This is a genomic window from Rheinheimera sp. (assembly GCF_037442345.1).
Classification (GTDB): domain Bacteria; phylum Pseudomonadota; class Gammaproteobacteria; order Enterobacterales; family Alteromonadaceae; genus Pararheinheimera.
The window spans coordinates 57,672-115,342 of sequence record NZ_JBBIQL010000005.1 but is presented as its reverse complement, the minus strand read 5'-3'; the positions used below and the strand labels follow the sequence as shown (position 1 = coordinate 115,342).

49 protein-coding genes (2 of these 49 cut by a window edge) are annotated in these 57,671 nt (G+C 52.8%); 27 read left to right on the top strand and 22 right to left on the bottom strand.

The features are described 5' to 3' along the window. The 4 genes from WKJ04_RS04265 to WKJ04_RS04250 all read left to right on the top strand — a co-directional run. Positions 1 to 425 carry the 3' portion of a sigma-70 family RNA polymerase sigma factor gene (locus tag WKJ04_RS04265; RefSeq protein ID WP_337879264.1) on the top strand. It extends 139 nt beyond the left edge of the window, so only the last 425 of its 564 coding nucleotides appear in the window; its start codon lies off the left edge, out of view; the stop codon is at positions 423 to 425. Next, entirely contained in the window at positions 400 to 1,047 is a 648-nt protein-coding gene (locus WKJ04_RS04260) for a hypothetical protein (RefSeq protein WP_337879263.1), read from the top strand. The genes WKJ04_RS04265 and WKJ04_RS04260 overlap by 26 nt, the downstream gene beginning before the upstream one ends. Next, the gene (locus WKJ04_RS04255; RefSeq protein WP_337879262.1) at positions 1,044 to 1,964 is read left to right on the top strand and encodes a hypothetical protein; all 921 of its coding nucleotides are present in this window, start codon (positions 1,044 to 1,046) and stop codon (positions 1,962 to 1,964) included. Before WKJ04_RS04260 ends, WKJ04_RS04255 begins: the two co-directional genes overlap by 4 nt. Before the next feature lie 69 nt (positions 1,965 to 2,033). Further along, positions 2,034 to 2,666: a 2OG-Fe(II) oxygenase gene (locus tag WKJ04_RS04250; protein WP_337879261.1), complete on the top strand. Its 633-nt coding sequence runs from the start codon at positions 2,034 to 2,036 to the stop codon at positions 2,664 to 2,666. 15 nt (positions 2,667 to 2,681) lie between these two features. On the opposite strand, the gene ubiA is transcribed toward WKJ04_RS04250, so the two are convergent. Both ubiA and WKJ04_RS04240 read right to left on the bottom strand, forming a co-directional pair. Further along, on the bottom strand, positions 2,682 to 3,554 hold the full coding sequence (gene ubiA, locus WKJ04_RS04245) for a 4-hydroxybenzoate octaprenyltransferase (RefSeq protein ID WP_337879260.1): 873 nt from the start codon (positions 3,552 to 3,554) through the stop codon (positions 2,682 to 2,684). Continuing rightward, on the bottom strand, positions 3,551 to 4,063 hold the full coding sequence (locus WKJ04_RS04240) for a chorismate lyase (protein ID WP_337879259.1): 513 nt from the start codon (positions 4,061 to 4,063) through the stop codon (positions 3,551 to 3,553). Before WKJ04_RS04240 ends, ubiA begins: the two co-directional genes overlap by 4 nt. A gap of 302 nt (positions 4,064 to 4,365) precedes the next feature. On the opposite strand from WKJ04_RS04240, the gene WKJ04_RS04235 reads away from it, so the two are divergent. Continuing rightward, positions 4,366 to 4,785 (top strand): flagellar basal body-associated FliL family protein, encoded by a 420-nt coding sequence (locus tag WKJ04_RS04235; protein WP_337842915.1) that lies wholly within the window; start codon positions 4,366 to 4,368, stop codon positions 4,783 to 4,785. Positions 4,786 to 4,815: 30 nt separating this feature from the next. Here the strand turns inward: WKJ04_RS04235 and WKJ04_RS04230 are convergent, their stop codons facing one another. Continuing rightward, complete coding sequence (locus WKJ04_RS04230) at positions 4,816 to 5,646, bottom strand: rhomboid family intramembrane serine protease (RefSeq protein WP_337879258.1); 831 nt, start codon at positions 5,644 to 5,646, stop codon at positions 4,816 to 4,818. Further along, the gene (gene glpE / locus WKJ04_RS04225) at positions 5,639 to 5,965 is read right to left on the bottom strand and encodes a thiosulfate sulfurtransferase GlpE (RefSeq protein ID WP_337879257.1); all 327 of its coding nucleotides are present in this window, start codon (positions 5,963 to 5,965) and stop codon (positions 5,639 to 5,641) included. Before glpE ends, WKJ04_RS04230 begins: the two co-directional genes overlap by 8 nt. A gap of 234 nt (positions 5,966 to 6,199) precedes the next feature. Between glpE and WKJ04_RS04220 the strand changes: the two genes are divergently transcribed. From WKJ04_RS04220 to WKJ04_RS04210, 3 genes are all read left to right on the top strand, one after another. Continuing rightward, the gene (locus tag WKJ04_RS04220; protein WP_337879256.1) at positions 6,200 to 6,664 is read left to right on the top strand and encodes a hypothetical protein; all 465 of its coding nucleotides are present in this window, start codon (positions 6,200 to 6,202) and stop codon (positions 6,662 to 6,664) included. 125 nt (positions 6,665 to 6,789) lie between these two features. Beyond that, complete coding sequence (locus WKJ04_RS04215; protein WP_337879255.1) at positions 6,790 to 7,662, top strand: HDOD domain-containing protein; 873 nt, start codon at positions 6,790 to 6,792, stop codon at positions 7,660 to 7,662. 24 nt (positions 7,663 to 7,686) lie between these two features. After that, a complete protein-coding gene (locus WKJ04_RS04210; RefSeq protein WP_337879254.1) occupies positions 7,687 to 8,646 on the top strand; it encodes a tRNA-dihydrouridine synthase in 960 nt (319 codons plus the stop codon). Positions 8,647 to 9,391: 745 nt separating this feature from the next. Here the strand turns inward: WKJ04_RS04210 and WKJ04_RS04205 are convergent. Continuing rightward, the gene (locus WKJ04_RS04205) at positions 9,392 to 10,486 is read right to left on the bottom strand and encodes an iron-sulfur cluster-binding domain-containing protein (protein ID WP_337879253.1); all 1,095 of its coding nucleotides are present in this window, start codon (positions 10,484 to 10,486) and stop codon (positions 9,392 to 9,394) included. 159 nt (positions 10,487 to 10,645) lie between these two features. On the opposite strand from WKJ04_RS04205, the gene htpX reads away from it, so the two are divergent. Both htpX and WKJ04_RS04195 read left to right on the top strand, forming a co-directional pair. Beyond that, on the top strand, positions 10,646 to 11,536 hold the full coding sequence (gene htpX, locus WKJ04_RS04200) for a protease HtpX (protein WP_337879252.1): 891 nt from the start codon (positions 10,646 to 10,648) through the stop codon (positions 11,534 to 11,536). Positions 11,537 to 11,646: 110 nt separating this feature from the next. Further along, entirely contained in the window at positions 11,647 to 12,330 is a 684-nt protein-coding gene (locus WKJ04_RS04195) for a hypothetical protein (protein ID WP_337879251.1), read from the top strand. 6 nt (positions 12,331 to 12,336) lie between these two features. On the opposite strand, the gene WKJ04_RS04190 is transcribed toward WKJ04_RS04195, so the two are convergent. The 4 genes from WKJ04_RS04190 to WKJ04_RS04175 form a co-directional block, all read right to left on the bottom strand. Next, positions 12,337 to 12,741 (bottom strand): VOC family protein, encoded by a 405-nt coding sequence (locus WKJ04_RS04190; protein WP_337879250.1) that lies wholly within the window; start codon positions 12,739 to 12,741, stop codon positions 12,337 to 12,339. A gap of 193 nt (positions 12,742 to 12,934) precedes the next feature. After that, positions 12,935 to 13,960: an L-threonine 3-dehydrogenase gene (gene tdh, locus WKJ04_RS04185; RefSeq protein ID WP_337879314.1), complete on the bottom strand. Its 1,026-nt coding sequence runs from the start codon at positions 13,958 to 13,960 to the stop codon at positions 12,935 to 12,937. Positions 13,961 to 13,969: 9 nt separating this feature from the next. Further along, a complete protein-coding gene (locus WKJ04_RS04180) occupies positions 13,970 to 15,166 on the bottom strand; it encodes a glycine C-acetyltransferase (protein WP_337879249.1) in 1,197 nt (398 codons plus the stop codon). Positions 15,167 to 15,322: 156 nt separating this feature from the next. Further along, a complete protein-coding gene (locus WKJ04_RS04175) occupies positions 15,323 to 15,982 on the bottom strand; it encodes a TetR/AcrR family transcriptional regulator (RefSeq protein ID WP_337879248.1) in 660 nt (219 codons plus the stop codon). A gap of 111 nt (positions 15,983 to 16,093) precedes the next feature. Between WKJ04_RS04175 and coaD the strand changes: the two genes are divergently transcribed. The 3 genes from coaD to WKJ04_RS04160 all read left to right on the top strand — a co-directional run bounded on the left by coaD (position 16,094) and on the right by WKJ04_RS04160 (position 20,399). Further along, positions 16,094 to 16,585: a pantetheine-phosphate adenylyltransferase gene (gene coaD / locus WKJ04_RS04170; protein ID WP_337879247.1), complete on the top strand. Its 492-nt coding sequence runs from the start codon at positions 16,094 to 16,096 to the stop codon at positions 16,583 to 16,585. Positions 16,586 to 16,598: 13 nt separating this feature from the next. Next, entirely contained in the window at positions 16,599 to 18,014 is a 1,416-nt protein-coding gene (locus WKJ04_RS04165; RefSeq protein ID WP_337879246.1) for a capsule assembly Wzi family protein, read from the top strand. A 618-nt stretch (positions 18,015 to 18,632) separates the two neighbouring features. Beyond that, positions 18,633 to 20,399 (top strand): DUF885 domain-containing protein, encoded by a 1,767-nt coding sequence (locus WKJ04_RS04160; protein ID WP_337879245.1) that lies wholly within the window; start codon positions 18,633 to 18,635, stop codon positions 20,397 to 20,399. A gap of 51 nt (positions 20,400 to 20,450) precedes the next feature. On the opposite strand, the gene WKJ04_RS04155 is transcribed toward WKJ04_RS04160, so the two are convergent. The 5 genes from WKJ04_RS04155 to WKJ04_RS04135 form a co-directional block, all read right to left on the bottom strand. Then, complete coding sequence (locus WKJ04_RS04155; protein WP_337879244.1) at positions 20,451 to 21,536, bottom strand: heparan-alpha-glucosaminide N-acetyltransferase domain-containing protein; 1,086 nt, start codon at positions 21,534 to 21,536, stop codon at positions 20,451 to 20,453. 57 nt (positions 21,537 to 21,593) lie between these two features. After that, a complete protein-coding gene (locus WKJ04_RS04150) occupies positions 21,594 to 22,892 on the bottom strand; it encodes a sugar MFS transporter (protein ID WP_337879243.1) in 1,299 nt (432 codons plus the stop codon). 70 nt (positions 22,893 to 22,962) lie between these two features. Next, complete coding sequence (nagA, locus tag WKJ04_RS04145) at positions 22,963 to 24,075, bottom strand: N-acetylglucosamine-6-phosphate deacetylase (RefSeq protein WP_337879242.1); 1,113 nt, start codon at positions 24,073 to 24,075, stop codon at positions 22,963 to 22,965. 8 nt (positions 24,076 to 24,083) lie between these two features. After that, positions 24,084 to 25,082, bottom strand: a complete 999-nt coding sequence (locus WKJ04_RS04140; RefSeq protein ID WP_337879241.1) for an SIS domain-containing protein — start codon at positions 25,080 to 25,082, stop codon at positions 24,084 to 24,086. 29 nt (positions 25,083 to 25,111) lie between these two features. Further along, positions 25,112 to 26,005 (bottom strand): BadF/BadG/BcrA/BcrD ATPase family protein, encoded by an 894-nt coding sequence (locus WKJ04_RS04135; RefSeq protein WP_337879240.1) that lies wholly within the window; start codon positions 26,003 to 26,005, stop codon positions 25,112 to 25,114. A gap of 354 nt (positions 26,006 to 26,359) precedes the next feature. On the opposite strand from WKJ04_RS04135, the gene WKJ04_RS04130 reads away from it, so the two are divergent. Further along, positions 26,360 to 28,906, top strand: a complete 2,547-nt coding sequence (locus tag WKJ04_RS04130) for a family 20 glycosylhydrolase (protein WP_337879239.1) — start codon at positions 26,360 to 26,362, stop codon at positions 28,904 to 28,906. Positions 28,907 to 28,967: 61 nt separating this feature from the next. Here the strand turns inward: WKJ04_RS04130 and WKJ04_RS04125 are convergent, their stop codons facing one another. From WKJ04_RS04125 to WKJ04_RS04110, 4 genes are all read right to left on the bottom strand, one after another. Further along, on the bottom strand, positions 28,968 to 29,966 hold the full coding sequence (locus tag WKJ04_RS04125; protein WP_337879238.1) for a Gfo/Idh/MocA family oxidoreductase: 999 nt from the start codon (positions 29,964 to 29,966) through the stop codon (positions 28,968 to 28,970). A 453-nt stretch (positions 29,967 to 30,419) separates the two neighbouring features. Continuing rightward, on the bottom strand, positions 30,420 to 31,154 hold the full coding sequence (locus WKJ04_RS04120) for a SapC family protein (RefSeq protein ID WP_337879237.1): 735 nt from the start codon (positions 31,152 to 31,154) through the stop codon (positions 30,420 to 30,422). Positions 31,155 to 31,282: 128 nt separating this feature from the next. Continuing rightward, positions 31,283 to 32,299, bottom strand: a complete 1,017-nt coding sequence (locus tag WKJ04_RS04115) for a cupin-like domain-containing protein (protein WP_337879313.1) — start codon at positions 32,297 to 32,299, stop codon at positions 31,283 to 31,285. An 88-nt stretch (positions 32,300 to 32,387) separates the two neighbouring features. Beyond that, on the bottom strand, positions 32,388 to 35,054 hold the full coding sequence (locus tag WKJ04_RS04110) for a TonB-dependent receptor (protein WP_337879236.1): 2,667 nt from the start codon (positions 35,052 to 35,054) through the stop codon (positions 32,388 to 32,390). A 476-nt stretch (positions 35,055 to 35,530) separates the two neighbouring features. Here WKJ04_RS04110 and WKJ04_RS04105 point away from each other — a divergent pair, with 476 nt between their 5' ends. After that, a complete protein-coding gene (locus tag WKJ04_RS04105) occupies positions 35,531 to 36,556 on the top strand; it encodes a LacI family DNA-binding transcriptional regulator (protein ID WP_337842886.1) in 1,026 nt (341 codons plus the stop codon). A gap of 370 nt (positions 36,557 to 36,926) precedes the next feature. On the opposite strand, the gene WKJ04_RS04100 is transcribed toward WKJ04_RS04105, so the two are convergent. Continuing rightward, positions 36,927 to 38,177, bottom strand: a complete 1,251-nt coding sequence (locus WKJ04_RS04100) for a DUF819 family protein (RefSeq protein WP_337879235.1) — start codon at positions 38,175 to 38,177, stop codon at positions 36,927 to 36,929. 317 nt (positions 38,178 to 38,494) lie between these two features. Between WKJ04_RS04100 and WKJ04_RS04095 the strand changes: the two genes are divergently transcribed. After that, entirely contained in the window at positions 38,495 to 39,241 is a 747-nt protein-coding gene (locus tag WKJ04_RS04095; protein ID WP_337879234.1) for a 3-hydroxybutyrate dehydrogenase, read from the top strand. 48 nt (positions 39,242 to 39,289) lie between these two features. Then, positions 39,290 to 42,760 carry a PAS domain-containing hybrid sensor histidine kinase/response regulator gene (locus WKJ04_RS04090; RefSeq protein WP_337879233.1) on the top strand — a complete coding sequence of 1,157 codons (3,471 nt, stop codon included), beginning with the start codon at positions 39,290 to 39,292 and terminating at the stop codon, positions 42,758 to 42,760. A gap of 6 nt (positions 42,761 to 42,766) precedes the next feature. Here WKJ04_RS04090 and WKJ04_RS04085 read toward each other — a convergent pair whose 3' ends face one another. Together WKJ04_RS04085 and WKJ04_RS04080 are read right to left on the bottom strand one after the other, a co-directional pair. Continuing rightward, entirely contained in the window at positions 42,767 to 43,681 is a 915-nt protein-coding gene (locus tag WKJ04_RS04085; protein WP_337879232.1) for a LysR family transcriptional regulator, read from the bottom strand. Between the two features lie 427 nt (positions 43,682 to 44,108). Then, the gene (locus tag WKJ04_RS04080) at positions 44,109 to 44,762 is read right to left on the bottom strand and encodes a response regulator transcription factor (protein ID WP_337879231.1); all 654 of its coding nucleotides are present in this window, start codon (positions 44,760 to 44,762) and stop codon (positions 44,109 to 44,111) included. Positions 44,763 to 44,926: 164 nt separating this feature from the next. Here WKJ04_RS04080 and WKJ04_RS04075 point away from each other — a divergent pair, with 164 nt between their 5' ends. The 4 genes from WKJ04_RS04075 to WKJ04_RS04060 all read left to right on the top strand — a co-directional run bounded on the left by WKJ04_RS04075 (position 44,927) and on the right by WKJ04_RS04060 (position 49,420). Continuing rightward, positions 44,927 to 45,712 carry a hypothetical protein gene (locus tag WKJ04_RS04075; RefSeq protein WP_337879230.1) on the top strand — a complete coding sequence of 262 codons (786 nt, stop codon included), beginning with the start codon at positions 44,927 to 44,929 and terminating at the stop codon, positions 45,710 to 45,712. Between the two features lie 131 nt (positions 45,713 to 45,843). Then, positions 45,844 to 46,485, top strand: a complete 642-nt coding sequence (locus tag WKJ04_RS04070) for an HIT domain-containing protein (RefSeq protein WP_337879229.1) — start codon at positions 45,844 to 45,846, stop codon at positions 46,483 to 46,485. 20 nt (positions 46,486 to 46,505) lie between these two features. After that, positions 46,506 to 47,060, top strand: a complete 555-nt coding sequence (locus tag WKJ04_RS04065; RefSeq protein ID WP_337879228.1) for a hypothetical protein — start codon at positions 46,506 to 46,508, stop codon at positions 47,058 to 47,060. Next, positions 47,057 to 49,420 (top strand): nucleoside triphosphate pyrophosphohydrolase, encoded by a 2,364-nt coding sequence (locus WKJ04_RS04060; RefSeq protein WP_337879227.1) that lies wholly within the window; start codon positions 47,057 to 47,059, stop codon positions 49,418 to 49,420. Before WKJ04_RS04065 ends, WKJ04_RS04060 begins: the two co-directional genes overlap by 4 nt. Positions 49,421 to 49,575: 155 nt before the next feature. Here the strand turns inward: WKJ04_RS04060 and WKJ04_RS04055 are convergent, their stop codons facing one another. Further along, positions 49,576 to 51,882 (bottom strand): TonB-dependent receptor, encoded by a 2,307-nt coding sequence (locus WKJ04_RS04055; RefSeq protein ID WP_337879226.1) that lies wholly within the window; start codon positions 51,880 to 51,882, stop codon positions 49,576 to 49,578. Positions 51,883 to 52,093: 211 nt separating this feature from the next. Between WKJ04_RS04055 and WKJ04_RS04050 the strand changes: the two genes are divergently transcribed. From WKJ04_RS04050 to WKJ04_RS04025, 6 genes are all read left to right on the top strand, one after another. Then, entirely contained in the window at positions 52,094 to 53,398 is a 1,305-nt protein-coding gene (locus WKJ04_RS04050; RefSeq protein ID WP_337879225.1) for a GntP family permease, read from the top strand. Continuing rightward, a complete protein-coding gene (locus WKJ04_RS04045; RefSeq protein ID WP_337879224.1) occupies positions 53,398 to 54,561 on the top strand; it encodes a homoserine O-acetyltransferase in 1,164 nt (387 codons plus the stop codon). Before WKJ04_RS04050 ends, WKJ04_RS04045 begins: the two co-directional genes overlap by 1 nt. 88 nt (positions 54,562 to 54,649) lie before the next feature. Continuing rightward, positions 54,650 to 55,015 carry a metalloregulator ArsR/SmtB family transcription factor gene (locus tag WKJ04_RS04040; RefSeq protein ID WP_337879223.1) on the top strand — a complete coding sequence of 122 codons (366 nt, stop codon included), beginning with the start codon at positions 54,650 to 54,652 and terminating at the stop codon, positions 55,013 to 55,015. Positions 55,016 to 55,030: 15 nt separating this feature from the next. Continuing rightward, complete coding sequence (locus tag WKJ04_RS04035) at positions 55,031 to 56,047, top strand: ArsJ-associated glyceraldehyde-3-phosphate dehydrogenase (RefSeq protein WP_337879222.1); 1,017 nt, start codon at positions 55,031 to 55,033, stop codon at positions 56,045 to 56,047. A 3-nt stretch (positions 56,048 to 56,050) separates the two neighbouring features. Further along, on the top strand, positions 56,051 to 57,256 hold the full coding sequence (arsJ, locus tag WKJ04_RS04030; RefSeq protein WP_337879221.1) for an organoarsenical effux MFS transporter ArsJ: 1,206 nt from the start codon (positions 56,051 to 56,053) through the stop codon (positions 57,254 to 57,256). A gap of 155 nt (positions 57,257 to 57,411) precedes the next feature. Then, positions 57,412 to 57,671 carry the 5' end (the start) of a hypothetical protein gene (locus tag WKJ04_RS04025; RefSeq protein ID WP_337879220.1) on the top strand. The gene runs 520 nt beyond the window's last position, so only the first 260 of its 780 coding nucleotides appear in the window; its start codon is at positions 57,412 to 57,414; the stop codon falls past the right edge of the window.

Here is a 57,671-nt window from a genome sequence, read left to right as displayed (position 1 = left end):
GTGATTTGTTGCAGGACGTACTGATGGTGCTGTGCCGCAATCTGGCGCAGTACCGCGGTGACAGCAGTTTTAAAAGCTGGTTGTTTGGCATTGCCAACTACAGAGCCATGGATATGCTGCGCAAACGCAAAAATCACCAGGAACTGGCGGAAGATTACGATTGCCCGGACGAGGACACCCCCAGTTACGAGCTGCAACTTTATGGTCAGCAGACTCAACGGCTGGTGCAGCAACAGTTACGATTATTGCCGCCGGAACAACGGCTGGTGGTTGAATTGAGGTTTTATCAGCACTTTACCTTTGATGAAATTGCTGAGCAGCTGGCCTTGTCCAGCAATACCATTAAATCCCGGTTTTATGCGGCCTTAGATAAACTGCGTACGCAGTTGGAGTTAGCAGATGTCGAACAGTCAGCAAATTTTTGAAGCCTATCTGGCGGGGAAAATCACCGCCGACGAATGTGAGCAACAGCTGCAGCAGGAGCCGCAGTGGCTGGCCCGGCTCCAGATGAGCCGGATGCTGGAGCGTCAGGCCAAAGCGCCCTTTTATGCGCCAGTGCCTGACGTGGACACGCTGAGCATGTTCCAGCAGCAATGGCAACGCAACAGCCCGGCGAAAAAGGACTGGTGGCCGCGTTTGAGCGTGGCGTTTTCCAGCCTGGCGTTGGTGGTCAGTTTATCGCCGCTGCAGTTTCAGTTGGGCGAAACAGGCCTGACGCTGAGCTGGAACAACCAGCAGCAAATTCAGCAACAACAGCTGGAAACCCTGTTGGCCAGCTACCGTAAAGAACAACATGACTATCTGCAGCAGCAGCTGAACTCCACGACGCAACAACAGGCCTCGCAGCTGATTTTGCTGAAAGATTATTTAACTGAGCAACAAAACAAAGATCGCCGTACAGACATGCTGGAACTGGTGGAATACCTGAACCAGCAACGTCAGGCCGACTGGAACTACTGGCAGGAAAACTACCAGCCGAGCCAGGCACGGCTGGATGTCAATGCGATCGACCCGAATCAACAGCGTAACGGAGCGGTAAACCGATGAGAACTTTGCGCACTATCAGCCTGATGGCTGCTGCAGCTCTGGCAGTTCCTGCCATGGCTGCCACTGAAGTGAACCCCAAACTGGGGCAAAACCTGAGCATTATGCAGGACATTCTGAAAAAGTCCTTAGGCGGCGAAGAGCACAGCGTCGGCCGGGTCAGCCACAGCTACCTGCTGGGTCAGGGGGTGGCTTTTAAAATTGACAGCAGTGGTGGCTGGTTCCGCCATATGCTGCTGGCCCCCACTGCGCCTCTGGCCCCGCTGCCACCACCCCCTCCAGGGGCTGCGATCAGTGCTCCGGCCGCCAAGGCTGTGACTGTGGTCAGCACAGGTGATGGGTTCAGTTTTAATATCGACGAAGAAGCCATTGAAGAGATGGCCGAAGCCGCCGAAGCACTGGCTGAACAGCAAAGAGACCAGAGCGACAAACTGCGCGACTTGCGTGATCAGCGCCGCGACCTGGAACGTGAGCTGCGCGATTACGAACGCACCAAACGCGATTACGAATTCCAGAGCAAAGTGGGCAAACTGGACAGCGGGCAACAAAAAGAGCTGAACGAAGCCAACCAGAAAGCACAGCAAGTACAAAGCAAACTGGCCGAACTGCAAAAAAGCCTGACGGCACAGGAGCAGGAGTACCAGAGAAAACAGGCAGAGCAACAAAAACTGGCCGCCCAGCGTCAGGCCGAACTGGTGGCCAAAATGGGAGGGGTCTTTACGACCACCCTCTGTGACTACGGTGCCAGCCTGCGTGAGCTGAAAGACGATGAATTTGTCTCACTGCAGCTGAGTTTATCCAGTCGCAGCAACAGCAAAGACCACTACTGGCTGGTGCGTAAAGCTGATATTAACCAATGCGTCACGGGCCGGATCAACGCCGCCGATTTACTGAAAAAAGCCAGTTACTACCAGTACTAGTTGACAGCGCTGCGCAGACTGAGTAAAAAGCCGCCACTTGCCCTGGCGGCTTTTTTTGGCTCTGCACTTATGACAACCCCTTACCAATGGCCAGAACCGGAACTTTGGCTGAACCAGTTAAGCGACCCCTTTTATCAGCAAGGTTATGTGGTACTGCCCCAGGCTTTGCCTGCCGATTTGTGCTGGGCTTTGTATCAGGACATACAGCAGCAACCCCTGACCCCGGCCGGAGTGGGCCGCAGCGCTTCACATCAGTTGAACCAGCAGGTAAGGCGTGATCAGACGCTTTGGCTGTCTGAACAGCAACCTGTGCAACAGGCGTACCTGGCCCGTATGGCCGAACTGCAGCAGTGGATGAACCGCCGGTTTTTCCTCGGTTTGGTGGACTTTGAAGCCCATTACGCCCGTTATCAGCAAGGGGATTTTTACCTTACCCATCTGGATGCTTTTGCTGGTCGTTCGAACCGGGTGCTGTCCAGCGTCTGTTACCTGAATGACTGCGACAGTGGTGGCGAGTTACTGATTTATGATGAACAGCAGCTGCTGCTGCAGACTGTGCAGCCCAAAGCCGGCACGCTGGTGCTGTTTGAAAGCTGCCGTTTTCCGCATGAAGTCAAACCCGCGGCGGCTCTGCGGTACAGCATTGCCGGCTGGTTTCGTCACAACACCAGTATTCAGGGTCAGATTGACCCGGCGCGTTAGCGGCAAAACAGGGCATCAGGCCAGCAGTGCGTCTGCCGCAATGCCCAAAAACAACAGCAAGCCACTGTAGTGGTTGTTGAGAAAGGCCTGAAAACAACCCGCTCTGCCCTGAGTGTGAGCCAACCAGTGCTGATGAACAAAACTCAGCGCCATCAGCACAAGACCCAGGTAATACCAAGTCCCTGATGCAGTCGCCATGCCCACCCAGACCATCAGCAACAGAAAAGCCAGTTGCAGCAGTGCAATACTCAGATGGCAGTAACGGCCAAACAGCAAAGCGGTGGACTTCACGCCGATACGGATATCGTCATCCCGGTCCACCATGGCATAAAAGGTGTCGTAAGCCACAGTCCACAGCAGGTTGGCCAGGTACAGCCCCCAGATCCAGCCTGGTACGGTTTCCAGGCTGGCCATAGCCGCCATCGGAATGCCCCAGCTGTATGCTGCGCCCAGCACAAACTGAGGCAAATAGGTAAAACGCTTCATAAAGGGGTACAAAACTGCCAACGCCACGGCCACCAGCGCCAGTAAACGGGTCTGCCAGTTCAGCCACAACAACAGACTGGCCGAGGCCAGCAGCAATAATAAAAACAACTGCAGCGCTTCCGGTGCATTGATCCGCCCGGCCGCCAGCGGCCGCAACCGGGTTCGCTCCACATGGCCATCAAAATGGCGATCAGCATAATCGTTAATGACACAACCGGCAGAGCGCATCAATACGACACCCAGACTGAACACCAGCAGCAGGCCCCAGTCGGGATGACCGGCGGAGGCCAACCAGAGAGCCCACCAGGTTGGCCACAGCAGCAGATAACTGCCAATGGGCCTGTCCAGCCGCATCAACAGCTTGTACTCAGGCCAATGCGCCAGCTGCAATTGCCATTTCATAAGTCTCTGACTCCGGGTAAAAACACTTCCTGCACCAACAGGGGCTGCTGCAACAGGCTGAATACTGAACGCCGCCCCCACAACTGCTGCTGTACACCAAGTTGTGGCAGGGCTAATTCAGGCCAGAATGCCACTTCAATAGGGCCACGTTGCAACGAAGGGTGCTGGAAAATGACGTCGCCCAATGGCTGGTCACCCAGCTGGGCCAGATACTGCAATTCATGCAATGTCGCCAACGGCAGCCAGCTTTGGGCATAGACCACTGGTGTACCATCACACAACAGAATCACCTCACGGCATAAGGCGGCCTCTTGTTGCCAGTGCTGTTGCCATTCGTGTGGCAAGGACGTGCTGCGCTCGGAGACCAGCTGCAGTGAGAAATGCTGACAGTGTTTACGCAGCAACGCAGTCAACGAACCAGCCTCCAGCAGCCAGCGCTGATACTGGGCTGGCACTGAATCGGCGCGGGCAGGATGCCAAAGCCCCTGCAATACAAAATGTGGCTGCATGTCCAATTCATTATTCCGCTGCAGTCATAATGGCGCGCATCATAACAAGGCACAGCGGCTGAACTCAAAAAAACTCTGTAAAATCCCCTGCTTTGTGCACCAGGATCAGCAGATCCCGCCAGGATGTTCTCTGCAGACAGAGGATGCGCAGCGAATCAGTGGGGCGGGCAGGTTTTTCCTGACTGGAAAAATGCGACACAGCAGCTTAGATTAGCAAAAGAATTGCCGCCGCTGATAGCCTAACTCTGTGCCATCAGGTAAGATCACCCCAGTTATTTGATAAAAATGAAAGAGAAACCGGAATGAAACGAGCGCTGATTTTTGCGGTTTTAATGGCAGTGCAAGGCCCGTTATTCGCTCAGGATGCAGCCAACGCCAAACCCAAAGCTGAAATTGCCTATTACCCCTTTGACCCGGACATTGTGACCAACTACGTCACTCCCAGCACCGAAGAACTGGGTTATGTCCGTGTTTCGATGCAGTTGATGCTGAACGACAAAAAATACATTGAAGTCATTGAACACCACGAACCTCTGCTGCTTGACATTATTGTGGATATTCTGAGCAAAGAAACAGCGGACAAACACAAATCGCTGACCGGCCGGGAAGAAATTCGTTTAAAGCTGCTCAGTGAGCTCAAAGAAGTCATGCGTAAAGAAACCGGGCAGGATGTGATCCGGGATGTACTGTACAGCAAGTACCTGTATCACGGTCCGTCTTAACTCCGCCTTGACCTTGTTGCCAGGGCGGAGTCAGCGCCGCCCTGGGATGGCCAGCAGTGCAGCCAGCAGCATTCCCCCCATCAGTCCACCTAAATGTGCCCAGTTGGCCATCGGGATCCACAATAAATCCGCAAAGCCGACCACCAGCCACAGCAGCATAAAACCTGTTAACCCCGGGCTGAGCTGATAACCCCAGGCCGGCTTTAACCAGCCGCAAATCCAGTAAAAACCAAACAGGCCGTAGACCAAGCCAGATAACCCCCCAAAATTCGGGCCCGCCAGCATAAACTGCAGCAGATGGGACGGTAACAACGCAGCCAGCACCAGAGCACCCGCCAGTAATTTACCGGAACGTTTTTCCACTGGCCCCAGCAAATACCAGACCCAGATCAGGTTAAACACCAGATGGGCCCCGGAAAAATGCAGCCAGGCCGGAGTCAGCCAGCGCCAGCCCTGAGCCAGCGAGATCCCTGCCCCAGTTTGCAACTGCAACGCAGAAATCGCCTGCCAGGGGGCCAGTTGCTGCCAGACAAACACCAGCACAGCCGCCAGCCAAATCAGATGGGTCAGCACTCCGCCCTGGGCCCATAACTGCTGCCAGTAACCCGCAAGCCCGGAGTGCCCGGCAGTGAAGGCAGGTTCCGCCTGTTGCCAGGCCGCCGCCTGATAACGCGGGTGGTCTGGCTGCCGGATAAACTCCTGCCACAACTGCTCCACCTGCGCCTGCTCAGACTCGCCACACCAAAGCTCCGCCAGCGCCGATGAGCGCAGCACGGCATGAACCTGCAACCCTTGTGTCAGGCAATAGCTGGCAAACAGTTGGGCGGCCTGAGGTGAATTCAGCTCCAGCAGTTTAATCATGCGAACCTGTGACATAAGGCTGAGTCTGACGCCAGGCTTCAAAACCACCGTCCATGCTGTACACCCTATCAAAGCCCTGCTGGGCCAGGTACTGAGCCGCCCCCTGGCTGGAGTTACCGTGGTAGCAGACCACCACCACAGGCGTGCTGAATTCAGTTTTTTGCATAAACTGGCCAAGGCTGCCATTGGTCAGATGAAAAGCGTCCTGCATATGGCCGGCGGCAAAACTCTGTTCATCCCGGATATCGACCACAACCGCCTGGTCCTGCTGGATTTTTTCAATGGCCTGTGCCACAGAAATACGCTGAAATTCAGTCATAACTTACCTTAAAAGCAAAGAAATTAGCCTCATATACCCAAGTCACTTCCAGATGCGGGTTCCAGCGCCGCTGAATTCTGCATCTTGAAGTCCGTTGGCTATAGTAACCCAGACCCGCTGAAAACCCGAAAGGTTCATTTGTGGCTAAAGCGCCAGATTGCTCAAATTTTACCTTTAGCTCAGCCTCGCTCTCGTATAGAATAGCGGGCCGTTTTTGCCTGAGGACAGCCGCCCATGTCAGACAGCTCTTTAATTCTTCTCTACGATCCTGCTTTTGATGATATGGACGCTGAAGGCTGCCCGGGTTTCGGTTATGTACTGCTATTCAGCGAAGAGCACTCAGAGCAGTACCAGAGCGGAGACAACCCGCCATTCCCGGCCGTCTCCATGCTGTTCACAGACCATGCCGATGGCAGTATCAGCGGTGATTTATTGGGTTGGGCTCACCTGGATGCGCCTATTTTTCAGAGTTTTCCGTTAGGCCAGTTTTTTCAACTGATGGAACAGGCCGCCCAAGTGGCCATCAATGCCTACCGCCAGGTCGGCCAGGTGCCGGACCGGCTGATCGCCGAACTGATGCCGGATGAAGATTTGATTCAGTTTGATGTGCAGTTTGGACAGCTGGAACTGTCCGACGCCGACGCCGAACAGCAACTGGCCAAACAAATGATGGCCGGCCGGCCTTATCTGGATTCATAAAGCGGTTCTGAGTCAGAAAATCTGCTAAAAAAACGGCGTCAAACCAGCGCCGTTTTTGCTTTTTAAGCGCCGGGCTTTTACTATAAGCGCTTTGTTTCATTCAATCGTCAGAACAGGTTTGTGGTATGGCCAAAGCAATCAATATGGCAGTGGTAGAACAGGCACTGAGTGGTTTTACTATTCCGCCTCAGCCAGGCGTGTTACTGGCGATTAAAGCCGAAATAGAAAGCGACGATCCGAATATCCACCGCATTGCCGAACTGATCAATCAGGACGTCGGCATCGCCGGATTTACGCTGAAAGTTGTGAACTCGGTGTACTTTGGCCTGCGCCGTAAAGTCAGCTCTGTTGAGCATGCCTGCAAGTACCTGGGCCTGAACCGGGTGATCAAGCTGGTCAGCTCGGTGGTGCTGCGTTTTACCCTGAGCCAGGGCAAAACCGACAGATTCACCACAGCCCTGTGGCACAGTGCCACTCAGGTGGCCAATGCCGCCATGTTGATTGCCCAGCAATTGCGACTGGGTTCAGACACAGTGGACGATGCCTACAGCCTGGGGTTATTCCACAATGCCGGTATGGCACTGATTGCCGGTCAGTTCCCAGATTACGCCAAAGTACTGAAGCAAGGCTTGCAGCAAGGCGTCAGCCTGCCAGAAAGCGAACAACAGCATTTTGAAACCAGCCATGAACTGTTGGGTTATATGATTGCCCAGTCCTGGGGCCTGGCGCCCGAGCTGGCCAATGTCATTGCTTATCACCACAGCCCGGCCCTGATGCTGGTATCGGACGACCTGTATGAAAAACGCCTGTTTGCCTTGCTGAAACTGGCGGAACATATGACGGAAGAAAACCGTGTTCTGCTGGACTCAGATCAGGATCCGGAATGGCAGCAGTACAAAACTACCCTGCTGGACCTGCTGGAACTGGACGAGCTGAGCCTGCATGATTTAGGCGATTACCTGGCCCAACATGAAGTGCCAAACTGTTACCACCACTGAGTTTCCCTCAGCCATCGAGCCCTTATGCGAATAGTCTTAGCCCCCATGGAGGGCGTGGTCGACCACCTGATGCGGGATATGCTGACCCGTATCGGTGGCTTCGACTTGTGTGTCACTGAATTTGTCCGGGTGGTGGATATGAAACTGCCACGCCGGGTGTTTTACCGGCTTTGCCCTGAGCTGGGCCAGGGCGGAAAAACGCCGTCCGGGGTGCCGGTGAAAATCCAGCTGTTAGGGCAAGATCCGAACTGGCTGGCAGAAAATGCGCTGAAGGCGGTGGAACTGGGGTCACCCGGTGTGGATTTAAACTTCGGCTGCCCGGCCAAGATGGTCAATAAAAACAAGGGTGGCGCCGTACTGCTGAAAGAAACCGACACCCTGTACCAGATTGTCAAAACAGTGCGGGCCGCTGTCCCCGCCGCTTTTCCGGTCACCGCCAAAATCCGCCTGGGCTTTGATGACACCAGCCTGACACTGGACAATGCGCGCGCCTTGTATGAAGCCGGTGCAACTGAGCTGACGGTGCATGCCCGTACCAAAGCAGACGGCTACCGGCCACCGGCTTATTGGCCATGGATTGAAAAAATCCGTGCCGTGGTGCCCATTAATGTGATTGCCAATGGCGAGATCTGGACACCGGCCGATGCCGCTTTGTGCCAGCAACAATCTGGCTCCGCCGATATTATGCTGGGCCGTGGTGCGCTCGCCAGGCCAAGCTTAGCCAAAGAGATAGTGGCTGCACGCTCAGGCACAGCGGAACAGGCGATGCCCTGGCCTGAAGTGCTTGAATTGTTGTTGCAGTATTCCGACTACGAAATTGCCGGCGACAAAGGCCTGTATTATTCCAACCGGATCAAACAGTGGTTCAGCTACCTGAAACTGCAGTACCCCGAAGCCGACATGCTTTTCAGCGAGTTGCGGCTGCAGCGCAAAGCGGAAGAAATAGTCCGGACACTGCAGCAGGCGCTGCGCCAGTTAAATTGAAAAAAGAACAAGCTCAGGCTTAATGCGAGTCAGATAAGCAGTTTTTATGCAAAAACTGCTTATCTATTCACTCGTGGGTTCAGATGCAGCGGAAAAGGCAAAGCCCACGCAGCCACGCCGTAAACCCATCCCTGGGGGGCAGCGCAGCGTGTTGTTCGGTGTCCGGCCCTTTGCAGAGCAAAGGGCGTGATGGCGGCGGTAAGCCAAATGGTTGGCTTACCGAAATCCCGCAATCACCCTCACAGGGTCTGCTTAGTTCTTTGCCTTTCCTCGCTTTGGATGGATTCACGCAGTCCAATGATTTGTTGCAAGTAAATCCGTCTACTGTAGCCAAGCTCCCGTTGAGGCGAGCCGCTGAAAAACGATGATTTGAGGTTTTAAGCTGGTGGGTGTCTGAGCGAGGCGTTGCCGAGCGAGTTACGCCAGCGCCTCAAATCATTGAATTTTCAGCGGGCTTTATGCGGACTGCGTCCTTCCCTTCGGGCCAGCTAAAGCTGTTCAGCGCAAGCGCTGTCGAGCCGAACCGGGTCGCTTTTAGAATTGGCTCCTGCCAATTTCCCCTTCGGGCCAGCCTTCGGCTGTTAAAGCAGGCGTCCTGCCTGCTTTTGCTTTGGACACTTTCTTTTGTCGAGACAAAAGAAAGTGTCTCGCCAAAGGCGAAACAACCATGCTAAAGACAAAGAAAATGTCTATTCTTCAGCACAAAAAAACAATGCCAGTCGCTTAACTGACTGGCATTACCAGCTCAGGCTGGTTCTGCTTTAGTGAGCGGCGGTACCGGCTCACTGACCACCCCGGCCTCAGCGTCAAGGCTGGTCAATACCAAAGCAGACGTTGGCTGAATACAGCACGCCAGCACTTCATCATCGCCACAATGCACAGCAGCATCCAGCACCTGTTTATACTCACCACTGAGCACCCGCACTTTGCACAAACCACAGGAGCCGCCTTTGCAGTCATAACTCAAGGGCACAGACGCGGCAATCAGCGCATCCAGCACAGACCTTTGCCCCATACTGTCCGCCTGGTGGCCATCCATCTCAATACTGAAACTCTGGATACTGGCTGCGGCACTGAACGGTTCGTTAAAGCACTGATGCGCCCCCAGAATGGACAAATCGCAAATCAGCTTCTCTGTCATCAGGGCTTTGCAGCAAAAGTAATACTGGGCGGAAACGCCACCCAATTTAAACAGCAGGCCAGCATCAATACGACCAGCCCTCCCTGCCCAGCCCGCCTCAGGCTGGCTCAGACAAGGCACCAGTGTGAATGCCGGTAAACGCCGCAGCATTGGATAAAACAGCAAATCGGCCTGATTGCGCGCCTGGTACACCAGCGTCACCTGCCGGCGTTGCCGGATCGCCTGCAGCGCCATCGCCAGCAAGGGCGTAATACCCACCCCAGCGGCCACCAGCACCACAGGAGCGCGGCCCGGTTTCAGGCTGAAATGGCCACGGGGGTACGAACAGAGCACCGTATCCAGTGTCTCCGCCTTTTGAAACAACGCCTGGCTCAAGCGGCCGTCTGGCTCAGCTTTCACCACCAGTTGGTAATAACGCCGCTGGGAACAGTCACTGGCAATGGAATAAGCGCGCGATACAGCTTTCCCCGCTAAATCAGTGCCATATAACAATAAATGCTGACCAGCCCTGGCTTTGGGTAACAAAGCGCCCTCCGGATGCCGTAACCAGAGCTTCAGATAAGCGCCCTGCCGTTTCACCCGGTACAGTTGCAAATTCAGACGCCGCGCTTCGGCATAAGGCTCATACCAATGCCACCACAGCCCACGACCCAACCAGAATAACGCCAGCAACGACAAGGCAAAAACCAGACCCCACATGCCCGCGACTCCAAATACGAATAATTCTCAAATGATAACTGATCTCAACGTCAGCGCCAAGTCGTTCTGTCTTATCTGATATTTCATTCGTCAAAAACTGATTTTATTTAACTTTTATTCGGATAAACTTTCGTTCAGTAACTCAAAAAGGGGTTGATGATGAAACGTATCTTCTTGTTCTTAATTACAAACCTGGCAGTGATGCTGGTGTTAAGTGTGGTGCTGAGCATTGTGTTCAGTGTCTTTGGTCTGGACCGCAGCAGCATGAGTGGCCTGTTGGTGATGGCGGCTGTGTTTGGCTTTGGTGGTTCTTTTATCTCTCTGGCAATGTCCAAGTGGATGGCCAAACGCTCCACCGGGGCCGTAGTGATTGAACAACCACAAAACTCCACAGAACACTGGCTGGTCGACACAGTGCGCCGTCAGGCACAGCAAGCCGGTATTGGTATGCCGGAAGTGGCGATTTACGACTCACCTGAGATGAACGCCTTTGCCACAGGTATGAACCGCAATAATGCGCTGGTTGCTGTCAGCACGGGCTTGCTGCACAACATGAGTCAGCAGGAAGTGGAAGCCGTGCTGGCACATGAAGTGTCGCACGTGGCCAACGGCGACATGGTGACACTGACCTTAATTCAGGGCGTGGTGAACACCTTTGTGATCTTCTTTGCCCGCCTGGTGGCCGGTGTGATTGATAACTTCTTCCGCTCCAGCGACGAAGAAGAGAGCGCCAGCGAAGGTGGTTTCAGCGTCAGCTACATGATCATCACATTTATTCTGGAAATGATTTTCGGTGTGCTGGCCAGCATCATTGTGATGTGGTTCTCACGCCAGCGTGAATACCGTGCCGACGCCGGTGCTGCCCGCCTGGTGGGTGCACCCGCCATGGTGGCCGCACTGGAACGTTTGCGTCACAACCACGAAAGCCAGCTGCAAGGGTCCATGATGGCCTTTGGTATCGCCAGCAAAACTGCCAGCAGCGAGTTGTTCTTAAGCCACCCGCCACTGGAAAAACGTATTGCCGCGCTGCAGAACAACACAGTGGTCTAAAGCACCCCAGGTCGAAAAGGGAGCCGATTGGCTCCCTTTTTATCTGATTTAACAGGGAATTATCCGCCACACCCTCAGTCCAAGCTGCATTCGTTGAACGGAGTTGTGGCATGAAAGGATGGCTGGTTTCTTTAGGGGTGCACCTGCTGCTGGTGCTGGGACTGTGGTGGTCTGCCTACCCAACCGCACCAAAAACTATCCCGAAAAAACCCATTCAGGCCTTTACCTATACGCCGCCAAAAGCAGCAGTTCAAGAACTGCCGCCAGCGGTCAGAGTCACTGAACACGCCACACCAGCACCAGCACCAGCACCAGCACCAGCAAAGCCAGTAAAACCCCAAACCCGCACAAGGCCTGAACCAACCACCAAAGCAACGACGCCACCAGCCAGAGCTGCAGCCACAGCCGCCACTGAAGTCAGGTCGTTGAAGCAGGTCACACCACCCGCTGCGCCAGCCACACGGGGTTCGCTGGCCAGCCGGGCTTTATCCTCAGCAACACGATCAGTCGCTACATCAAGTCCAGGCTTTCGCGAACAGCAGGCGAAACAAGACGCCCGGCTGACAGCACCTTCCACAGCACCAGCAACCCGGCCTGCGGCCAGGACCATTAAAAAACTGAGCAATGGTGCTGAGCTGGTGAAAACCGCAGACGGCAGTTGCTGGCAACTGCCCTCTGTGGAGCAGCGGAAAAACGCCATTTGGACCGGCAGCAGTATCCCCTGCGAACCCGATACCACAGTAGAACAACTGAACGAGATTTTTAAAAAGCGTCGGGAACTGCGGCGGGATTAACAGCAATCACCCCTGAGTTGCAGCCGGGTCCATCCAGAAAAACTCCCAAATATGACCATCTAAATCCAGCACACTGCGGCCATACATAAAGCCCAAATCCTGTATCGGGTTCACGTCCGCTGTACCACCGGCACTGCTGGCGGCGGCGCACAGATGATCAACGGCGGCCTTGTCTTCGCAGTTCAGCGCCAGCATCACTTCGCTGCTGCTGTTGGCAGGAACAGGCCGCTGGGTAAAGGTTTGCCATTTGGCATGGGTCAGCAGCATCACAAAAATACTGTCACTCCAGACCATGCAAGCGGCAGTGTCGTCACTGAATTGCGGGTTTTGCACAAAACCCAGGGCCTGATAAAAACTCACAGCGGCGGTTAAGTGACTGACGGGTAAATTGACAAAAATCATTTTCGACATCCGTATTCTCCATCGCTTCATCATTGAGCCACATCAGAATGATGCAACCATCCCTTCTAGTCGACAGCCAAGAGGTATTTTCGACAACAGACCGAAAATTTTTTACCGCCAAAACACAAAGGGGCCAGGTCTTGTATTGTGCATACTCAATGCAAAATACAAGACCTGACCCCTAAGACCCTCAGCTAACCCTTTAGCTCCAGTTCAGCACCACTTTACCAGACTGGCCAGAACACATAATTTCAAAGCCTTTCTGGAAGTCTTCCATTGGCATTTCGTGGGTAATGATTGGGCTTAAATCCAGGCCGGATTGGATCAGGCTGGCCATTTTGTACCAGGTTTCAAACATTTCACGGCCATAAATGCCTTTGATCACCAGGCCTTTGAAAATCACTTTGTTCCAGTCCACCGCCATATCTGACGGCGGAATACCCAACATGGCAATTTTGCCGCCATGGTTGATGGTCTCCAGCATATTGCGGAAGGCCGAAGGCACACCGGACATTTCCAGGCCCACGTCAAAACCTTCGGTCATGCCGAGTTCTTTCATCACGTCCTGCAGGTTTTCCTGGCTGACATCCACAGCGCGGGTCGCGCCCATTTTACGCGCCAGTTCCAGCCGGTACGGGTTCACATCGGTAATGACAATATGACGGGCACCGACATGACAGGCCACCGCCACCGCCATAATGCCGATAGGGCCAGCGCCGGTGATCAGCACGTCTTCGCCCACTAAATCGAATGACAGGGCGGTATGCACTGCATTGCCGAAGGGGTCAAAAATAGCGGCGATATTGTCCGGAATATTGTCCGGAATTTTAAAGACGTTAAAGGCCGGAATGGACAGATATTCGGCAAAAGAGCCTTCGCGGTTCACACCCACACCAATGGTGTTGCGGCACAAATGCACCCGGCCGGCCCGGCAGTTACGGCAGTAACCACAGACCAGATGGCCTTCACCCGACACGCGGTCGCCTTTCACAAAACCGCGGACTTCCGAGCCCATATCCACCACTTCACCCACATACTCGTGGCCCACCACCATGCCATGCGGAATGGTTTTTTGTGCCCATTCGTCCCATTTGTAAATGTGCACGTCAGTGCCGCAAATAGCGGTTTTTTTAATTTTAATCAGAACGTCGTTGGGGCCAACGGTTGGCATCTCAACTTCGGTTTGCCAGATGCCAGGTTCGGCTTTTAATTTGGCTAATGCTTTCATCATCATTCCTCAGGCAATAATGCCCATGTCTTTGCCAATACGGATAAAGGCATCAATGGCTTTGTCTAAATCGGCTCTGCTGTGCGCCGCAGAAATCTGGGTACGAATGCGGGCCTGGCCTTTGGGCACCACAGGAAACGAGAACCCCACCACATAAATGCCTTCAGCCAGCATGCGCTGCGCCATTTCAGCCGCCACTTTGGCATCGCCCAACATCACAGGAATAATAGCGTGGTCTTTACCGGCCAGGGTAAAACCGGCCGCACTCATGCGCTCACGGAAGTAATTGGCGTTTTCCCATAATTTGGCACGCAGTGCATCACCGTCGGCCAACATGTCCAGTACTTTCATGGACGCGGTGACAATAGAGGGCGCCAAGGAGTTGGAGAACAGGTAAGGCCGCGAACGCTGACGCAGCCATTCGATAATTTCTTTTTTACCCGAAGTGTACCCCCCTGAAGCGCCGCCCAAAGCTTTGCCCAAAGTACCGGTAATAATGTCTACTCTGTCCAGTACACCACAGTATTCATGGGTACCGCGGCCCTTCTGACCAACAAAGCCCACCGCATGGCTGTCGTCCACCATCACTAAGGCATTGTACTTGTCAGCCAAATCGCAGACGGATTTTAAGTCGGCAATAACGCCGTCCATCGAAAACACACCGTCAGTGGCAATGAGTTTAAAGCGGGCACCGTCGGCATCAGCCTGTTGCAGCTGCGCTTCCAGCTCCGCCATATCGTTATTGGCGTAACGGTAACGTTTGGCTTTGCATAACCGCACCCCGTCAATAATAGAGGCATGGTTGAGCGCATCCGAAATTACCGCGTCTTCCGGGCCTAAAATGGTTTCAAACAAACCGCCGTTGGCGTCAAAACAGGAGGAATACAAAATGGTGTCTTCGGTGCCTAAGAAGGCGCTGATTTTCGCTTCCAGCGTTTTGTGAATGTCCTGAGTGCCACAGATAAAACGCACTGAAGCCACGCCGAAGCCGTGCGAATCCAGACCTTGTTGTGCCGCCTGAATCAGGTCCGGGCTGTTGGCCAGACCTAAATAGTTATTGGCGCAGAAGTTGAGAACCTGCTCACCGGCCACTGTCACCGCAGCCTGTTGTTGCGAGCTGATAATACGCTCGCCTTTGTATAAACCCTGGGCTTTCACGTCGTCGATTTGTTGTTGTAAGTGCGCCAGGAATGGGGTGGTAGACATGCGACCCTCCGCTTGGGTAATAGGACTTTGGTAAAAAGCGGGCCTATTGTAATCAGGATTGCACAGGCTTGCAGCCCTTTTGCGTTGTGGCTTGCGGCAGATCGGACTAGTCAAACAAAAAAGGCTGCAGTCGCAGCCTTTCGAAATGAAACCGGCTTAAAGCGGCGCTTCCCCCGCCAGTTCAGTAAAATGGCGCTGCAGACGCTCAAAACGTGGCAAAGACTGTTCAGTGGCATAAGGTTTCACTAACAGCAAAACTTTCAGCACCCCCCAGTAGGCATGTTGCTTGTCCAGCTGATGCCCGGGGCACTGGGTTTTCAGGTAACTGACCCAAAAGGACACCACCATCTTAATGGTATGAGCTAAATCCGGAATGTCTGCCTCCTCAATAGCCACCACCTGGGCCTGATTCAGCGCCTGCAACACCGACACCACCCGGCTTTGCACTACTTTTTGCACATTCAGGTAATCCTGCTGCAAAGCGGCGTCGCGCGACAAAATATCCGGCAGGTTGGCGTAAAAAAAGTGAAAACGCCAGACCAACTCAAATACCACATCCAGGTACTGTGCCAGCGAGTCCAGCGCTTCGGCCTGGCCTTTGGGCGGCTGCACCCGGCTTTCCAGTAACTTGGCGTATTCCTTGAAGATATTCCGCACTATGTCTTCTTTATTGCGGAAGTGGTAATACAGATTACCCGGGCTGATGCCGAGGTAGGCTGCAATATGATTGGTGGTGACTGCACGTTCACCCTGTTGATTAAAGAGCTCAATACTGGCCTGCAGTATTTTGTCTTTGGTTCGAAGTTTCTTGTCCATCCGCGTTGTTCTGTTTTGTTTTATGTTATTTTTTTCAGTCTGGTATAGTAACGCCAATTGGATTAAAAACTCTAGTCGTTCGACTACAGGCAAAGGATTCTTACTAACTCAATGAAAACTAAAGCCATTTACCCAGGAACCTTTGACCCCATCACCAATGGCCACAGTGATTTAGTGGCCAGGGCGGCACGGTTGTTTGATGAAGTCATTCTGGCCATTGCCGCCAACCCCAGTAAAAAACCCTTGTTCAGCCTGGATGAGCGGGTGGCCTTGGCCACTGAGTGTTTCGCAGACCTGCCGAATGTGAAAGTGGTAGGCTTTTCCGGTTTATTGGCGGATTTTGCCAAACAGCAAAAAGCCCAGGTGTTATTACGTGGTGTGCGGGCTGTGGCTGATTTTGAGTACGAGTTTCAGCTGGCCAGTATGAACCGGCAACTGAACCCGGACCTGGACAGCCTGTTTATGACGCCGTCAGAAAAAAATACCTTTATCTCCTCAACCTTAGTCAAAGAAGTGGCCCGGCATGGCGGCGATGTCAGCAATTTCGTGTCGGACCATGTCCGCCAGGCGCTGATCGCCCGTTTTGCCGCCCCGTCTGAATAACCAAGGATTTGTTGTGATTCGATTTTGTAAACCAGCCGCCTTAGCTCTGGCGTTATCTGCAGCCTGCGCACAAGCCACGCCCTGGGTCGATACGCAGGACAACTATCTGCGCCAGTCCTTACAAACCTTGTCCCATGCCGGCTTGTTGTCCGGCCCGGTCAATACCTACCCGCTGATGTGGAAAAACATCGCCGCCGATTTACAGGCAGTTAAAGGGGATGACTACAACAGCGAAGTGCGTTTTGCCCTGGCTCATGTGCGTCATGTGCTGCAAACCAATAAAAGCGATAAGACATCCGGTGTCAAACTGAAAGCCAACTCGGAAGTGGCCGGCATTCAGAGTTTTGGCGAAACTTACCCTGACCAGGCTGGTGTGACTGTGTTTAATGAGTTTCAGGGCTCGGTGTTTGCTGGCCGGATGGAAGTGAGTTACCGCGATCTCAATGACACCAGCAACGAGCAGGATGTGGTGTATGACAACAGCTACCTGGCGGCGCTGTTGGGGAATTGGGTGGTTTCGGTGGACCAAATCTCCAACTGGTGGGGGCCAGGTCAGCAGAGTAATTTATTACTCAGCAACAACGCCCGCCCTGTGCCGTCACTGCGCATCAGCCGCCATGGTTGGGACGCCATTGATGCCCCGCTCGTTCGCTGGCTGGGGCCCTGGAATTTCAGCACTTTTGTCGGCATTGGTGAACATAACAGTGCAGTGCCACAAACCCGGTTTTGGGGAGCCCGCTTTAACTTTCGCCCTGCTGCCGCTTTGGAGGTGGGTGTATCCCGTATCAGTCAATGGGGTGGCCAGGGCCGTGGCAACGATTTTTCCGACTGGTGGGATATGGTGCTGAATGATGACGACCAGCAGCCCAACAGTGACCAGCGTGCGGCGCTGGATTTCAGCTATCACCTGCACCAGTTGCCACTGCCTGTCACGGCTTATGCTGAAATTGCCGATGACGACAATGCCGACGGCTGGCCAGAGAACCCGTTACTGCTGCTGGGCCTGCGCAGCTACTGGGGCGACGACAAGGCTATTCATACGGTGAACCTGGAATACTCCGACACCTATATTGATTGCGATGGGTCAACCATCAAAGGGGAATGCGCTTATCAGGGCGAGTTGTATCCGCAAGGCTATAGCCGTTATGGCCGGGTGATTGGCAGCGGTTATGGCCAGGACGCCCGCGTTATCAGTGCCGGTTACCATTACCAGACCTTCGACGGCATCAGCTGGTCAGCGCATTTGTACCGCGCCACTTATTACGATGAAGGCGCTGGCAGCCACAGCTGGCAGCTCAAAGGCGAACACCGCCGCCCGCTGCTGAACGGCCTGCTCAGCCTGCAACTGCGTTACCTGCAGGATTCGCCGCTATTGGTGGCAGGTGGCGACAACCTGGCCGCCGCCGGCACCTGGGAGTACAGGTTCTAAGCCTGGCTTTGTAAGCTGGATTTAGCTTGGATGTCTTGGATTTGTGTAGGGGCGCAGTTTACTGCGCCCTTGGTACCTGCGCAGAACTGCAAATATCTGAATTCGTGTAGGCGGCAGGCAAAGCGGCACGTATCTAAATTCTTATCAGGTGGCAGGCAAAACAGACAGGGGTAACTGCGTAGTGAGCGATATAAAAGTGAGCGCGGGAGGCGCGAACGGGCGAACGCAGTAGTTAGCACTGGCTGGTTTCTACCACCTTAGGCGAATTCGGCTCACACTCAAGGCCGGTTCGCAACCCATAAAAAGCCTTTGCTGCTGGCACAAAAATGAACTTGTGATTGAGTATTTCAGTGGTGGTCAGTTACCTGACCGAACACGCAGGCGTACTTGCAGGATTTCCGGTTGATGATGTGGCTGACCGTGGTGGCGGTACCTCTGCTGTTTTCACTCAAAGCGCCGAAACGCCAGGCCACGGCACCAGCCCAGGCACCCGCTGCCGCGATGGAATAAGCCCAAATACGCCGGACTGTGGCCGCCGCAGGATAGAATTTGCCTGTAAAGACCGGCCACATGCTATGGTGATGCCTGTAAACATCACCTCAGCTTCCGGAGCTTTTTGTGTTGAATCTACGCATACTTCTTTGTATTTCTTTCGCCGCCCTCTGCGGCTTTTCTGCCACCTCTCAGGCCGCCACCGCGACAGAACAACTGCAGCAGGTGATTGACGAGCACTGGCAATACAGCTTGCGGGAAGATCCTGTCACTGCGGGCCGTATGGGTGAGCCCGGTTACAACAACCGCTTACCCGGGGTAACGGCCCAAGACCGCAGCCGTCGCCTGAAGGCGGAACAGCAGCTGCTGAGCCGGTTGAACACCATTGACAGCAGTGCGCTGAGCGATGCCGACCGGGTAAACCAGCAATTACTGGCCTGGGTACTGAAAAACTCCATTGAAGCCAACCTGCTGTTTCTGGACCGTATACCGGCCAATACCTTTTACAGTTTCTGGAGTGCGGCGCTGGATGCCAGCAATGGCCTGCGCATGAGCAAAGTGGCCGACTACCAGGACTACATTGCCAGGATCAACGACTTTGGCCGCTACTTTGACGAGAATATCGCCAATATGCGTGCCGGCATCAAAGACGGCTTTGTGCTGCCGAAGATTGTGGTGCAAGGCATAGCCCCGACCGTACGGGCGCAGGTGTACGCCGACCCGACAAAAAGTAGCCTGTATCAGCCTTTTACCAAATTTCCGGCCAGTTTCAGCCCGAAGCAGCAACAAGAATTGCAGCAGGCTGGCCGTGAAGCGATCAGCCGCAGTGCCATTGCCGCTTTTGCCCGCTTAGCCGATTTCCTCGAAGGCGATTATCTGAAAGCGGCGACAGACAGCCTGGGTGCAGAGCAACTGCCCGGCGGTAAAGCCTATTACCGCCATGCGATCCGAACTTATGTGACGCAGGATTTAGACCCGGCCAGCATTCACCAGACCGGCCTGGCTGAGGTCAAACGCATTCGTGCCGAAATGGATGCCCTGATTCAGCAAACCGGCTTTCAAGGCAGCTTTGCCGACTTTACCCAGTTCCTGCGTACCGACCCGCAGTTTTATGCCAAAACCCCAGTGGAGCTGCTCAAAGAGGCCTCGTACATTGCCAAACGTATTGATTACCGCCTGCCGGAGTTTTTTGGCAAGCTGCCCCGCCTGCCTTATGGCGTGGTGCCGGTGCCGGATGAAATAGCCCCCAACTACACCACCGCTTCCTACAATGGGGCTGCGATTGGTGGCATTCGTGGTGGTGCGTATTGGGTCAATACCCATACGCTGGACCAGCGGCCGCTCTATGAGCTGGTGGCGCTGACGCTGCATGAATCTGTGCCTGGTCACCACCTGCAAAACGCCATTTCGCAGGAGCTGGACAATGTGCCGCCCTTTCGCCGTAACCTGTATTTAAGTGCCTATGGTGAAGGCTGGGGCCTGTATGCCGAACGCCTTGGCGTGGAAATGGGGGTGTATGACACGCCCTACCAGCAGTTTGGCCGCCTGAGTTACGAGATGTGGCGCGCCTGCCGGCTGGTGATTGACACCGGCATTCACTCCCAAGGCTGGAGCCGTCAGCAGGCGCTGGACTACCTGGCGTCCAACACCTCTTTGTCACAGGCCAATGTGCGGGCCGAAGTGGACCGTTATATTTCCTGGCCTGGTCAGGCGCTGTCTTACAAAATGGGGGAAATTAAAATTCGCCAGCTGCGCGCCAAAGCGGAACAAGAACTGGGTGACCAGTTTAACCTGCGCGATTTCCATGATGCCTTATTAGCCAACGGCGCCTTGCCGCTGGAAGTGCTGGATGCAGAAATAGACAGATATATCCGCAAAGCGAAACAACCCTGAACGCCATACCATGAAAACACCAGGGCCAGCGTCAGCTGGCCTTGGTGTTATTTACAACTTAATAATGATATTGCGTTTATACAGCCACAACGACAGCGCCCAAAACCCCACTACATGCGCCAGTGCAAACAGCAGCGACGCCAGTTTCTCCGGCATCAGGTGCGCCAGTTGCAAAAAGGTCCACTGATAAGCACTGATGGTGCCATCCGCACCCTGCACAGTGATCAGGCCAAAAACCACAGCCCAAACCCAGGACAACACATAAATAAACAAAGGGTTAGTACCGTATACCGTCAAAGGGGACGCCAGTTGCTGCTGGCCTTTTATATCCACCAGCCACACCAACGCCGCCAGCAGCCATAAAATCAGCCCGGTACTGAGTGCCAGGTACGAACCAGACCAGAGCGCCTTATTGATCGGCCAGAGCCAATGCCAGCACAGCGCCAGCACAGTCAGCGCCAGGCCGGCCAGCACCAAACCTCTGACCGCCTGCTGCTGCGACTGCTTTTTCAGCCAGAGCACAGTGGCGTAACCCAAAATCACTGCCGTCACACAAGGCAAGGTACTCAGTAAACCTTCAGGGTCAAACGCAACCCCAAAGCCCTGATACAGATGAGCGGCACCAAAGACCGCCAGATCCAGCTGACGCACCAGGTTATGCTCCAGACTGTAAGGCTGGGCAGACCCCAGCACCAACAGCGCCCAGTAGCCAAAAACCAGCAGTGCAGCGCTCAACCATAAGGCGCGCTTGGGCAAATACAGCACCAGCAAAGCCCCGGCCCAATAGGCCAGACCAATCCGCTGCAACACGCCGGGTAAACGCAATTCAGCCAGCGGCTCAGTAAAAGGCAGGTAATTCAGCAGAATACCCAACGCGATCAATTTCAATGCCCGTTCGCTGATCCGCCAGATTGCAGCCGCTCCGGGCTGCAGTTTTGCCAGCGAAAAATACATCGAGGCACCCACTACAAATAAGAAGGCCGGAAACACCAGATCAGCAAAAGTAAAACCATGCCAGGCGGCATGTAATAAGGGGCTGTACACATGAGCCCAGGACCCCGGGGTATTGACCAGGATCATCAAAGCGATGGCCAGGCCACGTAAAGCGTCGAGTGCATAAAAACGGGAAGCAGACATAGCACCTCAAAAGAAAGGGTCAGAGTCGGGGTCAGAGTGGTACTCTGACCCCATTGGTTAGTTCCAGCTTTGTAATTGATGGCCTTTGACAGCGTAAAACAGAATAAGCGCATAACAGGGCAACATCACCAGATAAGCGCCCTGCTGGCCTAACCCCGTACCACTGAGCAGGCCCCAGAACAACGGACCAAAAGCACCTCCGGCAATGCCCATAATCAGCAAGGCTGAGCCTATGCTGGTTAAAGACCCCAAGCCCGACAAAGCCAAAGGCCAGACCGCAGGCCAGACAATGGCATTGGCCAGACCCAGCACCGCAATAAACAGCAGGGTGTCCGGCAAGGCGGTTCCGCCAAAAGGCACCAGCAACGCATTGGAAATGGCATAAGAGCTGCTGTCCCCTAAGGCCACCACCAGCGTCAGCACCAGGCCCAGTACCGCAGAACTGGCCAGCGCCTGCTGCTGCGATAACACACGCGGAATAAGCACTATGCCCAGCACATAACCCAGCACCATACACACCATAGTGTAGGAGGTCATCACTGTGTAACGCTCCACCCCCAGCGACAAGGCAAACAAGCCAATGGTATCCCCGGCTATCACTTCCACCGCCACATAAACAAACAGCGACAGCACACCCAACACCAACGAAGGTTTGGCCAAAGCGGCTTTCAGCTGCGCCATACCGCGGGCACCGTCCTGCTCTTTTGGCAGCTCAGGCAAAGGTGAATACTTCACCGCCAGCGCCAGTAAAGCCAGAAACACCGCCAGCCCCAGGTAAGGGCCAACTAAACTGGCGGCCATGTCATCTATTTGTTGCGGAGTTAACACCGCATCGGCCGGTGCCGAAAAGCCGCTGACAATCAAGGCAGTAAACACCAAAGGCGCCACCACACCAGCGGTTTTATTCAAAATACCCATAATACTGATGCGCACCGCCGCCGTTTCTTCAGGGCCAATTTTTACCACATAAGGGTTCACCGCGGTTTGCAGCAAGGTCTGGCCTGTGCCTATCACCAGTTGCGCCAACAAAAACAACACAAAGGTCTGGGTTTGGGCGGCTGGAATATACAAAAGCCCGGCCAGCATCATGATCGCCATGCCCAGCGCCATGCCATTTTTATAACCCACTTTGCGGATCACCCAGGCTGAGGGCAAAGCAGTAAAGGTCACGGCTATATAAAAGGAAAACAATACCAGGGAGGCCTGGAACGGCGACAATTGCAGCATTTGTTTTAAATAAGGCATCAGCGAGCCGTTCAGCCAGGTGGCAAACCCCAGCACAAAAAACAGCAATGCCACTATGGCCATTGGCAGCACACTGCTGCGCGCCTTGGATGCGTCGACTGTCATTTCCATAATTCCTTCCTGTTGTTTGTCGTTTTTATTGTTTAACTGCGCGCTCAAGGAGGCGCGCAGGAGTCGAGAATCAGCTCAGTTGCTCTCCCGCCAGATAACAAGCCTGTACCTGACCTTGTGTATCCAGCACCACAAAATCAGCCACGTAACCAGGTTGTAACCGCCCGCGCTCAGTGGCAATACCTAAAAATTCAGCCGGGTACAATGACGCCATACGCAGCGCTTCGCCCTGCTCCAGCCCCAGCTCACGCAGCGCGTACCGTACCGCATCGGCCATATCCAGCACAGAACCGGCCAGGCTGCCTTCGAGGTTGGTCAGCTTATTGCCCTGGCGGATCACTTTGCCTTCAAAAAAGTCGAATTCGCTTTGACTGGTTCCAACAGGGGACATGGCATCTGTCACCAGCAGCAGTTTGCCTTTGGGTTTGGCAGCCAGCGCAACTTTCACTGCCAGCGGGTGAATATGGTGGCCGTCCAGGATCAGGCCACACCAGCTGTGTGGGTCCGCCAAAGCGGCACCGACCACACCGGGCTCGCGTGAGGTTAATGGCGACATCGCATTGTATAAATGGGTAAAACCTGTGGCACCGGCGTCCAGCGCCGCTTGTGTGGTCGCTGCATCTGTATTGCTGTGGCCCAGACACACAATCACATTGGCAGCCACCAATTGGCGAATTTGCTCAGGGCTGACATTCTCGGGTGCCACTGTCACCAGCTTGATACCTAAATCGGTGCGGCGGTAAATGGCCATTTCAGCATCGGACAGCGCCCGGATATGAGCGGTCGGGTGCACACCGCGTTTTGGCACCGACAAATGCGGCCCTTCAAAGTGCACTCCGGCCACACCCGGTTCGCCGGCCGCTATAGCCTGAGCTATCACGTCGGCTGCTGCCTGCATGGTTTCGATCGAGTCGGTGATCACGGTAGGCAGCAATAAGGTGCTGCCAAACTGGCTGTGGGCTTTCACCATAGTGCGCAGCGCGTCCAGGCTGGTGTCGGTGTTAAATAAAGCACCACCACCACCGTTCACCTGCACATCAATAAAACCGGGAGCCAGGGTCAGTGGCAACACGTCCCCCTGAGCCGGTTCAATCCGGACAATACGGCCGTTATGCCAGCTCAGGCATTGATTCTCACGCCAAAGTTCACCGTCAAATAAACGCGCGACTGCAAGCTGCTGCATAAAGGCTCCTAAACAGTTTTAGTCACTTTGTTCAGGCCCGGAGGCGCATCCGGGTTGACGCCACGGGCACGGGCCACAGCTTCCACATCCAGATAAAAACGTTGCAACAACAACAGTGGCAGAATACGCGGGTTGGCGCTGAGTTCACCGTGATGCAGGTGCACAATACGGGCGCCACGGCTGCGCACTTCGGCAATTTGTGCCTGATGTGCCGCATTGGCTTCATCGGCAATGCTGACATCAATAATGGCGAACTGATCTTTCACCAACGTCACAGGGCCATGCAAAAACTCGGCGCTGGAAAAGGCTTCAGCATGAATACCGCAGACTTCTTTCAGCTTCAGCGCAATTTCGCGGCTGACGGCATAACCTGGGCCACGGCCCAGCACCACACAGTGTTTTACCCCGTCCAGGGCTGCGGCAGTCAATTGAGCAGGTAAGGCTTTGGCTTGCTCTAACAATGCCGGCAGAGCCACAACCGCATTTTGCAATTCTTTGCGGCCAGACCAGGCGGCAACCAGTTGCAACAAGGCACTTAAAGTGGCCAGATAGCTTTTGGTCGCGGCCACTGCTTTTTCTTCCCCAACATTAAGCGGCAGCACCTGATCGGCCTGCTCTGCCAGAGGCGATGTGGTGTCATTTACCAGGGCCACCACCAAGGCTCCGGCCGCTTTGGCCATGGCCACCTGCGCCAGAATATCCGGGCTGCGGCCCGACTGCGAAATGACTAATACCAAGGCACCTGTTAAATCCAGCTGTTTGCCATACACACTGGCAATAGAAGGCGCCGCCGCCGCAACCGGCAAGCCAATTTCAATTTCAATCAGGTACTTGGCAAATACGCCTGCGTGGTCAGAAGAGCCACGGCCGACCATATAGACATAACGCGGCTGGCGCTGACGAATAAGCTCTACCACGGCCTGAATGGCACTGGCGTTGCTCTGAAGTTGCTGCTGGATACGTTGTGGGGCTTCGGCCGCTTCACGCGCCATGATGGTACTGGTCATACAAAATTCTCTTTCACTGCTGGTTAAATTCAGACCGGATGCCGCTGGCGGGCAAACCAGATGGCACCAAACTCTGGCGTTTGCAACGCTGCGGTGACCCGGCTTTGCACTTCAGGCGCCAGATAAGGCAATAATTTCTGCGCCAAACCACCAATCAACGACAGGCGCGGTGGGTTAATACTCAACAAACGCAGCGCTATGGCGTCAATATGGGCCGCTGCCCGACGGATAATGTCAGCCGCTATGTCGTCTCCCCGCTCGGCGGCGGTAAACACCAGCGGTGCGTATTTCGCGTAGGTAGTGGGGGTGGCGTGCATAAAGAAATCCACCAGGGCCAGGGTTTCACTGAGTTTCAGCTCATCGCATAACAAATCGGTCAATAAGGTGGCTGGACCCAATAAATCTTTCGCCAGCAATACGTGATGCACCAGCTGCAACCCCACCCAGGCACCGCTGCCATTGTCACCATAAGGGAAGCCATGGCCACCGACTTCAATAATTTCGCCTTTCACGTCGGCCAGACCACAGGAACCAGTTCCGGCAATAATGACTGCGCCGTCACCGCCCTGGTGCGCACCAATACAGGCTACATGCAGGTCGCTGGTCAGGTACATGGCTTTAAAGGGGTGCTGCCAGTCTGAGAAAATACGAAAGTATTCCGGCATATTGACGCCGGCAAGACCAGCGCCAACAATCAGCTTGTGAATGTCTTTGTGTGCCAGACCGGCGCAGGTCAGCGCCTGATGGGTGGCCGATAAAATAGAATCTGTGGCGACTTTCATGCCACGTAAAGGATTGGCCGGGCCAGACAAGCCCTCGCCTACCACCTGATTGTCTGCTGTGGTCAGAATGACGCGGCACTTGCTGCCACCGCCATCAATCCCCAAAAACAATGGGCCTTCATAGCCTACTGCTGTCGTCATCCCATCAACCTCGTTGCATCGTCATACCTGCCCTCTAGCACAGCTTAAGGCTGTCGGGCGTTGCTGTCTGTTATTTCAGCAAAAAGCTGAATTGACAGCGTTGTCATTTTTCCAATTCAGCATATAATAATTTTGACAAATAACAAGACCCTTGTTTAAAAATCGAACTTTAATTTTTGTTAAGCTCCGACAGATGCAAAAATTATTAAATTGAATCAAATAATTATACACTCCAGCCGCTGAAGATAGCAGTGTCTTGGCGAGTGGTCTGCGTTGTCTGTCCCCTGTCTGCGCAGACAGGGAAATCCAGCGAGCCGCCGATGGCTCACTGAACAACAGTTGAGGGAGAGACGAATGCGTTACCTGTTACTACTGCTGAGTTTAACGGCCCAGCCAGTGCTGGCGTTTCAGAGCCAACAGCAACTCGATCAGTTTGCCGAAAAAACCCGCCTGATGTTTGCGGTTAAATCGAACTTTGGCCCGGATCAAAACAAGTTTAGCGGTGAAGTGGTGCTGCAGAACAATTCCAGCCAGAGCCTGAGTAAAGGCACAGCGCCCTGGCGGATTTATTTTCACTCCATCCGGAAAATTAACACCACTGTCAGCGCCGGTCTGGAGCTGAGCCATCTGCAGGGTGATTTGCACCAGATCAAAGCCACCAAAGACTTTGCCGGCCTGGCTCCAGGCCAGACATTACGGCTGGAATTTAACTCCGCCCCCTGGATTGTCAGTTACAGCGACTGGATGCCCAGGGCATTTATCAGCAGCGGCAAACTGAAACCAGCCATTTTTGCCAATACCAACACCGAGGACTTCAGCGCTTTTGTGGAAGCCTCCACCCGGCCTGAACAGTTGCTGCGTTTTAATCAGCCGACGCAGGATTTATACCCAGTGGCCACGCCGGAGTTGCGTTTTGCACAAAACCAGCAGCAACAAAGCGCCACACGCCAAACGGCCCAATGGTCCGTGATCCCGACAGTGCAACAGCGCGAAGATGAAGACGAGCTGACCACTGTTGGGGCCGGCTGGCAACTCTATCATCAGGGCCGGTTAAAACAGGAAGCCGCTTATTTACAGCAGCAACTGAAACTGCAATTTGGTCTGGACCTGCCACTGACCAGCCAGCCAGGCCCACGTCAAATCCAGCTGATCACGGCCGATGATCTGCCGCAGGCCGAAAGTTACCGCTTAACAGTGCAGTCAAACCAGATCCAGCTCAGTGGGGCCGACAACGCCGGTGGTTTTTATGCAGTGCAAAGCCTGCTGGCACTGCTGGAAAAACAGGGAGATAGCCTCCAGCTGCCTCAGACCAAAATCAGTGACTGGCCCCGCTACCGCTGGCGTGGCATGCATTACGACATGGCGCGCAATTTCCACGGCAAAGAGGTGACATTACGGCTGATAGAACAAATGGCCCGTTACAAGCTGAATAAGCTGCACCTGCATCTGACCGAAGATGAAGGCTGGCGTCTGGAAATTCCTGGCTTGCCTGAGCTGACAGAAATAGGCGCCAACCGCTGCTTTGACCTGAGCGAACAGCAGTGTCTGCTGACCCAACTGGGTACAGGGCCAGACAAATCCGGTTCGGGCAACGGCTATTACAGCACAGCCGATTTTATTGCGATCTTAAAATACGCCGCCGAGCGCCATATTGAAGTGATACCGGAAATTGATATGCCAGGCCATGCCCGGGCGGCCGTGAAAGCCATGCAGGCCCGCTACCACAGGCTCAAAGCCCAGGGCAAAGAACAACTGGCCCGCCAGTTTTTATTGTCTGATCCGGACGACAAGTCGGTCTACCTGACTGTGCAGAATTACAACGACAACTCAGTCAATGTCTGCCTGCCATCCAGTTACGCCTTTGTCGATAAAGTGATGTACGAGCTGCAGCAAATGTACCGCCAGGCTGGGTTACGGCTGAACACCTTCCATATGGGTGGGGATGAAGTCGGGGCCGGCTCCTGGACCGCCTCGCCAGCCTGTGCCGCATTAATCGCAGAGCCGGACAATGGCGTGTCCGGCGTGGCGGATTTAAAACCTTATTTTGTCAGCAAAGTGGCGATGCTGGCCGCCAACCGCCAGATGGCGCTGGGTGGCTGGGAAGACGGCCTGATGTACGACGCCAAAACCCCCTTTAACCGGGCTCAGTTTGCCAATCCGGCCGTGATCGCCAATGTCTGGGACAATATCTGGGAATGGGGCGTTGCCGACCGTGCATACCGACTGGCCAACGCCGGCTATCAGGTGGTGCTGTCGCACGGTACCCATCTGTATTTTGACCACCCCTATGAAGCCCATCCGGAAGAACGGGGCTATTACTGGGCTGCCCGCTTTACCGACCTGGCCAAAGTCTTTGGTTATATGCCGGATCACATGTATGCCAATGCCGACAAAACCCGCGAAGGCCAGCCAATTTATGACTTGGAAGCCCTGCTCGGCCGCGAGCTGCCCAAATTGGAGCAGCCGGACAATATTCTGGGTATTCAGGGGCAAGTCTGGAGTGAAACCATCCGCACGGCTGAGCAGTTGGAACAGCTGGTCTACCCCCGTTTACTGGCGCTGGCGGAACGGGCCTGGTACCAGGCGGAATGGGAATCCGATGAGCCGGACCCACAGGCCCGGAACGCCGATTATCAGCGTTTCAGCCTGGCACTGGTGCAACAGGAATTGCCACGTTTGCATGCGGCCGGCGTAGCGCTGTACCTGCCGCCACCTGGCGCGGTGCGGCAGAATGGCCTGTTGCTGGCCAACAGTGCCTGGCATGGTTTAACCATTGAATACAGCACGGACAAGGGCCAGAGCTGGCAGCCTTATACTGAAGCGGTGAAGGTTCCTTCAGGTCCTGTGTTGCTGCGAAGTACAGCGCAAGGCCGCCAGAGCCGGGTCACTCAACTCGACTGAGCTGGTTGGGCTCCAAAAGTGAAACTCGGGCCGGTACTCCACCGGCCTTTTTACTGTGCCATCAGGCCTGAGCAAGGATCCGATCCATCACCCAGTTGGTACGCAGTGCCGTTGCGCCGGTGGACGGATGGCCACTGCCCTGCAGAATGTCCTGCACCATAGTGGCAATATGCGGCTGCTGAATATGTTCAGGGTGAGCCATATGCAGCTCTTGTGTTCCCTCTGCCGTGGTCAGTTTCAGCGGCAGATCATCAAACACGGCACAGTCAATCCGGCCCTGGCTGCCAATAAAACTCAGATGGTCCTGCCGCGCTGCCGACACAAAGTTCCAGTAACCGCTGCCAAGTACGCCGGACTGGAAACGCCAGATCGCCGTCACCGCATCCTCCGCCTGATACAAGCCTTGCTGCCGCGCGGTAAAGCCTTTCACCTCAGCAATATCACCCAGCAGGTACATCAGCAAATCCAGGCCATGGCTGGCCAAATCGACAAAATAACCACCCCCCGCGACCGCAGGGTCGACCCGCCAGTGCGCCTGGCCGCTTAAATCCTGCGCTGAGGCCATGCGGCTGAAATTCCAGTGCACCTGCCGTACTTCGCCAATCCTGCCCTGCTCCAGCCAGGCTTTCAGCTGTAAAAAACGCGGCAAAGAACGACGGTAATAGGCCACATAGAGTGGTAAACCACGTTTTTCAAAGGCCTGCACCATCTCGGCACACTCGGCGGCATTCAGCGCCATGGGTTTTTCGACACAACATAGTTTACCGGCGGCCGCCACCTTTAACGCCAGCTCTTTATGGCTGGCAGGCGGTGTCGCTATATACACCGCATCCACGTCGGCGTCCGCAATTAATGCATCGGCATCACTGTACCAGCGGGCCACCTGATGACGGCGGGCATAATCTGCGGCTTTCGCCGCATCGCGGCGCATCACCGCCACGAGAGCTGACCCCGCTACTTTGGCAAAAGCCGGGCCGCTTTTTAGTTCAGTGACATTACCGCACCCCAAAATGCCCCAGCGTACCAGGCCAGGCACAGGCAAGTTCTTCAATGGCTTCAACGGAGTTCTCCACAGCAGTGGCAAATAAAAAAGCAGGATACCTCAAAGAGGTACCCTGCAAAAACCCGGGGACCAAAGTGCAGCAGCGAAACAGCAAATTCTTGCCTTACACACCACCGCCCTTTGCAGATTGGGCACAGATTGGCAAACCAAAAAAACACATCCCTGTCATGAAGTCTCTGTGGCGCAACTACCCACACCACAAAGATACGACCTCTTAACCAGTTCCAATGCCAGCACATTGAAGCTGCATGTTCACAACAACAGATTGCCGCATTGGACTGCTCAAAACACAAATGACAACGCTGTCATATCTACTATGGCGCGGATAAAGGCTGAGATCAAGCACTATTTTGATTTATTTTTAAGCAATGCCATCTATGGGATCGACGCAGCCGTGAGGGCATAAAAAAACCCGGCACAAGCCGGGTTTTCGTCATTGGTGTTGATGCGCTATGAAGCCGCCGCAGTTTTATTCAGCTGGCGCTGACGCTCGCCTAAACGCTGCACCTGTTGCAGAGACATCAGGTGAGCATAGATTGGAGGTAACATGCCTTTACTGCGCAGCAGTGCAAACTTGTCTGCATCCAGCTGATTCAGTTTGGCTTCGTCAATCACGTAGAAACCAGTCAGTTCACGCTTGTTGCCATCCAGCTCAATCGTCAGGCTTTGTGGGCTCAGCAGGTCCAATTCGGCCAGAGTGCGGTTGAATTCTTTCGTCTGTTCCATCTGACGTAAAAAATCCGCCATCGCTTCTGAACGTTTTTGTAAAAACTCAGACTGGCTGCCATCTTCGTTAAACAGCGCATAGCCTTTTTCTGTGTTAACCATTGGGCTGCCTTCAGCCACACAGATATACAGGTTGTCTTTATCAGCCGGGTCATTCGGGTTGGCCATCAGCGCCAGCGGGAAATTGCGAAACGCACGTGGTACATACATACCTAACCATTTGCCGTCTTCCACCATCATGTTGGAGCCCTGCTGCAGAGACAACATAGCGACAGCTTCAAAAGCACCGGCTTTTTCGTTTTTCAGAAAGACCACTGGCAGCTCAGCACCTACACGAACAAACTCATGAGCCGACACTGGCACAATATGTTCTTCTTTAATATGAAGAAAGGCTTGCTCCACATCGATTTTGGTAGTGGCATGTTTTTCTTTGTTTAATGGAGCGATTTGCAACGACATAACTAACCTCTGTACAACTTTTAATTAGTGGGCCATTTGCTTGATATGCGGCCCGGACCTGTGACACCGACACTACCACTATTTACCCCCGAACTGCAATCAGCCGAAAACAAAGGAAGAGTGGTTGTTTAGCTCTTTTCCTGATGTTTTTGTAATTGGCTGATTAACCAGGTTAACAGCTCTTTTTTACGTTTTGATGTAAGGTCTCTTTGCATCGCGCTTACTTCTGGCGGAATGTGAACAAACTGGTCCGCGCCTTTTCGAAGTACGAAATACTCAAATAAAGACGCCCATGCATTGCGCAAATCGTCCGGTAAACCATTTAACGCCATCATACTATGCAACATGGCATCGTAAGGCGATTGCTCCACAGCGTCAGAACCGATACTGCCGCCCCACCAGTAATTCAGCAGCAGATTCACATCGTCCAGCGATTCAACCTGATGCCACCACAGCGCGGGCAAAAACAGCACATCTCCAGGCTCCAATTCGGCGCGCAAGCTGGCGGCTTTGGCCTGCGAAAACTTAGGGTAACGGATTGAAGTTTCCTCACTTTTACGCACCATGCTGATAGGCGCACCTGTAGGTGCAAAATCAACAGGCCCTATATACAGGTTTTGCACCTGCTCTGGTGGGAACAAAGTGAACACCCTGCGGCCTGCCACCACACAAGCCAGGTTGTCCGCATGATCCAAATGGGTCGGCACTGTAATTCGGTTGCCGAGCCAAATACGGCCAACAATATCGGCGGACAAATAGGGAGTTGGATTTTGTTCCATTAAACCAGGTAAACAGCGTTTTAACTCGGCGCTTTGCAGCGCTATATGAATGGCCCCCGGCTGGCCGGCAATTTTCAACAGTTGCTGCAGCACCACAGCCACAGGGTACTTACGGCGCTCAAAGTTAAAGCCCATCATATCCGCGCTGTAAAACACTTCGCCTTTTGTTGCCGGGTCCAACAATAAGGTGTCTACTTCTGTACCATTATCAAAACCTACCAGATATCGGTGCAATTCAGCAGGGCTTTGCAACGCCGCCTGAGTCACAGGCCAATCCGTCACCAGGCCGGACAAAATGACAGGTCGGCGCGCTGGCACTATGTCCTGAAAAAACTGCTGCTGACTTATCCCTGTCAGCCGTTCCACATTTTGCAACTAGCACCTCCACAGCAGATAAAAAAGGGTTAACCTAAGTTAACCCTTTGTCTGAACTCTTGACAGCGAACTGATCGGATTAGAACGCCATTCTGACGCCTAACACATAACGGCGACCATTCTGGTACAGCGAGAACAGGCGGTTTGAGTCTGTGTTAAACTCACGCACTTCTTCGTCCGTCAGGTTGATGGCTTCCAGTGCCAGAGAAATGTTCTCCGTCAGGTTGTAACCAAAACTGGCATCCCACTGACCATAGGAATCATTCCACAGCTCAGAGCCGTTGAAGTGCAGACCTTTGTACCATTCTGTTCTGTAGTTATACATCAGACGGGCGCTGAACAGGTCATCTTCATAATAGGCAGTCAGGTTATACATATGCTGTGAGGTACCCTCAACCAGGCCTGAACCTGGTAAATCAACATTACGTTCTTCATCACGGTCTGCATCTGTATAGGTATAGTTCGCCATCACGCCAAACTGGCCGAATGATTGCTGATAGCTCAGCTCCATACCTTCGGTGGTGCCACCAGGGCCATTTTCAGGGCGGGTAAAGGTCACATCAACCCACTCATCACCTTCTTCCCAGTAACGCTGGTCCACAAAAGTAGAGAAGCTGGTGTAGCTCTTCACATCTTTAAAGAACCAGGTTGCAGCCAGTACTGAAGACGGGTTGAAATACCACTCATAGCTGACATCAAACTGATCCACCAGCATCGGCTTCAGGTAAGGGTTGCTGGCTGAACCTGTAGGTTGAGCTACGTTCAGTGAACCATAAGTAATGGAGTTGGAGATTTTATTCCAGTCCTGACGGGCCATGACGCGGGCCGCGCCAAAACGCAGGATGGTGTCATCGGCTACATCAAAAGCCAGGTTCATGCTAGGCAAGGCTTCTTTATAGTCGTTGTCGGTTTCTACCCAAGCCAGGTACTCAGGATCCAGCCAGACGCGGTCGATGGTTTTCAGACCCCAGCTGTCACCAGAGAATTCATAACCCCCTGAAGTCTGGGCTGTGTCGACATAACGCAGGCCGATATTACCGCGGAACCCTTCACCTTCGAAATCTCCCTGAACATAGAACGCAGTAATGTCTTCTTCCACGGCCCAGATCTCAGCCAGGTTTTGCGAACGGGCAAAATCAGCTGTTACACCGTTTAAACCGACAAAAGCAATTTCTTCCATACGGTATCTGTCATGCAGCACTTGTTGCGACAGGTTGCCGTTCACCACACCGTCAACGTTCACTGCACCCGTGGTTAAACCACAAGCAGCCAGATTCGGACAACTGCGGAAAATATGGTTCAGGTAGTTATCTGCCGGATCTGCCATGGTTTCCGGGCCATGCCAGCTGTAAGCAATACGGTCTTGTGTCCGTTCAGCCTGACGCAGTTTGACACCGGTTTTGATCTGGTTGAACACGCCAAAATCGACCGGAATTTCTAAATCAACCTGTCCATATTTCTCTTCGTCTGTGGTTGGTTTCTCACCACCCCAAATCCAGCCGGCATTAAAAGCCGCACCATCGCTGCCTAAAGTCGCTGTATTAACCGTTGGCTTAGAACCGCGTAAGTCAAAGTCATAATCAGTAGTCGTACCGTATTCCCATGAAGTTTCACGTAAAGTACCACCCTCAGCGTCAGTGCTACCTACCTGCACATGCAGTTTAGCGTCACCCAAATCGTATTTGATATCCAGGTCAACAGACTTGGTTTCTGTGGATGCAACACGGTTAATAAAGTTGTAAGCCACTGTACCGTCTTCAACCTGACCTGCCACCAGGCTGTCGTTCACATAAGTTTCGTCCGACAAAGAAGCGACATTGTTGTTAACGAACAATAACAGGTTGGCGTTGTGGTTATTGGCATCCACTTTGGATGACAGCAGATTCAGCGTCATCTCCAGCGCTTCGGTAGGACGGTATTGGAAAGAACCAAATACAGTTTCGCGCTCACGTTTCTGTTCGAAGCGAGGTACGCCGATGTGGCTTGGTACTTTGGCATCAACATCCGGGTTGGTTGGCCAGCCCAGCACTTCAAAACCTTCACGAACCAAAGAGCGGTCTTGTTTAAACACAGACACTAACGCACCAAAAGTTTCTGCGTCATTTTTCCAGGAATAAAGACCAGCCAGTTGCGGATCCGTTTCCTCTGATAATTCAGAATATTGGCCTTCCACCAGCAGATTGATGGTGTTTTGTTCCATTTCCAGCGGCTTACGGGTTTTCAGTACCACAGTACCACCGATGGAGCCTTCATCAATGCTGGCTGAAGGAGATTTATGCACTTCCAGATCTTTGACCAGTGCAGAAGGTAACATGGTGTAGTTAAAACTGCGGCCCGGATTATCGAGAATAAACCAGTCGGCAGTAGCGACAGACTGACCATTAAGTAAGGTTCTGTTGGTCGCAGAGCTGGCACCACGGATGGTGATTTTTTCACCTTCACCGAATTCACGGCTGACACCCACGCCTGTAATACGGGATAAAGATTCAGCCACGTTTTTATCCGGGAACTTACCTATATCTTCTGAGGTCACGACGTCCACAATGCTGTCGCTAAAGCGTTTGGCATTCAGGTTCGCCTGCTGCGACGCACGGATACCTTTGACCTGAATCACTTCTACCTGTTGTTCTTTTGCAGCTGGCTCTGCGGCCTGATCTGCCCAGACAGCGCTGGACAGGGTGCCTGCGCCGATCAGCAGACCCATTTTGACCGCTAAAGTGCACTTATTCATTTTATTGTGCAGCATAAGCTTCTCTCCCATTCCTGATGTTGTGCGATGTTTATTTTTTTACGTCCTGAAACAACTGTTGTTTTGACTTTTGCCATGACAACGCTGTCATTGAAAATTAACATACACAAAAAAATTAGCCTTTGCAAACTCCTTTCGTTGAAAATTTAGACGAATTATTGAAATCAAAAATGAGTTGTTTAAAAGTGGCTGGTCGGTAAATTTTGTGCATTGGTCGTGTAAACAGCCGAACCAAAAAATTATAAGCAATTGATTTATAGAAATAAAAACAAATTTTATTTAAACCATTGGCAACCCGAAGCATTTTTTGAACAAAAAGCTGTAAATTTAGATTTGCTGTTTGGCGTAAAAACAGTTATCCCTAGACTTAATCTTTGTTACAAATTGACCAGCGTTGTCATATTGAGCATTACCTCAGGTTGGGCCATCCAAAACAACGTTGTTTTTCTGCACGCGAATTTGCCGGGATAAAGATGAAAGTAACAATCCACGATGTGGCAGCAAGGGCCGCCGTCTCGATAAAAACTGTGTCGAGGGTGATGAACAATGAGCCTTCGGTGAAACAGGCCACTATAGATAAAGTGCATGCCGCCATGCGCGAGCTGAACTATCAGCCCAATGCGGCCGCCCGCAACCTGGCCAGTACCCGCTCGTACAGCATTGGTTATATTTACGACAACCCAAACGCTTATTATGTAATTGATATGCAACGGGGTTTACTTGATGCCTGCCGTAAACATGGCTACGAACTCCTGATCCACCCAACCAATGCCAAGTCACCCGGCATAGTGCAGGAAGTGGTGGATTTAGTGCAGCATGCGCGACTGGCTGGCCTGGTCTTAACCCCACCCTTTTCGGAGATGCCGGAAATTGCTGAAGCGCTAACCCGCATTGGCGTAGATTTTGTGCGGATTATTTCGGGCTCCACCCCGTCGCCCAAACTGACTAACTGCGTGCTGGTCGACGACTTTACCGCCGCCTATAAAATCACCAACCATTTACTGGAATTAGGCCATACCGAGATTGCGTTTTTATGTGGCGATGAAGAACACAGCTCCAGCGGCGAGCGCCTGGCTGGCTTTAAAGCCGCACTGAACCGCCGCGGCCTGACCGCCAACCCGAAGTTTATTGTGCCCGGCAGTTATTCGTTTGAATCCGGTGTGAAAGGTGCCAACCAGTTATTGGCGATGGCGCATAAACCCAGCGCCATTTTCGCCTGTAACGACGAAATTGCCGCTGGCGCGTTGTTTGGTGCCCGCTTGCAGCATATTGAGATCCCGCAGCAGCTGTCGATCGTCGGCTTTGAAAACAGCCCCTTTTCGCGTCAGACCTGGCCCCCCCTGACCACAGCACACCAGCCCAACCCAACCATAGCGCAGCGCGCCGCTGAGTTACTGTTTAAACACACCAGGCCTGGCAGCCAGGTAACGGCGGATGACCAGCCGGTATTTATTCCGGAATTGTTGGTACGTGAATCCAGCGGTTCAGCCCCTGCATAAGTGCAGGGCAAAGCCGTCAAGCGGGTCAGAGCCGGGAGCATACACTCAGTATGTGACCGGCCTGAGCAGTGAAGACAATGCCGCCAGCGTGGCGTGGATAACGGAACCTTTGAATTCACCTAAATCATCGGCAGGCTGGCAAAGCCGTTAAGCGGGTCAGAGCCGGGAGCATACACTCAGTATGTGACCGGCCTGAGCAGTGAAGACAATGCCGCCAGCGTGGCGTGGATAACGGAACCTTTGAATTCACCTAAATCATCGGCAGGCTGGCAAAGCCGTCAAGCGGGTCAGAGCCGGGAGCATACATTCAGTATGTGACCGGCCTGAACAGCACCGACAATGCCGCCAGCGTGGCGAGGATAACGGCGAATTAAGGCGCCACTTGTTGCAGTAGCAAACCTGCAATATAGCCCCCATAAGTCCCCAGCGCATACCCCAGCACCGCCAGCAACACACCAACAGGCGCCAGTGACGGGTGAAAAGCGGCTGCCACCACAGGGGCTGAAGCGGCGCCCCCCACATTGGCCTGGCTGCCAACCGCCATATAAAACATGGGCGCTTTGATCAGGCGGGCAACAAAAATCAACAAGCCTGCATGCACCGACATCCAGATAATGCCAACCAGGAACATCAGCGGGTGGTCCATAATGGCGGTTACATCCATATGCATACCAATGGTCGCCACCAGAATATAAATAAACACAGACCCCAGCTTGGATGCGCCAACTGCTTCTAAATTACGGGCTTTGGTAAAAGACAAGGCCAGACCCAAAGTGGTGGCAATCAGCACTATCCAGAAGAATTTACTGGTCAGGCTGTACATGGCCAGTTGCGGCGCATGCAGTTCAATCCAGGGGGCCAGAAAATCAGCCAGTAAATGCGAGACACCCGTCACCCCAAAAGACACAGCCACCAGCACCATCAGGTTATTCAGCGTCGGGTTACGCGAGTTCTCGGCCTGGTACTTTTCCACTTTGGCGCGCAGCGCTTCAATACCACTGACATCGGCACCATTGGCTTGGTCAAACCGGGCCGTGTTGGCCGCTATCCACAGCAGCACCGCCATCCAGATATTGGCCACTATCACGTCTACCGTAATCATCACCGAGAAAATAGGCCCGCCGACACCAAAGACTTCTTTCATGGCTGCCTGATTGGCACCACCACCAATCCAGCTGCCGGCAATGGTGGTCATGCCACGCCAGATGGCATTTTCGCCTTCACCCCCCAAAGATTCAGGCGCAAAGCTGCCCACCAGCGCCAAAGCGACAGGGCCACCAATCACAATACCGGCGGTGCCGGTCAGAAACATAATCAACGCTTTCGGGCCTAGGCCCAAAATAGCTTTAAAATCGATACTCAGTGTCAGTAACACCAGGCTGGCCGGCAACAGGTACTGCGACGCCATTTTGTACAGGCCGGACGCATGGCCATCAATCACGCCAAAACTGTTAAACAGCGACGGAATAAAATAACAGAGCAGTAAAGCCGGTACATATTTGTAAAATGCCTGGCAGGCTTTGTTGGTGCTGTGGCTGGTGTGAAACACCAGGCCCAGAACAAGTGCCAATAAACCCAACACCACCGCGTCATTGGTGATCAGGGCGGAAGAATGTTCCATAAAAACCTCGGTTGTCTGTGCTGCAGCGATTTCTTTGAATCGCTTTATTTGCCTTGTTGATGGCAAAACCTCAGTGAAGTTTGCAAAACATCAGGTTTTTACCGGCAGAACTGCAGCTTTATTAAAAATTATTTTTTACGTTTCGCCGCTAATTTATCACAGCCAACAAGGCTGGCAAAGCAAGGCTGTCCTGTCAGACCAGCTTCAGGCCGAATTCAGTTCAAACCTCACGCGGCCCATGCATAGCACTAAAGCACTGTTGTCCGGCTGTCTGAACGCTTCTAGCATCGCTGTACAGCTATTTTGAGGGCAACAGCATGAAGGTATTGATCACAGGTGGTACAGGCGGCATTGGTTTTGCGGTGGCCCAGCAATTGGGCAGCGAAGGCCATCAGGTTATTCTGGCCGACTTAAACCCGGCCCTGCTGCACAGCAAGCAGCAGCAACTGCAGCAACAAGGCATAGAGGCTCAGGTGCAGCAGCTGGATTTAACCAGTCAAGACTCCATAGACGCCTGTGCTGCGCTGCAGGTGGATGTGCTGGTCAACAACGCCGGCATTCAGCATGTGGCGCGGCTGGATGATTTTCCGCCGGAAAAATGGGCACAGCTTATTCAGGTGATGCTGACAGGCCCGGCCATGCTCAGCAAAGCCCTGCTGCCGGGGATGCGCCAGCGCGGTTTTGGCCGCATTATCAATGTCGGCTCCATTCACGCCTTGGTGGCCTCGCCCTTTAAATCGGCCTATGTGGCGGCCAAACATGGTTTGCTGGGCTTTAGTAAAGTGGTGGCGCTGGAGAACGCCGATTTTGACTTCACCATTAACACCATTTGCCCGGCTTATGTGCGCACCCCGCTGGTGGAAGCACAAATTGCCGACCAGTGCCGCGAGCACGGCCTGACCGAGCAGCAGGTGATTGAACAGATTATGCTGGCCCCTATGCCACAAAAGGCTTTTATCGGTGTGGATGAAATTGCCGGCACCGCCAGTTTTTTATGCCAGAGTGCGGCGCGCCATATCACAGCCCAAACGCTGGTCCTGGATGGTGGCTGGACAGCACGTTAAGGCCACAGGCAGAATAAGCCAAACCCTCTTATGGAACATGCGCCTCTGATGAATATCGCCAGCAGCAGTATTGGACTGGGGACCATTGCGGCCATTTCCCTGCTGTATTTGTTGGTGCTGCTGGGGGTTGGCAGTCTGGGACGGCGTATCAGCCGCCACCATAAACTGTCGCCCTGGATCTTCAGTTTTGCCTTGTCCATTTACTGCACCTCCTGGGCTTTTTATGGCGTTACGGCCCAGGCGGCCAACAATGGCTGGTGGATCCCCCCCACGTACATCGGTTCCTTGTTGCTGTTCTGGTTTGGTTTTGGCCTGATAGCCCGCATTGCCATTGCCTGCCGCCGCTACAAAATTACCTCGGTGGCCGACTTTATCTCTACCCGTTACGGCCATTCCCGCTTGTTGGCGATACTGACCACCCTGATCGTACTGGTGGCCATCATTCCATACATCTCGCTGCAACTGCAGGCCATCAGCACCAGTATTCAGGCGCTGGTGGTCATTCAGCCGTCCAGCGACTGGTACCGCGACACCGGCCTGTATGTCACGCTCTGGCTGGCGGTTTTTGCGCTGCTGTTTTCCGGCAAAAGCGCCAAAGCGCATCAGCCCAACCCAGGCCTGATGGCGGCTATTGCCTTTGAATCTCTGGTGAAACTGCTGGCACTGCTGAGCATTGGTTTTTTTGTCTGTTTTGGTTTATTCGACGGCTTCGGCGATATCTTCAGCCAGGCGGCGCAACACCAGGCTGTGCAAGAGTTTCAGCAGCAGGCACAACCTGCCTATGTCTATTGGCTGCATGTGTTGCTGGGCTTTTTGGCCACTTTGTGCCTGCCGCGCCAGTTTCACGTCAGCTTTGTCGAGAACCAGCAACTGAGCCAGCTGCACCATGCCCGCTGGGTGTTCCCGGGCTATTTGCTGCTGATGAGCCTGTTTACCCTGCCGCTGGCGCTGGCCGGCATTATGCTGCTCGGCCCGCAAAGCAATATTGATTTGGTGGTGCTGCAGCTGCCGCTGGCGGCCAACCGCACCGACATGGCGCTGCTGGCTTATCTGGGTGGCTTCAGCGCAGGCACCAGCATGGTGATAGTGGCCACTGTGGTGCTGGGCATTATGATCACCAACGACTTACTGACACCGCTGATCTACCGCGCACAAAGCGCAGAACTGCAGGGCAAGCAGCGCATTAAAGTAGTGACCTTGCGCCGCTGGTCCATGCTGGCGGTACTGCTGCTGGGGTATCTGTATTACCGCTGGATTGGTTCAGGTGCCGGTTTGGCCGGGCTGGGACTGATGGCGTTTGCACTGATAGCCCAGCTGGCACCGGCGCTGATTATCGGCCTGTTCAGCCAAAGGGTGAATAAACAAGGAGCGGTGGCGGGCCTGGTCAGCGGTTTTGTCATTTGGGCCTATCTGCTGCTGTGGCCTGAACTGGCGCGGGCTGGTTTTATCTCCAGCAGCTGGCTGAACAGCGGGCCTTTTGGCATCAGTGCGCTGGCGCCCAATTCACTCTCTGGCAATCAGCTCGACCCTTTAAGTTTAGGGGTGGTGCTGAGCCTCTCCATCAACACCCTGATTCTGTTGTTGGTCAGCCATTTCAGCAGCACCCGTTTGGGCGAGTGGCTGGAAAGCCAACGTTTTTTACGCCGGACGCCTGATAAAAGCACCGACCCCCAGCCCCACAATTTGTCGGTGCAGGATGCCTTTTTACTGGTGCGCCGCTTTGCCGGTGAAAAAGAAAGCCGACGGCTGCTGCAGCGTTACCACCTGAGCGAACAGAATTTTGACCAAAGCGCCAACCCGGCCCTGATGCAGGCCGTGGAACGCAGCCTGGCCGCCGTGGTCGGTGGCGCGTCCATGCGTTTGTTGCTGCAGGCCAGCAGCAAACATGCACAGCTGCCCATCGACACCGTCGCGCGTTTTGTCGACGAAGCCAGCCAGGTGTTTCAGTTTAACCAGGCGCTGCTGCATGCCACCATCGACAATATCAGCATGGGCATCAGTGTGGTGGACGCCGACCTGCGTATTATTGCCTGGAACCAGCGTTACCTGCAGCTGTTCGACTACCCGGCAGGCCTGGTGGAAGTGGGCCGCCCGGTGGAAGACTTGTTGCGTTTTAACCTGCAGCAGGGCCGCGCCGGACAGAGCCTGACCGAAAAAGAAATCTGCACTGAAGTGCAAAAACGGCTGGCTTATCTGCGCCAGGGCTCCAGCTACAAATTCCAGCGCCAGCAGCAGGACGGCCGGGTCTTTGAAATGCAGGGCAACCCGTTGCCTGGCGGTGGTTTTGTCACCACTTACAGCGACGTCAGCTCCTTTATCGAAGCACAGCGCGCTCTGGAGGTGTCCAACGACACGCTGGAGCAACGGGTGCAGTTGCGTACCGCCGAGCTGGAACTACTGAACCAGCAACTGGAGCAGGCCAAACAGCAACTGGAAGCCAGCACAGCGGCCAAAACCCGCTTCTTTGCCGCCGCCAGCCATGACTTAATGCAACCCTTTAACGCGGCGGCGCTGTTCTGTGGCCTGATCCGCGAACGCAGTCACCAGGCCGACGTCAAACAGCTGGCGCAAGACCTGAACCTGTCGCTCAACAGTGCCGAAGAGCTGCTGTCCGGTATTCTGGAACTGACTAAACTGGATGCCGGAGTGATCCATGCACAACCCGAACCCTTTGCGCTGGCCGAGCTGTTGGAACACAGCGCCCGTGAAGCGGCTTTACTGGCGCAGGCCAAAGGCCTGAGTTTCCATTACCAGGCCACGAAACTCGGCACCTGCAGCGACAAAAAATTGCTGAAACGCCTGGTGCAGAACCTGCTCAGTAATGCCATCCGTTATACCCAAAACGGCAAAGTAGTGTTGGGCGTGAAGCGCCATCAGGGCCAGTTACGGCTGCTGGTGGCCGACACAGGGGTGGGCATAGCCGCCGACGAACAGCAACGAATTTTTGAAGAATTCCGTCAGGGTAAACAGGCGGATCAGAAAGGCCTGGGTATTGGCCTGGCCATCAGTCAGAAGATCAGTCAGTTGCTGGGGCATTCCCTGGGTTTTTATTCGGTGGAAGGCCGCGGCACCGTATTTTATCTGGACCTGCCGCTGTGTCGGGTGCAACAGAAAAAGCAGCTGCAAACAGCCGTCAGCGCCAAAGCCTTTTTCCACCAGAAAAAAGTGCTGCTGCTCGACAACGAGCCGGTGTTATTGCAGGCGGTCAAAGAGCTGCTGCACAGCTGGCAAATAGAGGTGCAGGCCGTGTCTGGCCCGGCTCAGGCGCTGGCGGCAGTGCAGGCGGGTTTTACTCCCGATTTATTGCTGTTTGACTATCACTTAGACCAGGGCGCCACCGGAGTGGATGTGGCCACCCAGTTGCAACAACACTTTGGTATTCAGGCCCATGTGGTGGTCAATTCCGCCGACCCAAACCCGGACATTCGTGCTGCGGTACTGAACGCCGGCTTTCACTTTATGCTCAAACCCTTAAAAGAAGCCGCGCTGAAACGGCTGTTTCAGCGCTTATTAACCTGATTTCAGTTACATGGCCCTGACAGCAGATAACTCAGGATTTAACTGATGCAATAAATACTGGATCACCACCTTTAAACCGGCTTTCATATGCTGACGGTGTGGGTACACCAGGTGAAAGGGCACAGGTTTGGGCATAAAGTCAGGCAACAATTCCACCAAAGCGCCACAGGCCAGCTCCTGCTCCACCTGATAACGGCTGACAAATAAAATGCCTAAATCCGCCAGTGCCGCATGCAACATCGCCCTGTTGCTGTTGCAGCGCAAGGGCCCGTCCACCAGCACATCAATGGCACTGCCTTGCTGCTCAAAACGCCAGGTCCGCTCCGCCACAGAGCCAAAGGTCAGGCAACTGTGTTGCACCAGCTCATTCGGGTGCGCTGGGGTTCCATGCTGCTGCAGATAACCGGGGGACGCCACCAGCACTATCGGCAGGCCCGGCAAGGCACGGGCAATCAGGCTGGAGTCGGCCAGTTTGCCAAACCGCACGGCCAAATCGAACTGTTCACCAATTAAATCCACCAGGTTGTCATCCAGATCCAGTTCAATCTGCAACATAGGGTACTGGCGGTGTAAACCGGCAAATAAGGGGGCCAGCACCATAGTGCCAAACGTGACGGGGGCCGACAGCCGGATCAGCCCCGAAGGTTCGTCGCGCAGTTCCGACAAATGATGCTCCGCCTGATCGGCCTGTTGCACCACCTGCTGGCAATAGGCAAAAAAGGCCTGCCCTTCGGCGGTCAGACTGAGCTGACGGGTGGAACGCTGCAACAGCCGTACTTTCAGGTGTTGCTCCAGCCGGCTGATGGCTTTACTGACCGCGCCTTTGGACATATCCAGCGCCAGCCCGGCCTGAGTAAAACTGCGACACTCCACCACCCGGGCAAACACCGCCATATCACTTAAACGTTGTAATAAAGACACTGCGTCCTCCTGCCATAAAGACCGCATTTTACCTGTTTTAGTGCAGCATAATTGTTTCTTTAAGGAAACAATTTGTCGCAATTAAACTGGCTAATCATTCACCAGCCGCCTGACTAGACTGTGCTCAGCAATAAAGCAAACGGAGGTTACTATGAAGTGGCAGTACTTGTTTAAAGTTTTTGCACAACTGGCTGAGTTTCATGGTTATAGCGACCGACGACCTTCTTTTTACCTGGCAGAATCCAAGCAGGGTGCGGTGAAGGACACCGATCCAAAGCCAGAGTGCTGCAGCAAACTACCCAGGCAGCCACTGTGCTGTTAACTGGCGGACTGTTTCCCGAAGTGCAGAAGCAGAGTGAAAATTTTTAGTTCCTAGCGTGGTGTGCTACACCGCTTTGGCCCAGCCGTCTGGCTGGGCCTTTTTCCTTCAGAAGTGCTCAGGCAGCTTTAACTTCTCAAATAAAATGCCAGCCAGAGTGCGGTTATTCACATTCAGTTTGCGCAAAATAGCCGACACATGCTGCTTCACCGTGGTTTCCTGCACCTGCATTTCAAAGGCGATCTGTTTATTCAGCAGGCCGTCGGCAATCATTTTCAATACCCTGAATTGCTGTGGCGTCAGTTGCTCCAGCCGGCGGGCGAACTCCTGATCGATCAGGTCCTGCGCCTGGTTCACCTCGTCAATCAGCTCCTGCGGCACCCAACTGTCACCGGCCAGCACCGCACTGACGGCCTCGCCCAGAATATCCAGCGGCGCCGATTTAGGGATGTAGGCCAAAGCCCCCAGCTGCAGCGACTGTTTGATCACGGCCGGATCTTCAATGGCAGACACCATCAACACATTAATGTCGGGGTATTCGGTGCGCAGTGCCGTTAACCCGGCAAAGCCTTCGGCGTCTGGCAGCTTTAAATCCAGAAACACCAGCGCGGTGGTTGGGTGCTGCGCCAGCAATTGCCACAGCTGCGCCATGCTATTGGCCTGTACCAACTGCACATCAGGCCCGAGAATTTGCTGCAGCGCCTGCACCAGCGCCACCCGGAACAACGGATGATCATCCGCAATAATGGCAATTTGACTCATGGTGTTCTTTCCAGCTCCCAGACAACAGCAACAGTGCCACCATACACCAGCCATCACAAAACCGCACCCCGCAACGGACTGTACCAAAGTAGTAGAAATAGCTTTTTTTTGGGGCCTTGTGTTTAAATACAAAACACAACATCTGACACAGATGGAACTCAAGGATGAAACCACTGACCTGTGGCCTGCTTTTAATCAGTGCGGGCCTGGCACAGCATAGCCTGGCTAACAGCAGCAGCTATTTAACCCAGCTTTGCCCGACCCCATTACCAGGCTCCAGCGCCGAAGTCGCAGAACAAAGCTGGACCTGCCCTGAGCAACAACGCCCCTTACTGCAGGAAAAATTTAAGCAACTGGTGACAATCACCTCCGCAGGGCTAAGCATAACCACCCAAACCGGGCAGCCTTTTCAGTTTCAGCACAATCAGGTCGATGGTGAGCAGTTCAGGTATTACGGCTTTGATGGCTGTACAGAAGACGAGCGGTATTGCATCGTCTTTGCCGGCGGCTGGGAGTGGTGGCAACACCTGCTGCTGGACCGCAAAACCGGGAAGAGTTACACCTTTACCGGCACTTTATACCTGTCGCCCGATCAACAGCATCTGCTGGAACTGCAGGACAGCCGCCTGTCCGACACCTTCGACCGCAATATCATCAAGCTCTATAAACTCGGCGATGGTACAGCTGAGCTGCAACTGGATTTATCGGATTCAGACTTTGGCGGCCATCAGCCCCTTTGGTCCGCCAACAACAAGCTGACGTTGCAGTTGTGGTACCACAGCGCGCAAGACCCGCTGCAGCTTGAATATCGCAACCAGTTAACCATTCACGCAGAGGGTGGACAATGCCTTAGTACAATCGTATCAAGTGACTATGTAAATAGTTCCTCCTCTACAGAGCATAATTGTAGTCAGCTTAGGCATCGGCCCGAGAGCATAACTAGTATTTGAACCAAGAGAATAGATACATTAACCTTCAATGAGGTGCATCCGACCTAAAGCATAAAAAGCTTTACAAAATCAATAATAGGTTGATCATGTAACCTCATATTAGGGTCGTCATTAGAGAGATTAGATATTCGATGAACGCAGAACTTGGGTGTATATTTTGCGATCTGTCATTAAAAAGTTCCAACAATCCTTGGGACCAGGTGCTTGACGAAACTGACTCGTATTCAGTGTATCCTACCAAAGGTGCTCTATTACCTGGCTGGCAGTTGGTTGTACCTAAAAAACACGTACTGAATTCAAGCCTTTTGACTGAGCAAGAAATTTTTGAACTGGAAGCACTAATCCAGAAACGAGCCGAATTTGCGCATACTATTTATGGCAAAGGCGTAGTTATCTTCGAACACGGACCAAATATACCCAATTGTAAAATAGGCTGCGGCGTAGATCACGCACATATCCACATAGTACCAGTCCCATTTGATTTTGAAGATGCGGTTATAAGGTGTGAATACGGGGATAGATTCAAATTAGAGAGTTATTCGATAAGTGAATTTCTGAAATCAAAGAAGAACGAAGGCAATCATCCATACTGGTTCTTTACAGTATTTGGAAGTAGAAATCTCTATCACTCAAAAACAATCCCGAACGTGTCCCAGTTATTTAGGAAAATAATTGCCACCAGAATAAACATGCCAGATTTGTATGATTACAAAAAACACCTATTCCTAGAAAACATAGAGAAAACTATATATGACTTTGGAATCATACAATAAAACCATTTTGGCTTACGATAATGAATGATAAAGCCTCGAGTGAATCAAGAAAAGATCCAAACCAAATGGATGACAGAGCGCCTGGAGACTGGAAGAGTATTTATTGTGATTGCGCTTGGAAACACATAAAATTTGAAAGTTACTACGTCGCATCGATCTTGGTACTGTGCGTATTAGCGCTAGCCTTAAATTGGATAATTTTACATATTTTACTTGATAATGTAGTTACTTATAGAATAGCAAGCAATTATATATTTGCATTTTTCTCAGGGATGATAGGAGGGTCACTCTTCACAATGAAATGGTTGTATCATTCGGTTGCTAGGAAAAAATGGCATTTAGATAGATCATTATGGCGTTATTTCACACCTTGGATCTCAGGCTTCTTTGCTCTAACAATGTATGTAATGATGACTTCAGGACTGTTAAGCGCTTTTAACGCTGATGCAATTCGAAATGGAACCTCCGCCTTTTCAATCGGGTTTCTTGTAGGTTACTTCTCTGACTCCGCAATGTCAAAATTTAAGGAAATAGCAGATACTCTATTCGGAACAAATCAAGATAAACAAAAATGACATCAAAAAACCACATACTATCAAAGAATGAATTATTCTCCCTTGGAGAACATAACCATATAGGTGAAAAAGCATGTGGTTTTTTACTGTTAGAGCAAGTTACGGACTGGATTCCAGAATTTTATATTTTGAAAAGCTCAATCTACAATAATGCATCTGGTAAAAGTTGTGATTCATTATACGAATCAATTCACGACTCCATAAAAAGCACATTTAACTCTCATGATTCAATAAGTAAATTCATAGAGAAATGCAACAAAATTATAGTAAGATCAAGTGCAGAAAATGAGACCTTAGAAGAAAGAGGCCAATATAAGTCAATATCATCAGACCCCAACATAAATGATATATCGCACACATGCGCATACATAATTTTTGACTCAATCAACAATGGAAACCTCAACAAGATATCACTAATAATACAACAAGAAATAAATGGAATAGCTTGCGGCCACTTGTCAAATGAGAGAAGAGTTAGTGAAAAATCTCGTGATTGGCTTATAGATTACGAAAAGATACTTAACGATCATAAAAAAGAAAATGAGCGATTCAAGATATTTAAAAATAGGTATGAAATAGATAGAATTGCCATCCCATCAGAGCTTATTGCCAATTCATTAAAACAAGTTAAAGAAGCTCTGCACTACCCCGCCATTTTAGCTACAATCCACTACAATGGAGCTAGGGTTCATTATGAATGGGTTTGGGATGGGCATAAGGTATGGGTAGTGCAAGCCGATAAAGACACCGTCAGTAAAGGTGTGAATCCGCACTCGTTCATTGAATCAGAAGAGAAGAATAACGAAACAGATAATTTACAAACAAAAATAATATCTAATCTGAAAAATTTCAAAATTCACAAATTTAAAAAACTAGAAAACCAAATAATATTTAACCAAGCTGGATTAGCAACGACCAATTTATGGATATTAAACGGTAATATAGATTTTAAAAATGATTACAACGCAAGAACAACAATCTACTCAGATCTAGAAGAAATTATAACTAAGGGACCAATCGTAATTAGATGTGATTTAAGTTGCGTAGACAATGGACAGGGAAAAAGACAAAACCTCCCTAGAAGTGATTCAATTTTCTCAGCAAGCGATGCTATGGATTTCATTGATAAATGTGAGAGCATACTTACTGCTTTGGATCCAAGAATTGAAAATCATTGCTTTATAATTCATAACTACATTCCCAGCCTTTCATCAGCCTTTGTTTACGCAACACCAGACAATCCGAGAGTTCGAGTTGACTCAATATGGGGCCTCCCTGATGGTTTGCAGTATTATTCTCATGACTCATATGAACTAAACGCCAAGAAAAATGAAATCATCAGAGAAAAGAAGCGGCATAAGGAGTTTATGTTAGGTTCGTCTATGGATGGAAAATGGTGCCCCGCCAGAATATCAGAACCATATGACTGGCGTGCGTCGATTAGCCCGTCGAATTGTAAAGAAATAGCATCTCATACTTTACAGCTAGCAAAATACCTAAATAAAGCGGTACAGGTAATGTGGTTCGTACAAACTTCGGAATTTAGCCCTCATCCAAAGAACATTCCATGGTACTTTGAGGAACGGTCTATCGAATCTTTTCAAACTGACAACAATGAGAGCATTTACAGCAAAAATACATTAATAATCAAAGACAGCTTCGACATAGAAAATGCAAGAAAATTATTTTCAACCACTTCAGAACACCATTCAATTTTACTAAAACCACATGAAAGCAACATTAGATGCAATAGGTTTCTTGAAGAAGTCTCAGAGCTATCTATAGAGTTCAATAAACCTATCTTATTCTACGGATCAATACTTCAACATGCATTTTATCAGCTCCGAAAGTTTGGCGCAAAAGTGTCCTGCATGGAACCTTTTTCACCAACGGTAGAGAAATCTGAATACAAAAAACTTGTTCGCGATAAAATACCAAGCATTATAGAAAATGATGGAGAACGCCCTGAATATAAGAAAGTTGATGGGGACACATTAATTGAACTCTTAGAAGAAAAAATTCTGGAAGAATCGCAAGAAGTTGCCGGCGCAGCAAACCGGCAAGAGCGAATAAACGAAATTGCGGATCTATTCGAAGTAATATCAAGCTTATGTCGATTGGAAGATATTAAACTACAAGAGATAAAAGCAGCCCAAAAAGCTAAAAAAAGGAGAATTGGGGGATTTGATGATGGAATATACCTGTTAAATTCAGTCACAAGGTCTACTATTTCTGCGGAACAGGATTTGTCAAAACCAGCAGTGAAAAAAGGAAAAAAATCTGCAAAAAAAGTGAAAGCACCTCCCGTTAAAATACTCACAAATACATCGCTTGGACAACTAGAGCTTCCTCTAGATTAATTGCAGATACCAATTACACATACTTACGTCAACATAACTGTAACCTCTAGTTCAAGTTACCCAGAATCATACCATTCTTACTTCTAAGAATTTTCTTTACTTAGATATAAAAAAACCCGGCGGGTGGCCGGGTTTAAACCAGGGAAGGCAGAGGTTTAGAAGCGGTAGCCGACGTTCAGGGTGACGGTGCGGGGTGCACCGTAATAACCAATCAACGTATTGTCGCCACCCAAACCAGGGCGGTAGCCGCTTGGCTGCGTGGCATCCGGCGTCACAAAGGCGTAGTTGCCCACCAGGTATTCTTCGTCGGTCAGGTTTTTGCCATGCAGGCCGACAGTCCAGTGGCCGTCCTGGCTGTACCAGGTGACGCCCATATTCAGCATGCCGTAGCCGTCCTGCACCAGCAGGTTGTCCAGCTCTGTCAGTGAATACTTGCTGCGGTAGCCATAACTGCCGGTCCAGACCATGTCACCAAAGCTGGTTTCGCTGGTGTAAGTAAAACCTATATTGGCGGTGGTTTCTGGTGTGTTGGTCACCGAGAACCGGTCGGAAATATCGATAGGATCGCCAGCCGGGGTGTAGCTGATGGCTTCTTCGAAGCTGGCGTCAATCAGGCCCAGGTTGGCATAAATATCCAGCCCTTTGGCTGCAGCCCAGGTCAGTTCCAGTTCGGCGCCTGTGGCTTCAGAACGGCCGACGTTGCCTAAACGCTGGTTCAGCACAGAGGCATCCGTTGGGTCTGGGATCACCGAAATGTACTGACGGTCCTTATGGTCCAGCATAAATAAAGTGGCATTCACGCGCAGGGTGCGGCTCCAGTCGGTCTTCACGCCCAGTTCAAATGAATCCACATCTTCCGGGTCTGCCGCAGGTTCCGCTGTGGTGGCCCGCGGGTTAAAGGTGCCTGACTTAAAGCCCTGGCTGTAGCTGGCGAAAAACATGGTGTCGTCGCTGTGCTGGTATTCCACGCCCAGTTTGGGCGTCACTTTGGACCAGCTTTCTTCGTCGTCCAGCACTACGGGTGTGGTGAGGCCGTCAGGCCGCACATAACCTGGCACCCAGCCCGATTCCGGATACACATTGGCGAAAATCAGGCCATTACGCACCAGCGCTTCTTTATCGTCTTTGGTGTAACGCAAGCCTGCGGTCACAGACCATTGCTCATTCAGTTTGTACGAGCCCTGGCTATAGGCGGCAATGCTGTCGCTGTTGCTGCAGCCGCCTACTTCACGGGTTAACCCCGGCGCTCCCAATGAGGTGCCCAGTACCCCTAAAATAGCGTCGAACACACCACAGGAATCCGCCGTGTAGTAGTACAGGCCAGACACCAGCGTCAGGTTGTCGCTGTTGTAATTCAGCTGGAATTCCTGAGTGAACTGCTCGTCGTCATAAATGGCGGGCACGTCAAAAATAATCACCGAGGTGTTGTCAAAATCAATATTGGTCGGTGAATAGTTTTCACGCTGAGACGTCACTGATTTAAACGTAAACTCGTCATTGATGTTCCAATCCACTGTCAGGCTGACGCCTTCAGTTTCTACTTTGTTCCAGGTCGGCAGGCTGGTGTAAGAATCGTACACACTGTCAGGCACAGGTGCGTCTGTCAGTAAACTTGGCAGCAAACGATAGCCGCCCTTGGAGTTGGACTTGTCATTGGTTTTGTCATAATTCAGCCGCATAAACCAATTGTCAGACGGGCGGAATTCCAGCGTGGCACGAAAGGCCTGCAAGTCTTTGTTGTAGTTTTCGCCGTCTTGTCCTGGCAGGGCGGACGTCAGGTACTCACCATAGCCGTCACGTTGTAAGTTGGCATAACCAAAACCCAGGTACAGTTTGTTGTCCACCAGCGGGATCTGGCCAGTCAGTTTACCGTCACGCTGGTTGTAGCTGCCCACGGCAAAGTTAGCATCAAATTCAGTGTCTCCCGACATGGGTTTGGTCACATATTTGACCGCACCACCTATGGTGTTTTTGCCGTACAGGGTGCCCTGCGGGCCACGTAGTACTTCAATACGTTCAATATTCAGAATGTCCAGCACAGCCCCCTGAGGCCGGGCTACATAGACGTCATCAATATAAATACCCACACCTGGCTCGTAACCCCAAAGCGGATCTTCCTGGCCCACACCACGAATAAAAGCGGTCAGGGTGGAGTTGGTACCGCGGCTCTGCTGCAGTGTGGTATTGGGCGAATACTGCGCTACTTCTATCACGCTGCTCAGGCCACGTTCGGCAATGTCAGCCGCACCAATAGAGGTCACGGCTACCGGCACATTTTGCAGGTTTTCTGCCGTTTTACGGGCCGTCACCTGAATCACTTCCAGCGCCACTTCATCGTCTTTTACCTGTTCTGCCGCTTGCTCTTCCGCCCACACCGGAGCTGTCATGAATGCTGAGCCTACCAGCAATGCCAGCGTGCTGAACTGAAACCTTGTCATGCTATTTTTGTAGTTATTGGCCATATGCCTTCTCCTGCTGATTTTCCACTCCACTCTAGGCGGTGTTGGCGGAAAGTTAAGCTGTACCTTAGTACTATGCCGGGCAAAGACTACAGATAAACCAATGAATATTAAAGGTTTATAGCAAAAAACCCGCACCTGTCTGTACCTTAGTACTATGGTGGGGCCTGCAGCCTTGCCCCAGACTAAAGCAAAACACAACAAGGGCCGTTTTATGTTGAGTCTGTTCGGTTTAGTACTGGGTTTACTGCTGCTGATCTGGTTAACCATGCGTGGGGTCAACCTGTTTATTCTGGCGCCTTTATGCGCCTTGCTGGTGGCGGTGCTGAACGGTGTCCCCTTCTGGCTGGCCGACAACCCGGCTAATTTTGTGCAGGGCTATATGGCCGGTTTCTCCGGCTTTGTCTCCAGCTGGTTTTTAATGTTTTTATTGGGTGCCTTGTTCGGCAAGCTGATGGAGCATTCCGGTGCGGCCGACGCCGTGGCTTTGGCCATAGTACGCAAACTGGGCAAACAGCGGGCCGTACTGGCGGTGGTGTTGTCTTGTGCCGTGCTGACTTACGGTGGTGTCAGTGTCTTTGTGGTGGCCTTTTCAGTTTACCCTATGGCCGTCAGTTTATTTAAAGACGCCAACTTGCCAAGACGTTTTATTCCGGCCGCATTGGGCCTGGGGTCAGTGACCTTTACCATGACCTCAGCCGGTTCACCGGAAATCCAAAACTGGATCCCTATTCAGTATTTAAAAACCACCCCTTATGCCGGCTGGGAAGTCAGTCTGGTGGTGGCGCTGCTGATGGCCGTGTTGGGCTACAGCTGGCTGATGAAACTGATCCGCACTGCCCAGGCCAAAGGCGAACAATTTGACAGCCGCGTTGCCGACCCAGTGGTGGACGACAAAACCCTGCCCCACCCGGTATTTGGGGTATTGCCGCTGTTGGTGGTGCTGCTGTTGTCTTATTTGTTGCACGACAGTATGCAACAGGCCGCTTTGATTGTGGCATTGACAGGCGGTGTGCTGAGCTTGTACCTGCTGAACCGTCAGTTTCTGAAAAACCTGGGGGCGGCCTTAGATCAGGGGGCCACAGGTGCGCTGCTGGCCATTGGCAATACCGCCGCAGTCGTGGGTTTTGGTTCTGTCGCTAAACTGACGCCGGCTTTTGCCGCTGTGGTGCAAACCATGACACACCTGCCGGGCCCGGAGCTGATAGGCGCCGCTGTGGCGGTCAGCGCCATTGCGGGCCTGACCGGCTCAGCGTCGGGTGGCCAGGCCATAGCCCTGCCAGAAATTGCCCCTGTCTATCTGGAGCGGGGTGTCGACCCCGAACAATTGCACCGGGTGGTGGCTATTTCCTCCGGCGCTTTAGATTCACTGCCACATAACGGCTATGTGGTCACCACCATTCGGGCCATTTGTGGTGAATCGCACCAGAACGCCTATTGGCCTGTGGCAGCTGTGACTGTTGTGGTGCCGCTGCTGGGCACTATACTGGCCATTCTGTTATTCCAGTGGGGGTTGTAATGAAGTGGCTGGTGGCGTTGTTCTGTACTGGTTTAAGTGTTTTGGCGACAGCGGCCGAACTGCCGCTGGTGCAAAAACAACAGTTTGATTTAGCCGAATTCAGCACCCAAAGCGGAGTGCAGCTCAAGCAGGTGAAGGTGGGTTGGGAAGCTTACGGCACACTCAATGCCGATAAATCCAATGCCATTCTGATCACCCATTATTTTTCCGGCAGCTCGCATGCCGCCGGTAAATACCGCAGCACAGACGCGGCGCCCGGTTATTGGGACGCCATTATCGGGCCGGGCAAAGCCATTGATACCAATAAATTTTATGTGCTGAGTGTCGATTCCTTGGCCAACCTCAACGCCTTTTCACCCGACGTGATCACCACGGGCCCGGCCAGCATCAACCCAGCCACCAACCAGCCATACGGCCTGAGTTTTCCTGTGGTCACCATTACCGACTTTGTTGAGGTGCAACGTGCCTTGCTGGACAAGCTTGGGATCCGCAAGTTGCATGCAGTGATTGGCCCCTCTATGGGCTCCTTCCAGGCCATTGAATGGGCGGTGCGATACCCAGAGCGGGTGCAGCGTTTGGTGCCGGTGATAGGCAGTGCCTATATCGACAGCTACAGCGCAGTGCGGCTGGAACGCTGGGCTCAGCCGATAAAACAGGACCCATCCTGGCAGCAGGGCAATTACCCACTGAACCAACAACCAGCAGGACTGGCGCGGGCGCTGGCTTATGTGATTCAGGACGCACTGCACCCACAAGGTTTTAACCAAAGTTACCCGGCGCCGGCACTGGACAGCGCTATTCACCACAGCATTAAGGCGGAGCTGCCGGCTTTTAGCCAGTTGCTCACAGCCGCCAAAGCCCGCTCCGCGCAGATGGATGCCAACTCACTGCTGTATCTGGTGCGGGCCTCCCAGCTCTGGCGCGCCGGTATGGGCGACCACTGGCCACAGGCATTAAAACAGGTGAAAGCCAACACCTTGTGGTTACCGGCCAGTGGCGATTTACTGCTGACCCCGGCCATGGCCCAAGCCAGTCAACAGCAACTGCCCGGCAGCCGCTATCAGGAAATTGGCGCGAAAGATGGCATCAGCAATGGCCATTACGACGGTTTAAGCAATATCCAGTCAGCCAGCCAGCTGCTCTCGGAGTTTCTGCTGCACTGACCCAAAGGTTCAGAACAGAAAACGCCTTTCATATATGGATAAACATATGTATACTCTTTACATATGATTATCCATATATAGGTTGGCTATGCCCTCTTCAGACGCTGGATTCGACCCCTTACTTTTTTTTAAAGCCTTGTCTGACCCAACCCGCTTGCAATCCTTGTTGCTGATCCAGCAGGAACAGGAACTCTGCGTCTGCGAGCTGGTAGCGGCTTTAGGCGAAATACAACCAAAAATTTCCCGGCATTTGGCGCAGTTGCGGCGTGATGGCATTCTGCTCGACCGCAAACAAGGCCTCTGGGTGTATTACCGCCTGCACCCGGATTTGCCAGCCTGGGCGCAGCAATGCCTGCTGCTCACCGGCCAGGCCAACCCTGAGTTGGTCACTCCCCTACTTGCTAATTTATGCCGGATGGGCGACCGCCCTGCCCGCCAACAACGCTGCTGTTAACTGCGAGGATATCGGATGAACACTATTAAAATTGGTATCAATGGCTTTGGCCGTATCGGCCGGCTGGCCTTGCGGGCCGCCTTTGACTGGCCAGAATTTGAGTTTGTGCAGATCAATGACCCGGCCGGTGACGCCGCCACCTTTGCCCATTTGCTGAATTTCGATTCAGTGCATGGCCGCTGGGTGCATGAAGCCAGCGCCGACGGCGACACGCTTCGCATAGGTTCACAACGAATTGGTTTTAGCCGCAATAAAGCCATCGCCGACACCGACTGGTCAGGCTGTGATCTGGTCATAGAGGCCAGCGGCAAAATGAAAACCACAGCGCTGTTGCAGGCCTACCTGGACCAGGGCGTGAAACGGGTGGTGGTGAGTGCCCCCGTGAAAGAAGCTGGGGTACTGAATGTGGTGATGGGCGTGAACCATCAGTTGTACAACAAAGCGCAGCACCGCATTGTCACCGCCGCCAGCTGCACCACCAATTGCCTGGCCCCTGTGGTGAAAGTGATCCACCAACAGCTGGGCATTCAACACGGCTCCATCACCACTATTCACGATCTAACCAACACCCAGTCGATTCTGGATACCCCCCATAAAGACTTACGCCGCGCCCGCGCTTCAGGTTCCAGCCTGATCCCCACCACCACGGGCTCAGCCACCGCCATTACTGAAATATTCCCGGAACTGAAAGGCCGCTTAAATGGCCATGCGGTGCGGGTGCCGCTGGCCAATGCGTCGCTGACGGACTGCGTGTTTGAGCTGCAACGTGCTACCACAGTGGACGAAGTGAATGCCCTGCTTAAAGCCGCCGCTGAAGGCGAGCTCAAGGGCATTTTGGGTTATGAAGAGCGGCCTTTGGTGTCGGTCGATTACAAAACCGACCCGCGCTCCAGCGTCATTGATGCACTGTCCACCATGGTAGTGAACGGCACTCAGCTGAAGCTGTACGCCTGGTACGACAATGAGTGGGGTTACGCCAACCGCACTGTCGAGCTGGCGTTGTTGGTCGGCCTGGCCGATCAGGCAGGTTAAACAATGAGTGCAGCACTGAAGCAGTACCTGCTGGTGACCGGCAACTACTGGGCTTTTACCCTGACCGACGGCGCTTTGCGTATGTTGGTGTTGCTGCACTTTTACCAGCTGGGATACAGCCCGCTGCAGCTGGCGTCGTTGTTTTTGCTGTATGAACTCTGCGGTGTGGTCACTAACTTAGTTGGCGGTTACCTCGGTGCCCGTGTCGGCCTGAATAAAACCATGAACCTGGGTTTGGCCCTGCAAGTGCTGGCGCTTGGCATGCTGCTGGTCCCGGCCGACTGGCTGACGGTCGTTTGGGTGATGGCCGCTCAGGCCTTGTCGGGTATTGCCAAAGATCTGAATAAAATGAGCGCCAAAAGCGCTATTAAACAGCTGGTGCCAGCCGGGGCCGACAGCATGCTGTATCGCTATGTGGCAGTGCTGACCGGTTCAAAAAATGCACTCAAAGGCGCCGGCTTCTTTTTAGGTGGCCTGCTGCTGACGCAACTGGGCTTTCAGGGGGCTGTAGCCGCGATGACGGGCGCTTTAGCGCTGGTTTGGCTGCTGAGCCTGGTGCTGCTTACACAAGAACTCGGCAAAAGCAGCTTTAAACCCAAATTCAGCGATTTACTGGCGAAAAGCCAGGCCATTAATGCGCTTTCGGCCGCCCGGCTGTTTTTATTTGGCGCGCGTGACCTGTGGTTTGCGCTAGCGCTGCCGCTGTTTTTAGCCAGTGAGCTGGGCTGGAGCCAACAAGGTATCGGCACTTTTATGGCCTGCTGGGTGATTGGCTACGGCATAGTGCAAACGCTGGCCCCTGCCCTGACAGGTAAAAAATCCGGCCGCATGCCCGAGCGCAGCGCAGTGATTGGCTGGGCTTTTTTGCTCGCTGCGCTGCCTGTGGCACTGGCCCTGACACTGACATTCGTCCTGCCGGATCAGTGGCCCACAGAGACGTTGCTGGTCGCAGGCCTGCTGTTATTTGGTGCCATCTTTGCGATTAATTCGTCACTGCACAGCTACCTGATTGTGCGTTATGCCACAGCCGACGGCGTGTCGCTGGATGTCGGTTTCTACTACATGGCCAATGCGATGGGGCGGCTGATCGGCACCTTGTTGTCCGGTTATTTATTCCAACACTATGGCCTGGTTGCCTGCCTGTGGGGCTCCGCCGTTTTTGTCCTGCTCTCAGCCAGCTGCGCCCGCTGGCTGCCAAAATCCGCCTGACGGCCCTATTGGGGTGAGGCCTTGAATTTTGCGTTGCAATGCAAAATTCAAGGCCTTGCCCCTGTAAACAAAGTTGTTTAAAAACAGTAAACTTGCTGCTATAAAAGCGTGTTTATCAAATTAGTTTCCACTGGATTTTTAACTAAGGACAGCCCATGAAAGTTTTTGTTGTTCTGGCATTCAGCCTGCTGCTCAGTGCCTGTGTCAGTACCTATGTTCCCCCAACCCCCAGCCTGAATTTACCTGCAAAAACTAAAATTGGTGTTTTGGTAATAGCTGGTGACAGTACCAAACACAGTCATGTCGGTACCACTATCTTCAATAACTTCGACACCAGCTATGCGTACAACTGGCACATGGCGGACAGCATCTTTACCACCTTAAAAAGCCAGCTGGAGCAGCCCGGGCGTTTTGA

Bases quoted from the DNA above. Each gene is read 5' to 3' on its own strand.
- WKJ04_RS04260 (WP_337879263.1), top strand. From the start codon at position 400: ATGTCGAACAGTCAGCAAATTTTTGAAGCCTATCTGGCGGGGAAAATC.
- WKJ04_RS04255 (WP_337879262.1), top strand. From the start codon at position 1,044: ATGAGAACTTTGCGCACTATCAGCCTGATGGCTGCTGCAGCTCTGGCA.
- WKJ04_RS04250 (WP_337879261.1), top strand. From the start codon at position 2,034: ATGACAACCCCTTACCAATGGCCAGAACCGGAACTTTGGCTGAACCAG.
- ubiA (WP_337879260.1), bottom strand. From the start codon at position 3,554: ATGAAATGGCAATTGCAGCTGGCGCATTGGCCTGAGTACAAGCTGTTG.
- WKJ04_RS04240 (WP_337879259.1), bottom strand. From the start codon at position 4,063: ATGCAGCCACATTTTGTATTGCAGGGGCTTTGGCATCCTGCCCGCGCC.
- WKJ04_RS04235 (WP_337842915.1), top strand. From the start codon at position 4,366: ATGAAACGAGCGCTGATTTTTGCGGTTTTAATGGCAGTGCAAGGCCCG.
- WKJ04_RS04230 (WP_337879258.1), bottom strand. From the start codon at position 5,646: ATGATTAAACTGCTGGAGCTGAATTCACCTCAGGCCGCCCAACTGTTT.
- glpE (WP_337879257.1), bottom strand. From the start codon at position 5,965: ATGACTGAATTTCAGCGTATTTCTGTGGCACAGGCCATTGAAAAAATC.
- WKJ04_RS04220 (WP_337879256.1), top strand. From the start codon at position 6,200: ATGTCAGACAGCTCTTTAATTCTTCTCTACGATCCTGCTTTTGATGAT.
- WKJ04_RS04215 (WP_337879255.1), top strand. From the start codon at position 6,790: ATGGCCAAAGCAATCAATATGGCAGTGGTAGAACAGGCACTGAGTGGT.
- WKJ04_RS04210 (WP_337879254.1), top strand. From the start codon at position 7,687: ATGCGAATAGTCTTAGCCCCCATGGAGGGCGTGGTCGACCACCTGATG.
- WKJ04_RS04205 (WP_337879253.1), bottom strand. From the start codon at position 10,486: ATGTGGGGTCTGGTTTTTGCCTTGTCGTTGCTGGCGTTATTCTGGTTG.
- htpX (WP_337879252.1), top strand. From the start codon at position 10,646: ATGAAACGTATCTTCTTGTTCTTAATTACAAACCTGGCAGTGATGCTG.
- WKJ04_RS04195 (WP_337879251.1), top strand. From the start codon at position 11,647: ATGAAAGGATGGCTGGTTTCTTTAGGGGTGCACCTGCTGCTGGTGCTG.
- WKJ04_RS04190 (WP_337879250.1), bottom strand. From the start codon at position 12,741: ATGTCGAAAATGATTTTTGTCAATTTACCCGTCAGTCACTTAACCGCC.
- tdh (WP_337879314.1), bottom strand. From the start codon at position 13,960: ATGAAAGCATTAGCCAAATTAAAAGCCGAACCTGGCATCTGGCAAACC.
- WKJ04_RS04180 (WP_337879249.1), bottom strand. From the start codon at position 15,166: ATGTCTACCACCCCATTCCTGGCGCACTTACAACAACAAATCGACGAC.
- WKJ04_RS04175 (WP_337879248.1), bottom strand. From the start codon at position 15,982: ATGGACAAGAAACTTCGAACCAAAGACAAAATACTGCAGGCCAGTATT.
- coaD (WP_337879247.1), top strand. From the start codon at position 16,094: ATGAAAACTAAAGCCATTTACCCAGGAACCTTTGACCCCATCACCAAT.
- WKJ04_RS04155 (WP_337879244.1), bottom strand. From the start codon at position 21,536: ATGTCTGCTTCCCGTTTTTATGCACTCGACGCTTTACGTGGCCTGGCC.
- WKJ04_RS04150 (WP_337879243.1), bottom strand. From the start codon at position 22,892: ATGGAAATGACAGTCGACGCATCCAAGGCGCGCAGCAGTGTGCTGCCA.
- nagA (WP_337879242.1), bottom strand. From the start codon at position 24,075: ATGCAGCAGCTTGCAGTCGCGCGTTTATTTGACGGTGAACTTTGGCGT.
- WKJ04_RS04140 (WP_337879241.1), bottom strand. From the start codon at position 25,082: ATGACCAGTACCATCATGGCGCGTGAAGCGGCCGAAGCCCCACAACGT.
- WKJ04_RS04135 (WP_337879240.1), bottom strand. From the start codon at position 26,005: ATGACGACAGCAGTAGGCTATGAAGGCCCATTGTTTTTGGGGATTGAT.
- WKJ04_RS04130 (WP_337879239.1), top strand. From the start codon at position 26,360: ATGCGTTACCTGTTACTACTGCTGAGTTTAACGGCCCAGCCAGTGCTG.
- WKJ04_RS04120 (WP_337879237.1), bottom strand. From the start codon at position 31,154: ATGTCGTTGCAAATCGCTCCATTAAACAAAGAAAAACATGCCACTACC.
- WKJ04_RS04110 (WP_337879236.1), bottom strand. From the start codon at position 35,054: ATGCTGCACAATAAAATGAATAAGTGCACTTTAGCGGTCAAAATGGGT.
- WKJ04_RS04105 (WP_337842886.1), top strand. From the start codon at position 35,531: ATGAAAGTAACAATCCACGATGTGGCAGCAAGGGCCGCCGTCTCGATA.
- WKJ04_RS04100 (WP_337879235.1), bottom strand. From the start codon at position 38,177: ATGGAACATTCTTCCGCCCTGATCACCAATGACGCGGTGGTGTTGGGT.
- WKJ04_RS04095 (WP_337879234.1), top strand. From the start codon at position 38,495: ATGAAGGTATTGATCACAGGTGGTACAGGCGGCATTGGTTTTGCGGTG.
- WKJ04_RS04090 (WP_337879233.1), top strand. From the start codon at position 39,290: ATGAATATCGCCAGCAGCAGTATTGGACTGGGGACCATTGCGGCCATT.
- WKJ04_RS04080 (WP_337879231.1), bottom strand. From the start codon at position 44,762: ATGAGTCAAATTGCCATTATTGCGGATGATCATCCGTTGTTCCGGGTG.
- WKJ04_RS04075 (WP_337879230.1), top strand. From the start codon at position 44,927: ATGAAACCACTGACCTGTGGCCTGCTTTTAATCAGTGCGGGCCTGGCA.
- WKJ04_RS04070 (WP_337879229.1), top strand. From the start codon at position 45,844: ATGAACGCAGAACTTGGGTGTATATTTTGCGATCTGTCATTAAAAAGT.
- WKJ04_RS04065 (WP_337879228.1), top strand. From the start codon at position 46,506: ATGAATGATAAAGCCTCGAGTGAATCAAGAAAAGATCCAAACCAAATG.
- WKJ04_RS04060 (WP_337879227.1), top strand. From the start codon at position 47,057: ATGACATCAAAAAACCACATACTATCAAAGAATGAATTATTCTCCCTT.
- WKJ04_RS04055 (WP_337879226.1), bottom strand. From the start codon at position 51,882: ATGGCCAATAACTACAAAAATAGCATGACAAGGTTTCAGTTCAGCACG.
- WKJ04_RS04050 (WP_337879225.1), top strand. From the start codon at position 52,094: ATGTTGAGTCTGTTCGGTTTAGTACTGGGTTTACTGCTGCTGATCTGG.
- WKJ04_RS04045 (WP_337879224.1), top strand. From the start codon at position 53,398: ATGAAGTGGCTGGTGGCGTTGTTCTGTACTGGTTTAAGTGTTTTGGCG.
- WKJ04_RS04040 (WP_337879223.1), top strand. From the start codon at position 54,650: ATGCCCTCTTCAGACGCTGGATTCGACCCCTTACTTTTTTTTAAAGCC.
- WKJ04_RS04035 (WP_337879222.1), top strand. From the start codon at position 55,031: ATGAACACTATTAAAATTGGTATCAATGGCTTTGGCCGTATCGGCCGG.
- arsJ (WP_337879221.1), top strand. From the start codon at position 56,051: ATGAGTGCAGCACTGAAGCAGTACCTGCTGGTGACCGGCAACTACTGG.